The sequence below is a fragment of the Lentilactobacillus parabuchneri DSM 5707 = NBRC 107865 genome, from assembly GCF_001435315.1.
GTDB classification, from domain to species: Bacteria; Bacillota; Bacilli; order Lactobacillales; family Lactobacillaceae; genus Lentilactobacillus; species Lentilactobacillus parabuchneri.
This window is the reverse complement of the sequence record NZ_AZGK01000012.1, coordinates 1-53,668: the sequence shown is the minus strand read 5'-3', so window position 1 is coordinate 53,668 and position 53,668 is coordinate 1. Positions and strand designations below refer to the sequence as shown.

General features: G+C 41.3%; 44 protein-coding genes, 1 tRNA gene and 2 pseudogenes. 31 read left to right on the top strand and 16 right to left on the bottom strand.

Annotated elements, in window-relative coordinates:
• The coding region (locus FC51_RS09755; protein ID WP_338092705.1) for a type IIL restriction-modification enzyme MmeI at positions 1-341 on the bottom strand (341 nt) is incomplete at its 3' end.
• A 314-nt stretch (positions 342-655) separates the two neighbouring features.
• Here FC51_RS09755 and FC51_RS09750 point away from each other — a divergent pair.
• The 7 genes from FC51_RS09750 to FC51_RS09715 all read left to right on the top strand — a co-directional run bounded on the left by FC51_RS09750 (position 656) and on the right by FC51_RS09715 (position 9,734).
• The gene (locus FC51_RS09750) at positions 656-3,250 is read left to right on the top strand and encodes a bacterial Ig-like domain-containing protein (protein WP_057911291.1); all 2,595 of its coding nucleotides are present in this window, start codon (positions 656-658) and stop codon (positions 3,248-3,250) included.
• 254 nt (positions 3,251-3,504) lie between these two features.
• A complete protein-coding gene (locus tag FC51_RS09745) occupies positions 3,505-4,260 on the top strand; it encodes an SDR family NAD(P)-dependent oxidoreductase (protein ID WP_057911290.1) in 756 nt (251 codons plus the stop codon).
• 15 nt (positions 4,261-4,275) lie between these two features.
• Entirely contained in the window at positions 4,276-5,259 is a 984-nt protein-coding gene (locus FC51_RS09740) for a 2-keto-3-deoxygluconate permease (protein ID WP_057911289.1), read from the top strand.
• A gap of 668 nt (positions 5,260-5,927) precedes the next feature.
• Positions 5,928-6,248: a hypothetical protein gene (locus tag FC51_RS09730; protein ID WP_057911287.1), complete on the top strand. Its 321-nt coding sequence runs from the start codon at positions 5,928-5,930 to the stop codon at positions 6,246-6,248.
• Between the two features lie 58 nt (positions 6,249-6,306).
• Positions 6,307-6,558: a hypothetical protein gene (locus FC51_RS09725; RefSeq protein WP_057911286.1), complete on the top strand. Its 252-nt coding sequence runs from the start codon at positions 6,307-6,309 to the stop codon at positions 6,556-6,558.
• A 405-nt stretch (positions 6,559-6,963) separates the two neighbouring features.
• Positions 6,964-8,598, top strand: coding sequence for a peptide ABC transporter substrate-binding protein (locus FC51_RS09720; RefSeq protein WP_057911285.1), 1,635 nt, complete (start codon positions 6,964-6,966; stop codon positions 8,596-8,598).
• Positions 8,599-8,612: 14 nt separating this feature from the next.
• Positions 8,613-9,734, top strand: a complete 1,122-nt coding sequence (locus FC51_RS09715; RefSeq protein ID WP_057911284.1) for an amidohydrolase — start codon at positions 8,613-8,615, stop codon at positions 9,732-9,734.
• Here FC51_RS09715 and FC51_RS09710 read toward each other — a convergent pair.
• A complete protein-coding gene (locus FC51_RS09710; protein ID WP_057911283.1) occupies positions 9,731-10,912 on the bottom strand; it encodes an MFS transporter in 1,182 nt (393 codons plus the stop codon). The two genes, FC51_RS09715 and FC51_RS09710, sit on opposite strands and share 4 nt — an antisense overlap.
• Before the next feature lie 593 nt (positions 10,913-11,505).
• Between FC51_RS09710 and hdcC the strand changes: the two genes are divergently transcribed.
• The 4 genes from hdcC (at position 11,506) to hisS (ending at position 16,447) form a co-directional block, all read left to right on the top strand.
• Positions 11,506-12,972, top strand: coding sequence for a histidine-histamine antiporter (hdcC, locus tag FC51_RS09705; RefSeq protein ID WP_057911282.1), 1,467 nt, complete (start codon positions 11,506-11,508; stop codon positions 12,970-12,972).
• Between the two features lie 296 nt (positions 12,973-13,268).
• Positions 13,269-14,219, top strand: a complete 951-nt coding sequence (gene hdcA, locus FC51_RS09700; RefSeq protein ID WP_057911281.1) for a histidine decarboxylase, pyruvoyl type — start codon at positions 13,269-13,271, stop codon at positions 14,217-14,219.
• A 47-nt stretch (positions 14,220-14,266) separates the two neighbouring features.
• Entirely contained in the window at positions 14,267-14,791 is a 525-nt protein-coding gene (hdcB, locus tag FC51_RS09695; protein WP_057911280.1) for a histidine decarboxylase maturation protein HdcB, read from the top strand.
• A 369-nt stretch (positions 14,792-15,160) separates the two neighbouring features.
• The gene (gene hisS / locus FC51_RS09690; protein WP_057911279.1) at positions 15,161-16,447 is read left to right on the top strand and encodes a histidine--tRNA ligase; all 1,287 of its coding nucleotides are present in this window, start codon (positions 15,161-15,163) and stop codon (positions 16,445-16,447) included.
• Between the two features lie 274 nt (positions 16,448-16,721).
• On the opposite strand, the gene FC51_RS09685 is transcribed toward hisS, so the two are convergent.
• Positions 16,722-16,796, bottom strand: a tRNA-His gene (locus FC51_RS09685).
• A gap of 11 nt (positions 16,797-16,807) precedes the next feature.
• On the opposite strand from FC51_RS09685, the pseudogene FC51_RS12700 reads away from it, so the two are divergent.
• Positions 16,808-17,826 (top strand): annotated as a pseudogene (locus FC51_RS12700) (GntT/GntP/DsdX family permease).
• A 654-nt stretch (positions 17,827-18,480) separates the two neighbouring features.
• A pseudogene (locus tag FC51_RS12135) lies at positions 18,481-19,440 on the top strand (ISL3 family transposase); the annotation flags it as partial.
• A 768-nt stretch (positions 19,441-20,208) separates the two neighbouring features.
• Here the strand turns inward: FC51_RS12135 and FC51_RS09660 are convergent.
• Both FC51_RS09660 and FC51_RS12580 read right to left on the bottom strand, forming a co-directional pair.
• Positions 20,209-21,486 (bottom strand): type II restriction enzyme, encoded by a 1,278-nt coding sequence (locus tag FC51_RS09660; RefSeq protein ID WP_057911274.1) that lies wholly within the window; start codon positions 21,484-21,486, stop codon positions 20,209-20,211.
• Between the two features lie 202 nt (positions 21,487-21,688).
• Entirely contained in the window at positions 21,689-22,060 is a 372-nt protein-coding gene (locus FC51_RS12580; RefSeq protein WP_225355052.1) for a DNA adenine methylase, read from the bottom strand.
• 845 nt (positions 22,061-22,905) lie between these two features.
• Between FC51_RS12580 and FC51_RS09650 the strand changes: the two genes are divergently transcribed.
• The 8 genes from FC51_RS09650 to FC51_RS09615 all read left to right on the top strand — a co-directional run bounded on the left by FC51_RS09650 (position 22,906) and on the right by FC51_RS09615 (position 31,646).
• Complete coding sequence (locus tag FC51_RS09650) at positions 22,906-24,279, top strand: serine hydrolase domain-containing protein (RefSeq protein WP_057911273.1); 1,374 nt, start codon at positions 22,906-22,908, stop codon at positions 24,277-24,279.
• A 324-nt stretch (positions 24,280-24,603) separates the two neighbouring features.
• Positions 24,604-25,797 (top strand): serine hydrolase domain-containing protein, encoded by a 1,194-nt coding sequence (locus FC51_RS09645; protein WP_057909661.1) that lies wholly within the window; start codon positions 24,604-24,606, stop codon positions 25,795-25,797.
• A 95-nt stretch (positions 25,798-25,892) separates the two neighbouring features.
• Positions 25,893-26,036 carry a teichoic acid D-Ala incorporation-associated protein DltX gene (locus FC51_RS09640; RefSeq protein ID WP_057909660.1) on the top strand — a complete coding sequence of 48 codons (144 nt, stop codon included), beginning with the start codon at positions 25,893-25,895 and terminating at the stop codon, positions 26,034-26,036.
• Between the two features lie 14 nt (positions 26,037-26,050).
• The gene (gene dltA / locus FC51_RS09635) at positions 26,051-27,577 is read left to right on the top strand and encodes a D-alanine--poly(phosphoribitol) ligase subunit DltA (protein WP_057909659.1); all 1,527 of its coding nucleotides are present in this window, start codon (positions 26,051-26,053) and stop codon (positions 27,575-27,577) included.
• On the top strand, positions 27,574-28,791 hold the full coding sequence (gene dltB / locus FC51_RS09630) for a D-alanyl-lipoteichoic acid biosynthesis protein DltB (RefSeq protein ID WP_057909658.1): 1,218 nt from the start codon (positions 27,574-27,576) through the stop codon (positions 28,789-28,791). Before dltA ends, dltB begins: the two co-directional genes overlap by 4 nt.
• A 17-nt stretch (positions 28,792-28,808) precedes the next feature.
• Entirely contained in the window at positions 28,809-29,042 is a 234-nt protein-coding gene (gene dltC / locus FC51_RS09625; protein WP_057909657.1) for a D-alanine--poly(phosphoribitol) ligase subunit DltC, read from the top strand.
• Positions 29,039-30,316 carry a D-alanyl-lipoteichoic acid biosynthesis protein DltD gene (dltD, locus tag FC51_RS09620; protein WP_057909656.1) on the top strand — a complete coding sequence of 426 codons (1,278 nt, stop codon included), beginning with the start codon at positions 29,039-29,041 and terminating at the stop codon, positions 30,314-30,316. Before dltC ends, dltD begins: the two co-directional genes overlap by 4 nt.
• The gene (locus tag FC51_RS09615) at positions 30,294-31,646 is read left to right on the top strand and encodes a serine hydrolase domain-containing protein (protein ID WP_225355051.1); all 1,353 of its coding nucleotides are present in this window, start codon (positions 30,294-30,296) and stop codon (positions 31,644-31,646) included. Before dltD ends, FC51_RS09615 begins: the two co-directional genes overlap by 23 nt.
• Positions 31,647-31,714: 68 nt before the next feature.
• On the opposite strand, the gene FC51_RS09610 is transcribed toward FC51_RS09615, so the two are convergent.
• Both FC51_RS09610 and FC51_RS09605 read right to left on the bottom strand, forming a co-directional pair.
• A complete protein-coding gene (locus tag FC51_RS09610) occupies positions 31,715-32,416 on the bottom strand; it encodes an ABC transporter ATP-binding protein (protein ID WP_057909655.1) in 702 nt (233 codons plus the stop codon).
• Between the two features lie 116 nt (positions 32,417-32,532).
• Complete coding sequence (locus FC51_RS09605; protein ID WP_057909654.1) at positions 32,533-33,396, bottom strand: SDR family oxidoreductase; 864 nt, start codon at positions 33,394-33,396, stop codon at positions 32,533-32,535.
• Between the two features lie 264 nt (positions 33,397-33,660).
• Here FC51_RS09605 and FC51_RS09600 point away from each other — a divergent pair, with 264 nt between their 5' ends.
• The 4 genes from FC51_RS09600 (at position 33,661) to FC51_RS09585 (ending at position 38,524) form a co-directional block, all read left to right on the top strand.
• On the top strand, positions 33,661-34,497 hold the full coding sequence (locus FC51_RS09600; RefSeq protein WP_057909652.1) for a YitT family protein: 837 nt from the start codon (positions 33,661-33,663) through the stop codon (positions 34,495-34,497).
• A gap of 244 nt (positions 34,498-34,741) precedes the next feature.
• On the top strand, positions 34,742-36,289 hold the full coding sequence (locus tag FC51_RS09595; RefSeq protein ID WP_057909651.1) for a YfcC family protein: 1,548 nt from the start codon (positions 34,742-34,744) through the stop codon (positions 36,287-36,289).
• 175 nt (positions 36,290-36,464) lie between these two features.
• Positions 36,465-36,881 carry an OsmC family protein gene (locus tag FC51_RS09590; protein WP_057909650.1) on the top strand — a complete coding sequence of 139 codons (417 nt, stop codon included), beginning with the start codon at positions 36,465-36,467 and terminating at the stop codon, positions 36,879-36,881.
• An 11-nt stretch (positions 36,882-36,892) separates the two neighbouring features.
• Positions 36,893-38,524 carry a peptide ABC transporter substrate-binding protein gene (locus FC51_RS09585; RefSeq protein WP_057909649.1) on the top strand — a complete coding sequence of 544 codons (1,632 nt, stop codon included), beginning with the start codon at positions 36,893-36,895 and terminating at the stop codon, positions 38,522-38,524.
• A 66-nt stretch (positions 38,525-38,590) separates the two neighbouring features.
• On the opposite strand, the gene FC51_RS09580 is transcribed toward FC51_RS09585, so the two are convergent.
• A complete protein-coding gene (locus FC51_RS09580) occupies positions 38,591-38,836 on the bottom strand; it encodes a hypothetical protein (RefSeq protein ID WP_171031869.1) in 246 nt (81 codons plus the stop codon).
• Between the two features lie 117 nt (positions 38,837-38,953).
• Complete coding sequence (locus tag FC51_RS09575) at positions 38,954-39,538, bottom strand: uracil-DNA glycosylase family protein (protein WP_057909648.1); 585 nt, start codon at positions 39,536-39,538, stop codon at positions 38,954-38,956.
• Positions 39,539-39,672: 134 nt separating this feature from the next.
• On the opposite strand from FC51_RS09575, the gene arsC reads away from it, so the two are divergent.
• The 3 genes from arsC to FC51_RS09560 all read left to right on the top strand — a co-directional run bounded on the left by arsC (position 39,673) and on the right by FC51_RS09560 (position 42,901).
• Positions 39,673-40,092, top strand: a complete 420-nt coding sequence (gene arsC / locus FC51_RS09570; RefSeq protein ID WP_057909647.1) for an arsenate reductase (thioredoxin) — start codon at positions 39,673-39,675, stop codon at positions 40,090-40,092.
• A gap of 413 nt (positions 40,093-40,505) precedes the next feature.
• Entirely contained in the window at positions 40,506-41,900 is a 1,395-nt protein-coding gene (locus FC51_RS09565; RefSeq protein ID WP_057909646.1) for an amino acid permease, read from the top strand.
• A 71-nt stretch (positions 41,901-41,971) separates the two neighbouring features.
• Positions 41,972-42,901, top strand: a complete 930-nt coding sequence (locus tag FC51_RS09560; protein WP_057909645.1) for a nucleoside hydrolase — start codon at positions 41,972-41,974, stop codon at positions 42,899-42,901.
• A 118-nt stretch (positions 42,902-43,019) separates the two neighbouring features.
• Here the strand turns inward: FC51_RS09560 and nadC are convergent, their stop codons facing one another.
• From nadC to FC51_RS09545, 3 genes are all read right to left on the bottom strand, one after another.
• Positions 43,020-43,859 (bottom strand): carboxylating nicotinate-nucleotide diphosphorylase, encoded by an 840-nt coding sequence (nadC, locus tag FC51_RS09555; RefSeq protein WP_057909644.1) that lies wholly within the window; start codon positions 43,857-43,859, stop codon positions 43,020-43,022.
• Between the two features lie 3 nt (positions 43,860-43,862).
• Positions 43,863-45,041, bottom strand: coding sequence for an MFS transporter (locus tag FC51_RS09550; protein ID WP_057909643.1), 1,179 nt, complete (start codon positions 45,039-45,041; stop codon positions 43,863-43,865).
• A gap of 125 nt (positions 45,042-45,166) precedes the next feature.
• Positions 45,167-45,772 (bottom strand): TetR/AcrR family transcriptional regulator, encoded by a 606-nt coding sequence (locus tag FC51_RS09545; RefSeq protein ID WP_057909642.1) that lies wholly within the window; start codon positions 45,770-45,772, stop codon positions 45,167-45,169.
• A 111-nt stretch (positions 45,773-45,883) separates the two neighbouring features.
• Here FC51_RS09545 and FC51_RS09540 point away from each other — a divergent pair, with 111 nt between their 5' ends.
• Positions 45,884-46,807 (top strand): NmrA family NAD(P)-binding protein, encoded by a 924-nt coding sequence (locus FC51_RS09540; RefSeq protein WP_057909641.1) that lies wholly within the window; start codon positions 45,884-45,886, stop codon positions 46,805-46,807.
• An 83-nt stretch (positions 46,808-46,890) separates the two neighbouring features.
• Here FC51_RS09540 and FC51_RS12655 read toward each other — a convergent pair whose 3' ends face one another.
• The 3 genes from FC51_RS12655 to FC51_RS09530 form a co-directional block, all read right to left on the bottom strand.
• Positions 46,891-47,013, bottom strand: a complete 123-nt coding sequence (locus tag FC51_RS12655) for a hypothetical protein (protein ID WP_257786597.1) — start codon at positions 47,011-47,013, stop codon at positions 46,891-46,893.
• A gap of 260 nt (positions 47,014-47,273) precedes the next feature.
• Entirely contained in the window at positions 47,274-48,011 is a 738-nt protein-coding gene (locus FC51_RS09535) for a glucose 1-dehydrogenase (RefSeq protein ID WP_057909640.1), read from the bottom strand.
• Positions 48,012-48,371: 360 nt separating this feature from the next.
• The gene (locus FC51_RS09530) at positions 48,372-48,902 is read right to left on the bottom strand and encodes a DUF308 domain-containing protein (protein WP_057909639.1); all 531 of its coding nucleotides are present in this window, start codon (positions 48,900-48,902) and stop codon (positions 48,372-48,374) included.
• A 197-nt stretch (positions 48,903-49,099) separates the two neighbouring features.
• On the opposite strand from FC51_RS09530, the gene sfsA reads away from it, so the two are divergent.
• Positions 49,100-49,843 carry a DNA/RNA nuclease SfsA gene (gene sfsA / locus FC51_RS09525; RefSeq protein WP_057909638.1) on the top strand — a complete coding sequence of 248 codons (744 nt, stop codon included), beginning with the start codon at positions 49,100-49,102 and terminating at the stop codon, positions 49,841-49,843.
• A gap of 136 nt (positions 49,844-49,979) precedes the next feature.
• Positions 49,980-50,672: a glycerophosphodiester phosphodiesterase gene (locus tag FC51_RS09520; RefSeq protein ID WP_057909637.1), complete on the top strand. Its 693-nt coding sequence runs from the start codon at positions 49,980-49,982 to the stop codon at positions 50,670-50,672.
• Positions 50,673-50,760: 88 nt separating this feature from the next.
• Here the strand turns inward: FC51_RS09520 and FC51_RS09515 are convergent, their stop codons facing one another.
• Positions 50,761-53,544 carry a DEAD/DEAH box helicase gene (locus FC51_RS09515; protein WP_057909636.1) on the bottom strand — a complete coding sequence of 928 codons (2,784 nt, stop codon included), beginning with the start codon at positions 53,542-53,544 and terminating at the stop codon, positions 50,761-50,763.
• Positions 53,545-53,668: the final 124 nt, after the last annotated feature.

The window sequence follows — 53,668 nt, the reverse complement described above, 5'->3', positions numbered from 1 at the left end:
CGAGGCCGTTTTGAGTATGGTAAGTTAGCGGAGTAACGTTTAGCTTGTTGAAAAGGTGTGAGGAAAGAACCGTCTGATTGGCGGATTCCCTTGTTTAAATCCTTGTTGATTCCTTTTTGTTCAATTAATACATGAGTTTTAGGAATATAACCATCAATAAAACTGGTCTTGTCGAGATGAACTTCATCTTCGAATTCTATGTATTGAATTGGATCCCTAACCCCCAGAACATCAGAAAGCAAGGCTATCCAAAATGCCTGACTTTGGCCTTTCTCGTACCCCTTATCTTCCCAATATTCGCTGAAATTTTTGGCTGCTTTCTTTTGCTCTGCTACTTGCATGGCTGTATCTCCCTCAAGATGATTGATAATTATATTTTAGCGTATTATTTGGTGTGTTACCACGGAAGCGGATAATGCTGTTCATATTGGATGATATATAGAAGGATTTTATCGAGTTAGTACATTAGTATTCACAATAATTTTACAAGTCAAAACCGTTATTTTATAGCATATGTGTAATAATAAATGGGATTAATAAAACGGTTTTGGAAGTTAATAAAGCCTCGCTATTATTAAATTTGTCATGTGATGTAATTACTGATAGCATGGGAGTTGGATAATAACCAGTGTGAATATTTTGAGGGGGAATTTTTATGTATAAAAGTAAGTGGTATCGATTTGCGTTCTTGCTTCCGCTGGTTGCCTTAAGTGTTATGGTTGAAAGTCAGCATTCTACTAGTGCTGATACAATTTCACAGGCAACTGGCAAAGCTCTAACTACACGAGCACAACCTGCCAGTATCAAGCCAATTTCAAATCAAATGAGTTCAGTAGGTTTGAGTAAAGTATGGGATAGCGGCGATATTGGGACTGCACATTGGGAAATTACAGATGGTGCGGTGGCTGGGACTCAGACTCTAACTATTGACGGTGGCGTGGCATACTCACAGCCACACTACGGCAACGTTCCAGTCGGATATTACCCGTGGGATCTGGTAAAGTACAATATTACAACTTTGAATATTACTGGCCCATTGCAATTGCGAGGAGATACAACAAGAAATTTATTTTGTCCATTGAGTGATTTAAAAACAATAACCGGTATGCACTATCTGGACACATCATTGGCGACAAATATGAGTGGAATGTTTGGTTCAGCATCAGGATTCACAAATTCCGACATTTCCTACATTAACACATCAAACGTCACAGATATGTCTGCCATGTTTGCAGAAAGCTCATTGCCTGAAAATCCAGATTTATCAAGGTTTGATACTCGAAAAGTTACCAATATGTTTGCAATGTTCCGGAATATTCCAAATTTAACAAGTCTTGATTTATCCAACTTTGATACGCACAATGTGACGACTATGACGGATATGTTTAAGCAGGATACTAATTTATGGAAGTTAAAACTCGGCTCAAACGCTGTTCTGTCTCGGGATACAAAGTTGCCCGAAGCTCCAGCGTTTGGAACTTCAATTCCAGATCCCGACCACCCGGGTTATGTCGTTGGTCCCAAAACATCTGATGATCCAAAGTGGCAGGATATCGGAAGTGGGACAGATCACAATCCCAATGGTCCAAAATATTATTCTGGTGACATATCGCTCGCAACACAAAAGGCAGACTTTAGTGGTGGCACGTATGTCTGGCAACAGGGGCCTTCTGTCCCTGACCAAACGGCTATTGACGTTGATCAAAGTAAGACCATCGACAATGGTGAAACGTTTGATCCAAGTACGGTATTTAACTCTATCACGAAACCTGATGGTACAAAGATTACTAACTTTAATGACGCCAAAGCAGCTGGTTTAACGGTTTCAGGTGATACCTTTGACACCAAGGATACTGGTGACCACACTGTAACGTTTACGTATAACGGCAAGACTGCTACAACAACAGTTACAGTGCTACCTCCTGTTGTTGACCAAACGGCAATCGATGTCGATTCAACTAAAACTATCAATAACGGTACATCATTTGACCCAAGTTCAGTTTTCCAATCAATTACCAAAGCTGATGGCACAAAGATTACTAATTTTAATGATGCTAAGGCGGCTGGAATGACTGTATCGGGTGATAACTTCAGCACAACCGCAACTGGTGACCACACCGTAACATTTACCTACAACGGAAAGGCGGCCACATGTAAGGTGACTGTTCTACCAGTAGTGTCAGATCTGACGGCTATTGATGTTGACGGTTCTAAAGTCATCAATAATGGTGATGCATTCTCTGCGCAATCAGTTTTCCATTCAATCACTAAACCAGATGGAACGAAAGTAACTGATTTTAACATCGCCAAAGCCGATGGAATGACCGTTTCGGGTGATAACTTCAATACGTCAGTTCCTGGAAACCATACAGTGACATTTAGTTATAACGGTAAAACTGCGAAAACTATTGTTTCAGTCCTGGCAGTTAATGATAAGACCTCTCTCAATGTTCATGATGTTGTCCTAAATATCGGCGATAATTGGAATCCCTCTTTAGGCTTCACATCGGCAACTGATAAGTTTGGTAATGTGATTGCTTTCGGTCAAATAAGTGCATCTGGATTTGTCAACACGAGCGTGGCTGGCACTTATCAAGTTACCTACACTTATGGCGGCATTATTAGAACTATTTCCGTATATGTCCAAGCCAAAAACACACCAATTAACCCTATTCCAGTACCACAACCGAATAATAATGGTGGCAGCACTAGCAACAATGGCGGGTCTTCAAGCTCAAATAATACCAATGGCAACAACCTACCAACCTATGTTGCATCGAAGGGATCGGTTGTATATGCTGGGAAGAAGATCTACATGTATAAGAATGGCACGTTTAAGAAATCGGAGCGAATTGCCAAATATCCAAAGCAAAAGCGTGTAGATCGTCCAATGTTTGTTGTTACTGGATATGCTCATTCTAGTGATGGAATTTTGCGGTACAAAGTTCGTGACGTCAACCATGGCAGCAAAACAGCAGGTAAAACAGGCTACATTACAGCAAACCGTAAGTATGTTACCAAAGTCTACTATCAGTCGATCCCATGGGATAAGACAATTACTGTCATTAGTCCTAATGGTGTTCACTCGTACAAGCATAAGAACCTAACTGAACGAGCTAAAACGTACAAGAAAGGTACTCACTTGCGTGTAAAGGCGATCGTTAAGCATAACTTGACTACCCGTTATAAGCTCACCAATGGCCATTACATCACAGCCAACAAGAAGTTGGTTATTCAAGGTAAGTACTAAACAAATAGATTTAATATGTGAAAAGATCCCCGACACAAAAAATGCCGGGGATCTTTTTTGAGTTCATAAAATGATGATTTTATCATCATTCAAATGATAAAGACTGATCATAATGCGAAGTTCTCACAGGAAATAAGAAATAATGTAATATTATTTTAAAATTATATAGTAAACGCTTACAAAGTATGATATATTCATTCTGTGAAGTATTTCATAAATACTTACTAATATCAATATAAAGGAGATTGGTTATTATGCGCTATGATTTTGATGATAAAGTAATTATTGTAACAGGCGGAGCAAAGGGGATTGGAAAGGAAGTCGTCAAGGGTATACATAACGGCGGCGGAAGAGTTGCTCTTTTAGATATTGACGATGATGCTGGTAATCAGACTGTCAACGAAATGGGCCAAGGTAATAAATATTACCACATGGACCAGTCCGATCGTGACGAAGTAAACAAGGTATTTGCACAAATTATTGACGATTTTCATAAGATCGACGGACTAATTAACGTTGCTGGAATTATTAGTGCCAAACAATTTGATGAATTATCTCCAGAGGAATGGGATCGAACAATTAAAATTAATTTAACTGGGCCCTTCAATACCGTAAAGGCAATTTGGGCTCATTTCAAAGAAAATGGTGGTGGACGAATCGTTAATGTATCTTCGGTTGCCGGGAAAATTGGCGGAGGATTATTAGGTACCGTTGCATATGCCTCGTCTAAGGCAGGGTTGAACGGGTTCACCAAAGCGATCGCAAAAGAAGGCGGGAAATTCGGTATATACGCAAACGCTGTTGCCCCATCATTTACACATACTTCAATGACAACATCTCTTTCGGAAGATCCGGTTAAGAACAAGAAGGTTGTTAGCATTATCCCATTGGGACGGCCAGCAGAACCTATTGAGATTGCACAGATGATCCTATTTTTCGCATCTGATGCAGCAAGCTTTATAACGGGTGAGATTGGCGATGCCGATGGCGGTGTTGTAATGGACGGTTAGATTGGAGCGATGATTATGACGGAAACAATAAAAAAGAAAAAAAGATTCTCGATTCCTGGTGGTAACATTATTATTCCCATGTTTATTGGAGCGACGATTAATAGCTTTTTCCCTGGGCTGTTGAAAATCGGTGGCTTTACAACACCACTCGCCACAGGTTCAGGAGCGCTCGTTGGTGCTTTCTTATTTGTTATTGGTGGTACGATTTCTTTCAAATCAACTCCAGCAGCAGCAAAACGTGGCGGAACGATTATACTTACCAAGGTTGCCATTTCAATTATCCTTGGTCTAATCGTTGGAAAATTGCTTAATGATAATTTCTTAGGGTTAAGTGCGCTGGCTATTATTGGAGCAATGTCTGGTGCAAACAATGCGATGTATGCTGGTATTGTTCATGATTTTGGAGATGAAGTTGATGAAGGAGCGGTTGGGATCACTATTCTGAGCGTCGGCCCATACGTAACAATGATTGCCCTTGCTTCATCTGGGTTGGCATCCTTCTCCATTGTCACATTATTAGCTACCATTCTTCCATTACTGGTAGGAATGATATTAGCAAATCTCTTCCCGGCTGTTAAAAAGATTCTTACTGATGGTATGAATGCATCCATTGTTGTCGTGGGTTTTGCTTTAGGATGTTCAATGAACTTTAGCCAGATATTCATTGGTGGTGCTAGTGGAATTCTGCTTGGTGTAGTTGTTACATTGGTTGGTGGAGCATTTACTATTTGGACAGATAAATTAACTGGTGGTTCTGGTGTCGCAGGAGCCGCAATTTCGAGTACGGCTGGTGCAGCGATGGCAACACCGGCAGCATTATCCGCTGTAGACGCATCATATAAAGCGATTGAAGCTACTGCAACTGCCCAGATCACTGCAGCAGTGGTGGTAACTGCAATTTTGACCCCAATGTTAACCGCTTGGGTGGCAAAAAGGAACAAGGCACGTGCTCTTGGGAAAACACCTATTACTGAGCAAGAGTCCGTTTCAGATAAGTAACATCTTGTAAGGGTGTAATATGGTGATGTAAACCATTTTGCTAAACACTGGAGTTAAATAAACAAACGACTATTTGAGAACATTTTATACAATGGGAAGCACCTAATATTATTAGGTGCTTTTGTGCTGCAGATATTTAGAGCGTTATACATGTGAGTTGGTTACCAAATTCTGATTTTATTAATTAAAATTTTAAGGAATAACAGTAAATGTATTTTAATTTCGTTATAGGATTCAGTCATAATCAAGTTTATAATTAAAATAAATAGATTAAGCGGAGGTATACATGTGAATATCGTTTGGCCAATAACATTTGTGTTTTTCTTTTTAACAGAGGCAACATTTTTAACCTGGACGAAACTATTGAGTTATCCAATGAGTATTAGTACAGTTATTTGTTATCTTGGTTTTGCAATATCATTTAATGTGGCAATCTTGTTCTATAGTCCTTTATCAATAACGATCACGAAAACTTACATTGGGCTTGTACTTGCTTTAACTGTAGATTATTTCCCATGGATGTTTAACTCGTTTATACTTAGAAAACATTGGGGTGACGATATAGTGTCAATGTATTCTTTCAATAAGTGGATTTCTTGTCTTTTGTTTGTTATAACTGGACTATCGAGTATAGCTATTTTTTATTAATATTACATGAGGTGATTAAAATGGCAGCAGACCCAGTAAGTATTTTATTTAAGAGAATTGGAAATGATATGTATCCACGGAGACACATAAAAGTAAGCGGACAGATTTTGGAGGCAAGCCGTAATGAACCAGGGGAATTTGTAAATTTTGTTATGCAGCTAGACATGTATCTTGGAAACTGTATTAGACAAGCCGAAAATTCATATAGACATGATCCTGAAGCAAGCAATGGCGAGAACTTTCCATCTATTTCCAAAAATATACGGACTTATATTTTGTCAAGCCCTGATTTTTGCTGGATGCTATATCGTAGAGAACATAAAAAGTCTGAACACCAATGACCAAGTGGCTGAGACGTAATTGGAACACACCATACTAGGATGGAAAGTGGGTATTAGCATGCTTCAAATACGGTTTGATGAAATTGGAATTCAAGATTTAGCGGATCGTTTTCCAATGATTGGAAGTACAGGAAATTTTGAAAAAGATTTAAAACGTGTTGCAGATTCATATGATCTGACGGTGTTCAAGGGTGGTGAAATGCAAGTAAAAGGGGCAATAGCCATCCTTGCTGCAAGTACTACATCACAAGTTTTTAAAAATATTGTTTTTGCTGGGAAACATGAGGGCCTATATTTTGTTCTTTACTAAGATCGACCTAGGCATAATAGTTGGACGGAATAGGTTGATTCAAATTTCTTTAACTAACACTTGACAAACGAGCAAACATAGATTAGATTAAACTTACATTAAAAAGCAAGGATTAGTCTAAGTAGTTTCTAATAAACAGAGATCATCTTTAAGCTGAAAGGATGAACAGAGAAACGAAACACAGCTGATCGCAGGCAGGTTGAACAATGGTTTTGCCATTAATTAGATTTGCACGGTTCTCATACCGTTATTATGATAAAGTTATTTAACTTACTGAGGCAGTAATCGTGAGATTGCTGTAAATCAGAGGTGGAACAGTGATTAATTCGCCCTCTCAAAGCATATTGCTTTGGGAGGTTTTTTGCTTTTTAAAATATGAGTGTTCAAAAAATAGGGGTGTTGAATATGAAAAAAAAATTATGGATGTCGTTACCAATTTTATTAGTCAGCTTGGTGTTAACAGGGTGTTCAGGCAATGGTAATAAATCGAGTAGCGACAGTAAAGAAGCGCGGGTAATGGAACAAGCAGATATTTCTGCACTGGACCCGTCACTAATTACAGATGTTGGCGCATTGGAAACAGTTAATAATTCCCAAGAAGGATTGTATCGAATGAAAAGCAGCACGGAGGTTGAACCCGGAATAGCCAAAGATATTGTTAATCCATCTAACAATGGGAAAACATACACTTTTAAGTTACGGCCAGGCTTGAAATGGAGTAATGGAGATCCGCTAACTGCTCAGGATTTTGTCTATGCATGGAGAAGGACTGTTGCACCAAGTACGAAGTCTCCAGTTGCTTACATGTATTTAGTAATCAAAAACGCATCTCAAATTGAGAAGGGCAAGATGTCACCTTCAAAGTTAGGGATCAAGGCCATCAACAAAACTACTTTACAGGTCAATTTGAGCAGGGCAACACCATACTTTAAATATTTATGCGCAGGTGTTCCCTTTTTACCGCAGAACAAAAAAACAGTGGAAAAGTATGGAAAAGCTTACGGAACCTCTTCAACTCGAATGGTTTACGACGGCCCGTTTGTAGTACAAGGATGGTCACCATCTACAGAAACCTGGACGCTTAAAAAGAATCCAAACTACTGGGACAAGAATAAAGTGAAGTTAAATAAGGTTAAATTTGTAGTTACCAAAAATCCACAAACTGCTTTGTCGCTCTACACATCTGGGAAACTTGATAATATTACGTTAGCAGGACAACAAGCATCGCAAGAAAAGAATAACAAAGGATATTTAAGTTACCCGAGTGGTGAAATCGATTATATTGCTTATAATTTTCGAAATAAAGCATTGCGTAACATTAACATTCGAAAGGCAATTTCATTGACAATCAACCGCAAATCCCTTGTTAATAATGTTCTAAAAAACGGTGCCAAGGTACCAACCGGCATCGCCCCATCTGATATTGCAAAAAATCCATCTAATGGAAAAGACTTTGCAGAAGAAAATACTGTAAAACAAAGTACAGAATTTAATCCCAAACTAGCACAAAAATACTGGAAAAAAGGAATGTCCCAGTTAAAAGCCAAGAAACTTTCATTAAAATTGGTTTGTTATGATGTTGACTCGTTCAGGAACACCGCAGAATACGTGCAATCTTCTGCTCAGAAATATTTAAAAGGGTTGTCTATTAACATCAATGTTCAACCGAAAGTTCAGGCTATCACTACAATGCAAAGTAAGAAAGGGTATGATCTGGGATTTTCAAACTGGATCGCTTCTTTCCCTGATCTTTCAGAATTTTTCCAGCTATTAGACACCGGAAATGCAAACAATGCAGGGAATTATAGTAATTCAAGATTTGATTATTACTATGCTCAAGCTAACGGGAAAGACTCAATGAATCCGCAGAAGCGATATAACGACTTCCTTAAAGCAGAAGAAATTGCCTCCAAAGACCAGGCTGTAATTGACATTAATCAAGGACAAACTGTTAGACTAAACAATCCAAAATTGAAGGGAGTGGCTTACGCTGCCGCCCAAGGAATCACACTAAAGAATGCTTACATGACCAACAAGTGAAAGGGGTACAACTAATGAAACCAAATATAATTGTTAATTCATCAGATATCTATAAAGACTGGAATTATTTACACGAACACGGTGAAACTGCATTTCAAGAGGTTGAAACGACAAAGTATCTTGCAAAACGGTTATCCGAAATGGGTGCCTCTTTTGAATTATTTGAAAATATGACCGGAATGATTGTTACTTTAGGAAGCGGATCACCAGTTATCGGTGTTCGGAGCGATATAGATGCTTTAAAACAAACCTATAAAGGGAAAACTAGTGTATTTCACTCATGCGGGCATGACGCTCACATGTCAATTGTCTTGGCACTAGTTCAGTACTTCGTGAACAATCCAGATAAACTAAAAGGAACTTTGAAAGTAATATTCCAGCCTGCTGAGGAAACTGTTACAGGTGCAGAGAAGGTTATTAAAAGCGGTAAATTGCCACATCTAGATGTTCTATATGGTCTGCATGTCACCCCCGAGAGCGAAGTTAGAGCAAAACAAGCGATGCCAATGCTACCAGCGGCTGCAACACGAACTTTATGGTTAACTATCCGTGGAAAAGCTGCCCATGCTGGGACTCCGCAACTTGGTGCCAATGTGATTGATGCATTTACTAATTTAAATGAAAAACTTCGCAGGATAAAGTTGAATACCAATCTGCCATATTCTGTGACGACAACAATGGTGCATGCTGGTGAATCATCTAATATTGTCCCTGACTACGGGACGTTTGCCATTGATTTTCGTACCCAGACAAATGAATTGATGGATATCTTGGAAAAAGAAATCTTTGATGCAATCGATAGTGCTCAAGAGGGGGATATAAAAATAAGTATTGATGGAAACGATCTTTCACCAGCAGCCATTCCAAGCGTGAAAGCAAATACAGTTATGGAACAGTCTATTATAGATATTTTGGGAGCAGAAGGTGTTGTTGAACCAAAGCCCAATCAAGGGGGAGATGACTTTCACTTTTATGCATATGATGGGCTGGCCAAAGAATCGACGATGCTTGGATTAGGATGTAATTTGAATCCAGGGTTGCATATTCCAAACATGACTTTTGAGAAGTCATCTATGATTGACGGGGCTAAAATAATGATCGCTGCAGTCAAAAATACCCCGAGCGAGTTTGATTAATCGGTTTTAGGTATCCTTTTTGCTGAACGATTATGAATACCAATCATGATCAGGACAATTAAAGAGATGATAATCAAAAACCCTGAAGTTAGGAAAAGAGACTCATAAGATACCACATCTATAATGACCCCACCCATGACAGGACCGACCGCTCTTCCTAGGGACATGAATACATTATAGATACCTTGATAATATCCTCTTGCTTGGGGTGAAACAATTGTATCAATCCAAGCAGGCAAACCGGGGAAGGCAATCATGTCTCCAAATGTAGTGATAATCATTGCGATCAAAAAGGCTTCGTAGGTTCGTGCAAAAATGAGAAATATAAATGACACTGCAAAGATTGAGACACCAATGTATATTTGCAAGCTCATCCGAATATATACGCCCAGTCTATTAACAAGAGGCTGAAAAAGAACAATCATAAAACCATTAATGGTCCAAAGTAAACTGTACTTTTCGAATGAAATATTCAAGCTAGTCATTCGAACGGAGATTACGCTTTCCCATAATGCGTATGCAGAATAAACAGTAAGAACAACAAAACAGATTCCGGTAATTAGTTTTATATGTGAGACGGGTTCTTTATGAACACCGCCTTTTTGTTTTGGCTGTCTGATTTGTCTTATGTCCACATTTAGATAAAGAAGAGTTATGGCCAATAAAATTAAATAAAATATTGTGGCGGCAGAGTAAACAATTGAAACTCCAAACCCTAGAAGAAAGCCAACCAGCAATGTTCCAATAACAATTCCTAAATTTACACCAATATAAAGTAGATTAAAAATAGTTCTTGATGAACGAGATGAAGAGCTGGCAGCATAAGAATTTAGAATCGTCATGCAAATACCGTCACCAAAAGCTACGAGAACCAACAAAACAGAAAAAATTGGCCACCCGTTAAAAAAGATTAATAAGAAAACGGAAATCAAAGAAATCGAGGAACCCAAAATAGCGGTTTTAAATGGTTCCCAGCCATCAAATAGTTTGCCTCCAAGATAATTACCAATGATCATTGAAATTGACATTGCAAGCATGACAAATCCGGCCAGCGTCAAAGACTTGTGCAAATAATTATGCATATATACGGTAATAAGTGGCCACATAAAAGAGGCCCCTGCGTTAAGTAAAATTGAATAGACAACGAGTGAATAAAAATTTATGTGTTTTCGTTTCATGAAAATTCCTCATACTTTCTGTTCGAGAACAGTAATTATTGTAATTGGGTATAATCTCAGCAACCCTAATAGGGCCCCGCGTACGCGCTCCCGGCAAGAAAAATGATTTATTAAGTTTATTATAGAATAAAATCGGAAATTTGTAGACCGATATCTATTGATTTAATAATGAAAGTTAACTAACTTGGTAATAATGACCAGCCACGTTGACAGTGATGTGATAGAATGAACATGTCGTCAGGAATTAAAATATCCTTTCTCGATAATTGCACGCATGCAATTTAATAAGAGAGCACTTTAGAAAACAATTGTTTCTAAGGTGCCTTTTTATTAAATTATGTTTCTATGTGAAAATTATAGAAACTGACAGAAAAATATTGTGATTAGATATTGCTTAAACCTTATAATATTTGGTTATTTTACAGGTAAACAACAAATGCAATGAATAAGTATCCTTTTTCACAATACATATTGTAATTTGTGCATTTTAGTGCAATAATTATTTTCGGGGAAAGCGCTTGCTATTGTTCTGTTTACATTTTTAAATTTTTAAATTTTCCCCAGGAAAATTGAATAGGAAGGAAGTCTGATCTATGGACGACGCTGAACGCGCTAAAAAGGCTGAAGCCGGCAAAATGGGTTTTGTTGGCCTTGTGGCTCTTTGTGTTAGCGCTATGGTAGGTTCGGGTGTTTTTGACTTACCAAAGAATATGTCGCAAGTTGCTGGTGTGACCGCCCAGATGCTTGCTTGGATTACCACGGCGATTGGAATTTGGTTTATTGCTGAAACATTTGTTATTTTAAGTGATGTGAAGCCAGATCTTCAAGCCGGACTGTATAAATACGGCGAGGTTGGATTTGGTCCATTCACCGGATTCTTTACCGCATGGGGCTACTTTGTTTGTGAATGTGCTGCTAATGCGGCCTATGCTGTTCTCACCATGAGTACTTTGGATTACTTCTTCCCTGGTACTTTTACAGGAGGGAACAATTGGCCATCAGTTATTGGTGCGTCAATTATCACATGGGCATTAACCGCCCTTGTTCTGCGTGGGGTTGAAGTCTCAAGCTCTGTTCAGAAGTTTGCTACTGCTATTATGCTTGCCGTTGTTGTTGTATTCCTTGTTACAGTGATTGCACATTTCAATTTAAATACATTTACAACCAACGCCAATGCCACTCAATCAATCCCTTCACGCGGTGACAAGCCTATGGGTAGCGTTATGCACCAGTTGATGTCAACTATGATGGTTACACTCTGGCTGTTTGGTGGTGTCGAAGGTGCTGTTGTTATGTCAGGAAAAGCTCGAAATCCTCGACAAGTGCCAAAGGCAACTATTACCGGATTCATTATCTGTATTATTATGTACACATTAGTCGGCATGCTTTCATTGGGTGTTTACTCATATGGACAGCTAGCTCATTTAACTTCACCTTCAACTGCATATATTTTAACAGATTTATGGCATAGTACTATTGGACGTGATGTTATTACTGTTGCACTGTTGTTTGCTGTATTCTCAAGCTGGATCTCTTGGATTCAAATGCTTGCAGAATTACCACAGCATGCTGCTTCTGAAGATGGTGCGTTCCCACGAGCATTCGCACACGTTTCCAAGCGGAATGTTCCTGACTTTTCTGTTATCATGGCAACGTTAGTAATCCAGGTAATTATTATAATTGCTCATTTTGATTTAAACGCATATCAAATGTTATTAACTGTTGTTGGAACAATGACAGTTCCGCCATATTTGATCTCAGAAATGTACCTGATCAAAATTAGCCGTAAAAAGGGCGAATTTGATTCTGCCGCCAAGCATTCTCCACGGAAGGCCCTTATCATTGCATTGTTAGCATTTGCATATACATTGATTATGGGTATTTCAGCCGGAATTAGATATACTGCTATTGCATTTATTGCTTATGCACTTGGAATTCCTTTCTATATCTGGGCTCGTAAACAATACAAAAAAGTCATGTTTACAAAGGGAGAAGCTGTGTTCGCTGTAATTATCGTTGCGGTTGCAATTTACGGCGTGTACGCTTTAATAGCATCTTAGTTTCATTATTCATTTGAAAATTATTTCATACTTTGTGTATTCCTTTTTGGAAGAGGCAATAAAGATTTCACGATCTTTGTTGCCTCTTCTTTTTACAATAACGAAATGTAATCGCCTATGTGACGGGCATTCATGTCCATATTAAATTAGATTTACGTTAATATTCCATTATAATTTTGCCAATTTTCTCTAGGGACTTGTAAAAAAATGAACAAGTGGTAACATTAACGTGTAAACAGCAATGAAGCGCTTTCTTGTGGTTTTAAATTTCTTTATTTTAAATGGAGGTAACAATTATGTCAGAGTTTGATAAGAAGTTGAACACACTTGGGGTTGACCGTATCTCAGTGAGTCCATACAAGAAGTGGTCCAGAGGCTATATGGAACCAGGTAATATTGGTAACGGATACGTCTCCGGACTAAAAGTCGATGCAGGTGTTGTTGATAAAACTGATGATATGATCCTTGATGGTATTGTTTCGTATGACCGTGCGGAAACTAAAAATGCCTATATTGGACAAATTAACATGACTACCGCATCAAGTTTCTCTGGTGTAGGAGGAACAGTTCTTGGATATGACATTCTTCGTAACCCAGAAGTTGATAAGGCTAAGCCTTTATTTACTGAAAAGCAATGGGACGGTAGCGAGTTACCAATTTACGACGCAAAGCCTCTGCAAGATACATTGGTTGAATACTTTGGTACCAAAGACGATATGCGTCATTATCCAGCTCCTGGTGCTTTTGTATGCTGTGCTAACAAAGGTGTCACTGCAGAACGTCCAAAGAATGATGAAGACATGAAGCCAGGCCAAGGCTATGGTGTATGGTCTGCTATTGCAATTTCATTTGCTAAGGATCCAACTAAGTATTCAAGTATGTACGTTGAAGATGCCGGTGTTTGGGAAACTCCAAACGAAGACGAACTTATTGAATATCTTAAGGGCCGTCGTAATGCTATGGCTAAGTCAATTGCAGCCTGTGGTGAAAATACCGCCGGTGAAAATGGTGGTGCCGTATTTACTAGTTCATGGATCGGATTTGCACATGCAATGATGAAGCCTGGACAAGTTGGAAATGCCATTACTGTTGCACCTTATATTGCAATGCCTGTTGATTCAATCCCTGGTGGATCAATTTTGACCCCAGATACTGATATGGACATTATGCAAAACTTAACTATGCCAGAATGGCTGGACAAGATGGGTTATCAATCCCTAACTAAGGATGGGAATATTAAGTACTAATCAGGTACGACTAATATTTACAAACTTAACAAACTAGGGAGATAACTATGATTAACGTGAGTGTTGCTAACAATAATACCATTGAGTCTGTCATTCCTGACAAATTTATGCCAAGCTTTATCAGTAAATATATAGCAGATATTCCAGATAAAATTAGCCAGGTCATTCTCAATAAAATGTCAGATGGAAGTGAGGTTTATCTAACTTCTATGAAGAATGTTTATCTCCTTACTTCACATGGAATTTCTGCTATGAAAAAGGACGCTGTAAAAAGTGCTCATTTTAAAAAGGGTGTCCCACATGGTTCAATTTGTTTAGAGTTTAAGGATGGAACTATGTGGAATCCTAAAAATATACTTGCTGGTCGTGCGTTTGATTTTGTTCAAGACACGAAGCCTAGGGATATTAACGTTGCTGGTTATGACCATACCGTACGTGGCGAGTTCCCTCAGCTTTTAGATCCTGATCACGCAGAAGAGGTTGATAAACTCCGAAAGTGGATGCAAGATGGTCACATCAGTCATTATCAATATGATGATGCCAACCCAGTCTTACCAAAGGCTGGCAAGTAAAAATTGCTTTAATTACTCGATAATGCCATGAATATTTAATATTTATGTTGACTTTCTAATAAAACCGGGTATCATATAGTTAATTAGTCTTGAGTAGATAAAAGAACATCGTTGTAATATAACAGAGATCCAACACTTGATGAGAGTTGGTTAACGATGTAAATCACATCTATGAACTAGAACTTGTGAAATTTAAAGTAGCGAGTTCCGCCAAGTGCGTTATAACTTTTAGGTTTATTCAATTTGATTAAACCTAATGAGGCAATATTCGTGAGGATATTGTGAAGCAGAGGTGGAACAGCGATAGACGCCCTCTAGAGTGAATAACTCTAGAGGGCGTCTTTTATTATAGAAAGGGAGAGATTGTTTATGACAGATGTAGATTATCAAAGACCAAAAGGAACAGTGGATATTTTGCCTGGAGAAATTGAAGTATGGCAAAAAGTAGAAAAAATCGCGAGAGATACTTTTAATCAATTTGGATATCGTGGAATCCGTACACCAATCTTCGAAAATTACAATGTATTTGCCCGTAATGTTGGGGATACTTCAGATATTGTTGAGAAACAAATGTACGACTTTGATGATAAAGGCGGCCGTCGATTGGCATTACGACCTGAAGGAACTGCAGGAACTGTTCGTGCTTACGTCGAGAACAAGTTATTTGGTCCTGAATATCCTAAGCCATATAAAGTTTACTACATGGGACCAATGTTCCGTTATGAAAGACCTCAATCTGGGCGTCAAAGACAATTCACCCAAATCGGATGTGAAGCTCTAAATAGTGAATCACCACAAATCGATGTTGAGGTTATCTCAGAAGCACTTGAATTTTTTAAACGTCTCGGCATCAACGACTTAAAGTTAACAATCAATACTCTCGGTGACAAAGAAACAAGGGACGCATACCACAAAGCACTAATTGATTATTTGAAACCATTTTATAATCAACTAAGTGATGATTCTAAGGAACGTATGTATAAGAATCCACTTCGTGTACTCGATAGTAAAGATGAACAAGATAAAAAGATCGTTGCAAATGCACCATCAATTTTGGATTCATTAAGCGATTATTCTGCTAAATACTTTGCAGAAGTTAAGAGATTACTCGATAAGCTGAATATCCAATATGAAATCGACTCAGATATGGTTCGAGGGCTTGACTACTATACTCAAACAATTTTTGAAATTATGTCTGATTCAGATGTCTTCGGTGGCGGCTATGTAACTGTCTGCGGCGGTGGTCGTTACAATGGACTGATTTCTCAACTAGGTGGTCCTGATGAAGGTGGAATTGGTTATGGGATAGGTGTAGAACGTCTATTACTACTCGTAAACAAGGAAAATCCAGACTTTGCACCTAAATATGGTCCAGATGTATACTTTGCATCTGCGGACAATGCAGGTGACGAACTAGCATTCGAAGTGTTGGATAAGATTCGAAAAAATGGTGTTGAGGCTGATAAGAATTACCAAGACATTAAAGTTGGATCACAAATAAAGGAGGCGATAAGAAGAAAGGCCCGGTACTATGCTGTTATTGGCAAAAAAGAAGTTGATGAAGGATCCTTTGAATTATCAAAAGTAGACTCCGATAAAACGCAAACGGTCAGTGTTAAGGAATTCGAAGATGATCCAAAGAAGTTCATTAGCTAACCTATTCAAACCTGGGAAAAATCAGTGCTTATCTACGATAATTACAATGCTACGGTCAACATTGTAATTAGATAACTAGAAATCTATATACACTGATACAAACAAGAAAAACTCTGACATAATTATGGGGATCAAACAAATATGCGACTGGTTCTTATCATCATAAAGATCTAATGGTGATAGACTGGTATCGACATTTTTGTTTGGTTCCCTTTTTCAGTACTATTGACAAATAAAAAACTTCAGCGTAGCTCTCCGCTAAAGTTTTCGTTAGGGCGATATGCGGGATTCGAACCCGCGCGTGACGGATCCACAAACCGCTGTGTTAACCAAGCTTCACCAATATCGCCAACATATTATATGGTACACTTTAATTCTATCAGTAATGGGGATTATTGCAAGATGTTTATTATAGTCAATGCTATGCTCCTAATTGTTGGGACCATATTCGGAATGGCTATCTTCTATGAAGTTGCATTTTTGATTGCCGCTCCAGTTGTTATTAGTATCGCGAAGGAAGCTAAAGTTCCTTACATGCGACTAATCATTCCAACTATCGTTGGTGCCACCATGGGACATAGTATTTTCTCACCGCAACCGAGTCCGATGGCACTTGTTACCGCATTCCACGCGGATATATCTCAAGTCTACATTTTCGGATTTATTGTTCCAACGATTATCTGCTTCGGCGTTTTGATAAGAAGATTTATCCCTGGGCTGGATAAAATGCCATTGGGAAATGTTATGAAACCGGCACCCAAAAAACTTGCAAACGAATTGCCAAGGTTTGAATTAGTATTGTTGTACCATTACTCCCAGCCATCTTGATGATTGCAGCCTCATTGGCAAAGCTTTTAGTTCCCGCAAGTTCATTCTCTTATAAACTTGCAGAATTTATCAGGAGTGCAGAGATCAGTATGCTAATTGCAGTTTTGGTTGCTATGTGGGTATTTGGGTATCGAATGCATCAAACAGGGACACAGATTACCCACCAATTAACGAGCGCAATCGAGGGCATCTCGAACGTGCTTTTGGTAATTGCTGCTGGTGGTGTGATACAATAGTTGGATTTGTCGGAAAGCTTCCAGTGTCCCCATTGATACTTGCTTGGATCATCACGGTACTCATTAGGCTTCTTACAGGGCAGGGGGGCAGTTGCCGCAATGATTGCCGTCTTCAATGTAAATCCAGTACTAATGGTTCTCGCTTGTGCTGTTGGCAGTAACACAATGGCCTTAATGTATGATGGTAGCTTCCTATTGTTCCAACAATCTTTTGGTATCTCAATTAAGGATACTTTGAAGACGTGGGGAACTTTAGAATTCGTCAATTCATTTGTTAGTTTACTAGTTGTTTTAGGATTAGATTTCATATTATAAAAATAAGAATGCAGACTTTTTGGGGTTGGTAACGTAAAGCAGTAAATAATTGGACATATTTAAGAAGGCTCTTCGCCAACTGAGGTTGATATCAGCTTATGTGGCTGGGACAAAAATCCCAGTTAACGCAAAATGTACTGTGGCCTGTCAAGTTGACGTTTAAAATAATATAAAATCAACTAAGCAGTTACTTGATTAGAAATGGCTTTATTCCGGTATTCTTCCCGGTTAAGGCCATTTATTTTTGCTGAACGTCGTTCTGAATTGAAATAATTGATTCCTGATTCGATTAATCTCTCCAATTCCCGGTATGTTGTTGGTCGTTTATGGATGTGTCCTGATCCAGTACACTTTAAACTCATTCCAGTATCGTTCTATCATTGAATTTCCAGGCCGCGACATGCTGTGCCTGACATTATGCTGAGATATAAAGTCATTAAAGTTGCCAGAAACATAAGCTAATTCCCGGCAGTGTGGATTAACAGACTGGGGTTGCTAGCAGCTTTAATGCTTTTTGAAACGTTTCGATTGGTATACTAAGGTGATGGACAACCAAATAACCGCTATAAACGTCTAAAACACCTGACAGCTTAACAGTATATTCACCGGGCTGTAGGCCAGTTGAGTGAAATCGGGGCCGTGACATAAGTCCCAATTTCAAATACGACCCGAAAACAATGCTTAGAAAAACTGACCGAACCGGTTTCTCTCAAACACATTGCCGATGAGTTATCCACTTCGGATTCATTCGTTGGTCGGCAGCTCTTACGCGCTGAACGGGACTTTCAAACCAACTGGCACTATTTACCCAAAGTTCTCCTCATGGACGAAGTTAAAAGCACTAAGAGCGCCACCGACGCGATGAGCTTTGAATTTATGGACGCGGAAACCCACGAATTGATTGACCTATTGCCCTTTAGAACCATCTATCAGCTTCAAAAGTATTTTCAGCATTATGACCAAGCAGCACGAGAAAATGTGAAAATAATTGTGACTGATATGAATTATACCTACCCCAAATTGGTTGGGCAGATCTTCCCGAACGCCATCGTTGTCATTGATCCCTTCCACCTGGTTAACGCTTTAAACCGGGCTTTTAACAAGACGCGAGTGCGCCTCATGAAAGCCCTGGCCACTTCATCACGCGAGTATCACGCCTTGAAACGCTATTGGAAGTTATTATTAACTCCGGCAAATCACCTCAACTACGAGGCCTTCCGTAAGTGGACGAACTTCCCTTATCCAGCAACTGCCACTGATGTGGTTGATGCCCTATTGGGCATTGATCCCGAGCTCAAGCAAACCTACGATGTGATGAATCAGTTACGTGAAAATATCAAAACCCGAGACTGGCCCAACTATAATCAAGCATTTCACCACCTGTAGGGCTGCTCGGAGGAAATGTTGGCGGTTCTCCAAACCTTAGCGGCTCACCATGATGAAATTGGCAACACTTTCACTCACCACTATACCAACGGGCCCTTAGAAGGCTCAAACAACAAGATTAAAGTCATTAAGCGCACTGGATTTGGCTACCGAAACTTCTTCAGATTCCGGCTAAGAGTGCTGTTTGCTTTTCGAATTCACAAAAAAAGAGCCCTAATCACCAAGTGATTAGAACTCTAATATTATGTTCACCAACAACAGTTGACGAAGAACCATTTTTTGGGACTCATGTCACAGCCCCGGCTTGATCGAATTCTTGGTTGAGACCATTATCCTTGGTATGCTGCTCTGATTGTTTCATTCGATTATGTTTCTTCCTGCGGACGTAACACTCAATCCTAGATTTCGCCTCAATCTAGTTACCCAATGCCGTCTAACATGTTCAGTCACTTCAGGATCAAGATTCAGATTAAAGGCTAACTGGTGGCTCCCAAAGGTGCGACGATTCTCGGTATCTTAAGCTTTAATTTTCCCTTATAAAATGTGATTAAAGGTATCTCAATCATTAGCAGAACACTTTAACCACTCCGATATGCCTGTCGTGAGATGTGTATTATCTTCGAAAAAGGATTACCTTACGAAAACCGTATTTTTTGAAATCGGTTTAATTAATTGATAGGCATTGAGTTTAATTTGACACCCTTCTACGTTTTCCGTTTCAGGGCGAGTAATTTTTTGCGAAGGCCTCAATTGCTTCCTTATCGCTGAGCTCAGCCAGGAGTCGGCCTACCTCAAGCTTTTGCAACCTCGCGTCCAGCTCTGGCGGTGCTATGGTGCCCCACGTCGGTCCTTAAGGGCAGGAAAGCCGCCTTGATCGACTCTCAGAACTATGACCGAACTTGCTGGTAAGACACCTGAAACTTCGTTGCGATTTCATTGCAATCGCGATCATGAGCTAGAGTATATTCAGTTATTTTGACGCATTCTTGGTATTCCTTATTCTATTACAGTTAGTATCCAGTTTATCCAAGACTCGATTGTTTCAGTTCTTCTATGAATGGTTTCATCTGAATTAATACTTGAGATATTTTCTTTAATGATATATTCATTATATGAGTGATCAGGATTACCGTTATTTCTAAGGGTATGGTCTAAAATGAGCTTAATAGTTTTGTGGTTCAACATTTGTTCAATAATAATCTTATTGCGCTCATTGCTATTGGGCAAAGCCTCAACTTTCTTACCAATGGTTGTCAAATAAAACTTCCCCTTTTCTTCTCTAGCCATATTAAGGAACCGTAAGGCGTTCCCATAGTATCTACCTTGTCTTGGTGCGTATCCATACGAGTGAGCCAATTCTGCTGCATTTTTAGATTCTCTTAAATAATGAATTGAATCTATTATTCTGGGAATACTGTTTGCTTGTGGATAAGGTACGTTCGGAAGTTCGGATATCATTTTACTTTGCTGAGAAATAGACTTAACAACATCTAAAGTTAAGTCTAATTTCTTTCCCAGAATAAAGCTGTACTGATTAACTTTATGGATACTAGAATAATTATTAGGATCTATAAAATCATAAACATAGAAGGTGAATACTTGATCTGCATAGGTAAAATAAATGGGCACTACCTTTTTTCCGGTTTGTAGATTGCGGTACAACCGATATGGATAATAAAGTTGGCGAATTATAAAATCTATTGGGATTCTATTTTTTGCTTCAATCACTACTAAATTATTCACGTCTTCAAACCCAGCATCAATTTCTACCTGACTATTGTCGACAGCAAAATTATGATAATTACCAGATATGTCTTGAATTTTGTAAGAAATATTACCGCTTTTTAATCGACCAGTCAGGGTACTAACGGCTTGTGGTTCACCTTGTTCACGTTCTAGTACCTGGTCTATCATACCTGACATTTGCGCCACGTTTAATGCAACGCTCTCAGACGTGATTTCAAAGTTATCGAAAGACCTAACCCACTGTGGTAAGTACTCAACTTTTGGGCTTTCATTAGCTAGTGCCAACTTTTGATAGGCCTTAAATCTTCCTATAACATAACTGCCTCTTGTGTCAGGCAATATTGATAGCTTCGCATCTGAAAATATCTTAGGCCGACTTGCACTCCAGTCAAACTTCGTCATCAATCTCGGTTCTCGAAATTCTCTAATTTGTTGTGCACTTATTTTGAAAACTTCGGTGTTATCCACATGCTCCATGATTTTGTACTTTTCAAATAACTTTTCCCAAGCAACTTCTGTTTTGCTCAATGTACTACCTCTTATTTTTAGCCAGGCGAGTTTCATCTAGCCTATAGTTCATAATTAATACTTTGTCAACTTTTCCTCGGCCTCAACCGTTTGAATTGATGTTTCTTTTTGCTTTGACAATTTGCGTACTTGACGCATATTCATGATAAAGATTGTGCACAAAGGAAACCGAAGAGTTACTTAACATAGGGTGGACACCACGTTAAGTGAGATCATTAAAAGCTCTATACAAACGTTGTTGTTCTTTTGCATTAAATCCATCTAACGTATACCCCACGAAGCGTTGTTTATCTGAAGTTACGGGAGCATATGGAGGATCAAAATATATAGAAGCCCCTTTTTTAGCATTCTGTAATGCTTCTTCGAAATCTCCATTAAGAATTTGTATATTTGCTTTTATCAGGTAATCAGAAACTGCCCTTAATATTTCTTCATTAACGATTACAGGGTGTTTATAACTTCTGTATGGAACATTGATTTGGTTTTGACGATTTACTCGGAACAAACCATTGAAAACAATTTTATTTAAGCACATAAACCCTGAAGCCCTTTCAGTATTGCTTTTCTTTTTTATTAAGTTATTCCTATCTCAATCCCTAATTTTATAGTAATCGCTCGAGGTGTTTTGTTCATGCATCTTGAGAAGATCAATTAGCACATTGGCATCATCACTTACCACTCTATAAGAATTAATTAATTCAAAATTAAAGTCATAATACTGTAGTATTCTTTCTTTCAAGTGATAAGAAAAGTGCTCCACCCCAACAAATGGTTTGAAAAAATTGTTTGTCAGTACCTATTTTTGGCATAAGCTGTTCACTTTCTGGTAATAATTGTCTTTTGCCGCAGCCCATTTTAGAAAAGGTTTAACTAACTTATTATTATTCAAGCTTGCTCTCTTTCTGAAATGCCATTTTACTTACTAGTTACATCATACTATGTATTTTCGTTTTAAATCAATAATTGTTTGGATAGTTTATTTAGAGTTATGCACTTAGGGATCGAATGATTGTTTAGAATATCGTAACATGCCAGTTAAGAACATCTCACGTCAAGGGTAATTTAAACATGTAGGTACATTTTAAGGTGCCATTTACATCTCAGATAGGGCAGTAAAAATTCCAACTTATAAAGTATAGATTAACGTGGCGACAGCTTTAAACTTCTTCTAAAAACAAGAAGGTTCAAAATCGAGGAAAATTACAATAAGACAAGATTTGGTAGATAGTTGTTGTATTTAGTATGTTTATTAAGAAAACTAACAATCCAATGTTAATATGTGACAAAACATGGGAAATATTCTTTCAACTAAAGGTAACAATAACCATAAGTTTTGAAAAACCCAATACCATTTTCTGTTGAACCAGTGTTACAATCCAGTTGAATTACCAAGACAAAATTCGGGGGATGAATCAAATCATGAATACAAAGAATAAATTTAAATCGACACTCTTACTCGCAACGGGTGCGCTTCTCATTGGTGTCACAGCCATTCAGGCAACGACTGCCAACGCGGCTACGACTACAGCGACAGCCAGCACCAAGACGACTACCGCCAAAACGGCGACAACCAAACGTTACGATGCCCAAATCACGACGCCAAAATCACTGGCCAGCGGCTACCAGATCTACTCCAACGTTCCTGGTACCAAGAACACGACTGGTGTGGCAACTACGACGACTGACAGCACCAAATATAACAACCAATACGTCCGCGTGATGCAGACGCAAAAGACTAAGACGGCTACATATGCGCAAATTCGCTACAATGGTAAGATTCTCGGTTGGATGAATGTCAATGGGCTCAAGCAGGTTTCGTTCAAATCAATTGCCCAAGCAACCATGCAAAAATATGACGCTATTGGTACCGTGCTGGTTTCTCACAACAAGAGCCTCACGCCAACAATCGTTAATAACGGTTATGCCAACATGCTTCACAGCACGAAAAATACCAGTGACGGCTCGGTTGTTTACCCGTTGGCATCACTTCAAAACACGATGACCGGCGCCATGATTCAACAGTTAATTAATGCCAAAAAAATAACGGCCACAACGACGCTTAGCAAGTACTATCCAAAGGTCGCCCACAGCAAGACTATCACCATCCAGCAACTGCTCACGATGACGTCAGGCATCAAAGGAACGATCAAGACCCCAGACGACCAGGTGACTGAGGATCAAGCCTACACCAACGCAGTTAAGGCGCTGACCTCCACCAACAAGCACACCTTTACGTATAGTGATATCAACTATGTCCTGCTGGCTGGCATTATTTCCCAAGTGACCGGCAAATCGTACACACAGAATTTGCAATCTCGAATTTTGAATAAATTAGGCATGAAGAATACTTACATTGTGAACGAAAATCAGCCTGAGTTTACGGCGATCAAAGCGGTTGGCTATAATAACGCCAACAATAACGACTATCAAAATTCTCAAGCTGTTTCGTACCCAACTCTGTCATCACTTCCTGGTGCCGGCAACGTGTTAACGACACCAACCGACTATTACAAATTTGTCCTCGGCCTCCAAAATGGAAAAGTACTGACTACCAAGGGCTATCAAGCACTCACTGGTTATAGTACCAAGTACTCTGGCGGCATGTATGTCAACCAAAATACCGTTAAATATAACAATGGCAGTTATACTGGCACCGGCTTTAACACGGGGTACTATGCTTCTGATGGCAACCAGAAAGTAGTTGTTGCACTTTTGAATCAGTCACCATTGAAAAATAAGATGACACCAGCCACCTTCCTCAATAAAATGAACACGATTGCCACTTACTATTAAAATAGCGCAACAAAGCCCTGGAAACGGAATTCAGTGATATTTGGATCCGATTCAAGGGCTTTTTTGAAGGAGTCTTTTGTGATAAGTGATTGAATATCGGGGATAACACAATCATTAGACTTTAATTAATCAAAGTATTCCTAATTCGTCAACGAAATCTAAAGGAATAGTCAAGAAACTAAAACTTAACTAAAGGGCGTGGGAATGAGCAACAAAAGTGTTGCCATTTATTTTTAGTTGGTCATAATAGAACTAATCAAATGTTACTGGAGTGTTACAGAATTCTTAAGTTAACACTTTTGGAACTTCAAAGGGGGCGAGCGCATGAAGCGGGGGCGCACGTACTTGTACATATTAGGAATCATCCTGGTGGTTTTTGGCACCGTTGGCGGGGCGATGTATTGGCGGGCGAACAACCATCAATTTCAAACACAGCAAGCAGCAAGGCGTAGAAATGCGCGGGCACGTGAACAGGCATTCAGCAAGGATGAAAAAAAGCGTGAGGAAAGTGCTGCGAGAACGGCGCCGAAGCAAATTAAGCACCAATCATCAAAACAAACGCGACAAATTACCAGCTATTTGAAGAAAAATCATTTTGTCGGGTCTGCGTTAATTGTCAAAAATAACCGCATCATTTACACCCAAGGATTTGGATATGCCAACTATAAATCGGACACGGCCAACACGCCGAGTTCGGAGTACCAGATTCTTTCGATTCAAAAATCGTTAACTGCGGGGATGATCATGAAATTGGTTTCTCAGCATAAATTATCGTTGAACACCAAGTTATCCAAGTACTATCCGAAGGTCAAGAATTCAAAAAATATTACGATTCGCAACATGCTTGATATGTATTCGGGACTTACCATGAGTGAGACCGGATCGGATTCGCTGCTCAATGAATCGAACGTGGTCAGTTTCGCGGTTAATCACACCGTGACCCGCTCACCGAAGTATAAAGATTGGTACCAACCGGTGAATTATGTGTTGTTAGCGGGGATTATCTCCAAGATTACCCATAAGTCATACGGAAAGTATTTTGACAAGGTCTTCACCAAACCTTTGAAGCTCAAAGGAACTGGCTTTGTTCAGCATTGGGCTGGGCGGCCAAATCGGACTCTTGGGTATCACTGGCTTTATCCAACTCAAATCAAACCAAATTATACGCGGGTCTACCATGAAGCCAAAGCCTCGATGCAAAACGAATTGGGAACGGGTCAGGTCTTTATGTCGACCTACGATTTGTTTAAATCTGAACAGGCGATTTTAAAGGGAAAGATCTTCCCGAAAGCATACGCTGCCATTCTCCATCAGCCAGGCGGCAACGCCCCTTATGGCGGTGGTGTTTATAACCAAAGCAACGGAATTCGTTCCCACGGAATTGGTTACGGCTATGAATCATCAGTCTTCATGACACGAAATGGCAAGTCCGGGGTTGTTTTATTAAGCAACGATTACCGGCCTGCCAACCAGATTCAAAATTTTGCGACAAGGCTGTTTAATGATTTAACGGTCTAGCCAATTTAAAACTGCTCTTTGTTTAAAAACATTCTAAAATACGATACCATGTGGGTGACAACGTTGTAATCCAATTTAGTGAGGAGATGATTTCTATGCCAGTACGGGAATGGTTGAGTAAGCCAGTCGTTCGGTTCGTGCTGAACACACTCATCTATTTTTTAATCATGTTGGTCCTTTTTTATCTGTACGACTACAGCGGCATTAATCAAGCAAAGTTCATTTATAACGAATTTTAAGGGGGAGCAACAGGATGACTGAAAATTTGATTCAGGCAATCGATTCATACGCGGAAACGCAGGGAGACAAGGTTGCCTATGCCTACGATGGCGAAAAACATACGTATAAGGAGCTCAAACAATTCTCGGATGCTTTAGCAGAGCGCATTGATTCCCTGGAGTTGCCACTCAATCAGCCAATTATCGTCTTTGGCGGCAAGTCATTTTCGATGATTGTGGCCTTCCTGGCGGCTGTCAAATCCGGTCACGCCTACATTCCAGTGGATATCAATTCACCTAAGGAACGGTTGACGATGATTAATCAGATTGCCAAGCCGGTTGCCGTGATTGCGACTGAAGCCTTACCGGAAAAGCTGCCTGACATCCCGGAAATTGATCAAGATGAACTTGACCATATCTGTCTTGAAAAGGTTGACTACCACTTGACCCATCCGATTCACGATGACCAGACCTACTATATTATCTTTACATCAGGAACCACGGGTGTTCCCAAGGGTGTTGAAATCAGTTATAACAACCTGATCAGCTTTGTCAATTGGGTTGTGAGTGACGCATTTAACCTACCCAAGGACTTGCAAATGCTGCAGCAGCCAGCGTACTCATTTGACCTATCAGTCATGAGTCTTTACCCAACCCTGTATCAGGGCGGGACGCTACACGTTCTTTCCAAGAAGACAACGGATAACTTTGTGGTGCTCTTCACTGCATTGAGAACCATGACCATCAATACTTGGGTATCAACCCCATCATTCATGGACATTTGCTTGTTGGAGTCGACGTTTGACCAGGAACATCATCCAGACTTGCGTGACTTTTTATTCTGTGGTGAGGAATTAACTCACAAGACTGCGGCTGCATTAAAGAAGCGGTTCCCGGATGCTCATATCTACAATACATATGGGCCAACTGAATCGACGGTTGCCATTACCGAAATTGAGATTACCAACGATATTTTAAACAACTATGATCGCTTACCAATCGGCTACGTGAAGCCGGAAATGAATGCCAAAGTCGTTAATGAAAATGGCGACGATATCACAGATGGCAAGCGGGGCGAATTGATTATATACGGAACCAACGTTTCAAAGGGCTATATTAATAACCCGGAGAAAAATGCCAAGTCCTTCTTCAAAATTGGCGAGCAACAAGCCTATCGAACCGGTGATATTGTGACCATGGATGACGATGGGATGCTTAGGTACTTCGGTCGTAAAGACTTCCAGATCAAGCTTAACGGTTTTCGAATAGAACTTGAAGACGTTTCGGCCTTGGTCAACAAGGAAGAACACGTCAAACAGGCGGTCGTCGTACCAAAATATAACGCACAACACACGGTATCGATGCTCATCGCATACGTGGTACCAGAGGAAAATGATTTCAAGAACAACCTGGAATTAACCGCGGCTATCAAGAAAAACTTGGGCCAGGACATGATGGCTTACATGATTCCTCAAAAGATTGTTTATCAAAAATCACTGCCGTTGAGCTCTAACGGGAAGGTCGACATTAAAGCAGTGATCAGCGAGGTCAACAATCAATGAGATGGTATCTTCCTTACGGTAACCCAACTTACTTCATCTGGCTGGCGCTGGCGCTGATCCCGTTAATGATTGGGTTGCTTTACGGCCGGCGATTCCGAGGTTACCAGACACTCATTTCGCTGTTCTTCTTAATTTTGACCTTTGGTGGTCCAAATTGGCACACCGGACTTGCCCTGATTGGGTATCTGATTTACCAATTGATTCTTGTCTGGGCGTATTCACATTATCGCCAGGCAAAGGATTCGCCGAATAAGGGCTGGATTTTTGTTACGGCGGTTGTCCTGGCGATTATCCCATTGGTGATCGTCAAAATTACGCCGCTGTTTACGCCGAACCGCCAATCAATTATTGGATTTTTGGGAATTTCTTACATCACCTTCAAGGTTGTTCAGACCATTATGGAGACTCGAGACGGAATGATTAAGGAATTTCACCCGGTATTGTTTGGCCAGTTTCTCTTGTTCTTCCCGACAATTTCGTCAGGGCCAATTGATCGTTACCGGCGGTTTGAAGCCGATTATGCCAAGGTGCCTGAACGAAGCGCCTATCTGGACATGGTTGAAAAGGGTGTTCGCTACATTTTCCAGGGTTTCTTGTACAAATTCATTTTGGCGTATATCTTTGGCTCGATCATGATGCCGCAGATTCAGCAGCGGGCGTTGATGGCCCACGGATTTTCGTGGAATATCGTTGCGTACATGTACGTTTACAGTATGGATTTATTCTTTGATTTTGCCGGTTATAGTTTGTTCGCCGTCGGAATTAGTTACATGATGGGAATCAAGACGCCGATGAACTTTAATCAGCCGTTTAAATCAAAGAACATCAAGGATTTCTGGAACCGTTGGCACATGACACTGTCATTTTGGTTCCGTGATTACATTTTCATGCGGTTGGTCTTCTTCTGCATGAAGCATCACATTTTCAAGAGTCGGACGACCACGGCCAATGTCTGCTACGTCATTAACATGTTGATTATGGGATTTTGGCACGGCGAGACCTGGTACTACATCACATATGGTCTTTACCATGGCTTTGCGATGGTCATCAATGACACCTGGCTGCGGTTCAAGAAGAAGCATCAGGACCACATTCCGCACAACAAGTTTACCGAATTATTTGCCATCTTTTTGACATTTAACGTTGTTTGTTTCAGTTTCCTGATTTTCTCAGGATTTTTGAACACACTGTTTTTCGCACCTAAACCATTTTAACTAAGGAGCTGTTTGATATGGATGATAAACAAACTGTACTTGATATTTTAAAAGACTTAACTGGTGAGGATTTTTCTGATAATTTGGATGAAGACCTGTACTCAAGTGCGTTGCTAGACTCAATGGGGACGGTACAATTGCTGCTGGACCTCCAAGACAAATTGGGCGTTGAAGCCCCCGTTTCAGAATTTGATCGAAACGAGTGGAACACACCTGCTAAAATTATTGCGAAAGTCGAAGCAAGCAAATGAGTATGAAAAAGCGGCTCTTCATGATATTTGGGCCGATTTTTGCTGCGGCATTGCTGATGCTGGCAGTCTTTTTATCACCGCTTTGGTCAAGTCTGAATTACGTGAATCCAAAGGTTGTGAATAATGCTGCCTCTTCACTTTCGCCGCAGGTTTTAAAAGGCCAACTGATTAAAAGAAACGCACTTGAACACGGGTATGTTCCATTCTTTGGCTCATCAGAGTGGTCGCGGTTTGATCCATTTCACCCCGCAGTATTGGCGGCGAAGTATGATCGATCTTACCAACCATTTCTGTTGGGAGCTCGGGGAAGCCAATCGCTGACACACTTTTTCGTGATGCAGTCGATTAATCCTCAGCTAAAAAATAAAAAAGCAGTTGTTTTTGTTTCTCCTCAGTGGTTTACGCCAAAGGGCGAGGATCCCAACGCTTTTTCATTTTACTATTCACCATTACAGACCACCAGTTGGATTAAGCGGGAAAGCGGCTCAAAAATGGATCGTTACGCCGCTTACCGACTTTTACAGATGCCTTCAGGGAATTCTGATAGAGAAATTGCCGGTGCATTGGCACGAATCGCCGCTGGTTTGAAGCCAACAACGTCTCAAATGACCTACGTCAATATCCGTAACCGAATTTTACTGAATGAAGATCAGATCTTCTCGCGTTACCGGGTTCCATTGAACAATGAGAAAACGATCGATAAGAATGAAGAATTGTTACCTAACCAGTACAATTACCAGAAGTTGGATCAACTGGCCGGCAAAATTGGTGCTGAGAAGACAACTTCAAACGACTTCCAAATTGATAATACTTTCTGGAACCGGCGTTTGAAGTCGCATGTTAAGAAGCTCAAAAACTTCCAGGCTCATATGAGTTACGTGAAATCGCCTGAATACAGTGACTTTCAGTTAATGCTGAACCAGTTTGCAAACGACCATACCAACGTTTTATTTATCATTCCGCCAATTAATGCAAAGTGGCAGAAGTATACGGGGATGTCGTCTGCAATGCTGGCAACATTTGACAAGAAGATCACCTATCAGTTAAGATCACAAGGGTTCAACCATATTGACGATTTAAGTCATGATGGAAATGTTCCGTACTTTATGGCTGATACCATTCATCCAGGCTGGCGCGGCTGGCTGACGATGGACAAAGCAATTCGCCCATTCTTGACAGAAAAGGTTCCAAGTCCAAGATATCGAATTGATAACTACTACTACTCCAAAGAGTGGCAGAACGAAAGTGGAAGTGACAATCATTTTGACGATTAAGTTTAAAAGCAGGGCCGTCATCTTGTTCTTGGCGGGCCTGTTGTCCGTTGGTGCCTACGCAGCACAAAGCAAGACTTTTGCTGCTTATAACGCGGTGACGGCGACCAGCAACAAACATTACGACGCCCAAATTGTGAACCAAAATACGGTCAGCAAGGGCTATAACATTTATTACTACGGGCCATACTACACGAGTCTGTCCACCAAGACTGGGGATGCCAACGGGTATAATTTTAACAATGATTTTGTCCGGGTCATGCAGTCGAAAACGACTAAAACCGGCACGTATGTCCTCTTGCGCTATTTCAACAAAAACCTTGGTTGGATGAACGTTCACGGTATCAAGCCCGTGAGCTTTCAAACCATTGCCAACAGCATGATGAAGCAGTACAACGTCATGGGAACCGCTGTATTGGCGTCTTCCGGTCCCAAGAATACCGCCACAGTCAGCAACGGCATGGCCAACGTGGTCAGAAACACCGCTAACGCTGGCGACGGATCAGTTGTTTATCCGCTGGCTTCGCTTCAAAAGGCAATGACCGGAGCGATTATTCAACAGTTGATTAGTGCCAATAAGCTCTCCGCCAGCACGAAGTTGAGTCAATATTACCCAGCCGTTCCATATGCTTCAAACATCACGATTGCTCAAATGCTGTCAATGACTTCGGGAATTGATAACACTGATGTCACCCCAAGCAGTCAAATGACTGAAAATCAGGCATATAGCAGTATGGTCAGCAGACTGAAGTCAACGAATAATCACAGCTACAATTACAGTGATGCCAATTACGTCTTGTTGGCCGGGATTATTGCCAAGGTGACCGGACAAAGTTATGCCCAGAATTTGCAAAGTCGAATTTTTGACAAACTAGGGATGAGTCATACGGTTATCGTGGATCAGGATCAGCCGTCAACTAAGGCAACGGTCGCCATCGGATATACCAACGATGGCAAGAATGACTATCAGGATGCCGATACAGTCTCATATGCCCGCCTGTCGGCCATTCCGGGTGCAGGGAACCTGTTGAGTACGCCGAGTGACTATTACAAATTTATTCAAGGCTTACAAAATGGTCAGGTTTTGACTTCTAAGCAGTATCAACAGCTAACAAGTTATGGAAATACTTATTCCGGTGGCTTCTATGTTACCAAAAACGGTATGAAATATAACAATGGCTCGTTTGGCGGCTCCAGCTTCCACACAAGTTATTATGCAACAAATGGCAATTACCACATGGCACTGGTGTTTATGAATCAGTACCCATTGGCTGGCAACGTCAGCGCCAAGACGTTTGCCCAGAAGATGTATGATGTGGCAACGTATTATTAAAATCTAAAAAAATGGTAACCGGCTTGAACTTAGCGGTTACCATTTTTTATAGTCGAAAACGAATTTGCTTACCACTCAATCTCCTCAACCGGTTTTGGCGAATGATTCAACTCATCATTTTTCACCTGGCCGTCGCCGATTTCAATAATGTGGTCGGCCATTGGCTTGATCATGCCATTGTGGGTGACAATGATAACATTCTTATCGGTTTTATTGCTGAAATCCTGAAGTAGTTTAAGGATGCTTTTCCCAGTTTTATAGTCCAGGGCCCCGGTTGGTTCATCACACAGCAACAAATCGGGATTCTTCGCAATAGCTCGGGCAATCGCAACTCGCTGCTGTTCGCCGCCGGAAAGCTGGGCCGGAAAGTTATTGGTTCGTTTTGCCAGACCGACTTCTGCCATCACCTCGGCGACGTCAAGAGAATCAGGTGAAATTTGTGATGCCAATTCGACGTTTTCCAGGGCAGTCAGGTTGGGAATCAAGTTATAGAATTGAAATACAAACCCGACGGAAAGCCGTCTGTATGTGGTTAATTGTTTGGGGGTATCATTTGAAATATCCTTACCGTTGACAATGACGTCTCCCTTTGTTGGGGTATCCATCCCACCCAAAATATTCAGTAATGTTGACTTACCTGCTCCGGAGGCGCCAACAATGATGGTGAGTTCTCCCTTTTTGATTTCAAAGTTGATGTCGTCGTTGGCGCGGACTTCCTGCTCACCACTACCGTAGATTTTCGAAACGTGTTTGACGTCAATGTATGCCATAAGGTGCCTCCTGAATGATTGTTCTTAACGATTATGATACTTGTCGTGATTAGGGAAAGCAACTCATCACTGGACAAAAAATCCCTCCGTGAAATCAATTTGCGGGGGGATAGACGTTACTTTTTCAATTTATCAATGACTTCCTTGAGAGACTCTTCAAGTGTTGGCAGCGGGTGCCCCAGAGCTTCTGGCAGGTCATTTGAGGTTTCTTCCAGGTCGCCATTTCGAATCAAACGTTGCATGCTGACAATTCCGGCAGCTGCTTGAGGGCTATGACCAGTGGCAATCAGACGTTTTTGATATTCTTCGTCTGAAAGTGACATGATTTCAAAGTCGTTATCGGTGACGACCCTTAACGCTCTTGCCAGGTCATCGTAACTTCGTTGAGGGCCACAGAACTCGTAGACGGTTTTGGGATCGTCCGTGAGTAATACTTTTGCGGCTGCTTCAGCGTATTCACGTTCCAATGCCCAGCCAACTTTCCCATCGGCTGCCGAATAAACAAATGGCCGGTTGTTAACAGCGGCAGGAATTTGTTGACGCTCGTTTTCCAAATACCAATTGTTTCGCAGGAATGAGTAACCGATTCCTGATTGGCGGATTGCCTGTTCAGTATTTTTATGATCAACTGCTAAAGGTGATTTGGCGCTGTCCGCATGAGGGAAGCTCGTGTAGGCAATGAAGCGAACGCCGGCTTTTTTAGCTGCGTTAATTACATTTTGATGCTGTTGGATTCGGCTGACGGCTTGCCCTGGGATAGACGAAATTAAAAGCAGTTTGTCGACGCCTTTAAGCGATTTTTCTAAGGTTTCTTCAGAGTCATAAGACCCGGGTCGAGCCTCAATACCCGGCAGCAATTTTTCGGCCTTTTCGGTGTCTCGCGCTAATGCGATAATGTCTCGATTATCAATGTTTTCGGCTAAAACTTTGACAACCGTTTGACCAAACTTACCGGTTGCACCTGTGACTGCATATTTCATGTTGTTAATCCCCTTTCAAAGCACGGTTTTGCATCATATTTATCCTGTTTAATTGATGTTACCAAGGAATGAAGAGGCTTACAAGAATTTGAACTTTGGGATTTTGTAGCCGCTTTTGAAAATGTACTGAAAGTTTTCATTAATTCCTTTATACTGAAATGAGGTTCTCATAGGAATTAGTTTATGACTGACAAACTTGGTTATCGATTTTTTCGATGGTTTCCGGTTTGTGGTTAGCGTTGAACATTTAAAAGAGGTGATTTCATGCATAAAATAATCGTCCGTAACGGTCTTCAAATCATGTTGGGGGCCTTCATATACGCTGTGGCAATCACAGACTTCCTGATTCCTCATCAGATTGGTGAAGGCGGCGTAACGGGTTTGACGACAATTGGCTATTATGCGCTGAACATTCCGCCTTTCCTGACGAATTTTGTGTTAAACGGAATCTTAATGCTGATTGGGTTTCGATTCTTGGATAAGAAAACGGTCGGTTACTCAATCTGGGCAGTTATCTGGATATCGGTATTTTTGAAACTGCCGTCATTTTTGAACTATCATACGACTCAAACCATTATTCCGGCAATTGCTGGCGGGGTATTGATGGGAATTGCAATGTGGTTGATTTTTCGGGGTGAAGGAACGGTCGCCGGAAGTACCATTTTGGCAAAGATCATGAATCGCTATTTTGGAATGAAAAACGGAACGGCGATGTTGATGTTTGACTTGTGTGTTGCGGTTCCGTCCGTGTTGATAATTGGCCTTCAAAATATGATGCTGACAATCATTGAACTATACGTCTCAGCGGTGGTATTGAATGGCCTGCTGTCAAGATTTGGTGCTCGAAAAGCAGTTACGATTATTTCAAATCAGACAGCTGAAATTACGGCTGAACTGTCAACGATGCTTCATCAAGGAATCACATTGATTAGCGCGAAAGGCTATTATCACCAAGAAAAGCGACCGATGATTTACATTATTTGTACTGATAAGCAGGTGGCTCAAATTGTTCCACTGGTTTCCACAGTCGATCCGGATGCCTTTGTGGTGGTTGATAACGTCCACAGTGTCAAAGGTGAGTCACTTGAGAAGATACTGTAGTTCCTGATTTCAACTCAAAAATCAGGAACTTTTTTATAATTCAGTTAAATTTAATTTGAAAATTTTGTCGAAACATGCAGTGTTGTCAAACGCTTTCATATCCGTTACACTATTATTTGTTGAGCTATTCAGTAATCAAATTAATCTTCGTGGTGGGGGATTGTTGATTAACCATTAACATAACTAGGCAGGACCAGTGAAAAGCTGATCTATTTTTTGATGCAATCATTTAAGGGGGAAAATTATGGACGCACAAGTTGAAAAGCCAAAGAAGCGTTTTAAGCTCAAGATGCCCGGCGCATTCGTCATCTTATTTATCCTGACGATCGTCGCTGTGGCTGCCACATGGATGGTGCCTGCCGGCAGTTATTCAAAGCTATCGTATACCAACTCATCCTTACAGGTGACTGATCCACATGGTAAAGTGACAACTGTTCCAAGTACCCAAAAGGAACTGGATAAGTTGGGCGTTAAAATTAATATTAAACAGTTTACGGATGGCGGCATTACCGCGCCGGTATCAATTCCAAATACGTATCAGAGATTGAAACAACGGCCCGCAAGTATTGCTGCAGTTCCTACCAGTATGGTGAAGGGGACGATTGAAGCCGTCGATATTATGGTATTTATCCTAGTCCTTGGTGGGCTGATTGGCGTTGTTAAAGCCAGTGGGGCTTTTGAGTCTGGATTGCTGGCGCTCACCAAAAAGACCAAGGGCCACGAGTTTTTATTGATCTTTTTCGTGGCGATCTTGATGGTCCTGGGTGGGACGTTATGCGGAATTGAAGAGGAGGCCGTTGCCTTCTATCCAATTCTGGTACCAATCTTTATTGCCATGGGGTACGATTCAATCGTGTCTGTCGGCGCAATCTTTCTCGCGAGTTCGATTGGAACCTGTTTTTCAACCATCAACCCGTTTTCCGTTGTGATTGCGTCTAACGCTGCCGGAATTGATTTTACCCAGGGGCTCACTGAGCGAATCATTGGTTTGGTATTTGCTGCAGCCTTCGTGATTGTTTACCTCCACTGGTACAGCAAAAAGGTCAAAGCCAACCCGAAGTTTTCTTATTCATATGATGATCGGGAAGAATTTAACAGCATGTGGGAAATTGCGCCAACCGGTGAGGATGGAAAATCCAAGTTCACCATTCGCAAAAAATTGATTTTGATATTATTCGTTGTGACATTTCCACTTATGGTGTGGGGCGTCATGTCTCAAGGCTGGTGGTTCCCAACAATGGCTGCATCCTTCTTATCATTTGCCATTATTATCATGTTCTTGACGGCAACGGGGAAGAACGGCATTGGCGAAACCGGCGTTGTCGACGCCTTTGTTAAGGGTGCGTCAAGTTTAGTCGGCGTTTCGCTCATCATCGGATTGGCTCGAGGCATTAACCTGGTACTCAATAATGGGAAAATTTCAGACACGATGCTGCAATATTCATCAACTTTGGTGGCTCATATGAGTGGGCCAATGTTCATTATTGTGATGCTGCTGATCTTCTTTTTGCTGGGCTTCATCGTACCGTCATCTTCAGGATTGGCCGTTCTCTCAATGCCGATTTTGGCACCGTTGGCGGATACGGTCCACATTCCACGATATGTGGTGGTAACGGCCTATCAATTCGGCCAGTACGCAATGTTATTCCTGGCTCCAACCGGGCTCGTAATGGCAACGTTGCAAATGCTGAATATGAAGTATTCACATTGGCTCCGGTTCGTTTGGCCGGTGGTTGTGTTTGTTCTCGTATTTGGCGGTGGACTACTGGTGACCGAAGTTTTGATTAACTAACTGGATTTTTGATTCATTCATAAAAGGCATCTTCTTGTGTTCACAAACGAGGAGATGCTTTTTAGATCCAATTAGGTAATTCGGTACCGTTACATTCCAACAAAATATCGTGCAAACACGCTATAATGAATAACAATTCTTCTCGCATGCATAAATCACATAAAGGATGGTCGATATGGGAAAGTATATTGTCAATTCAAAGCTCCGAAAAGTTGGCGCACAAGTCGATACGAAAACTGGAATCCATCAATTTATTGTTGATGAGCCGATTGCGGGTCATGGGACAGATGCCGGGCCTAATCCGGTCCAGTATCTGTTATCAGCGGTTGGCAGCTGTCTTGCGATTACCGCCAATGACATCGCCCGCAAACATCCCGAAATTGAAATTCGGAAGTTTCAAACAAAGACCACGGGTGAAACAACGCAGTACCAAGATGGTCGTTCTGCAGTAACTAAAATTATTGTTCAAGTTGATGCCGAAACAAATTTGGACGAATCGGCCCACCGATCATTTATGAGGGCAGTGGTAAAGGACTGTACCGTGCATGAGACGTTGAAACATGCTGTTCCGATTGAAATTCAGTTTATATGAGGGGGAAAATTATGAAGAATCGTAGGGGTCTTTTACTGATGGCTGTTATCGTGGCGAGTGCTGGGTTTCTGGCTGCATGCGACAACCAAGGTTCACAAAACAAAGCAGCCAAAAAATCAATTACTTTAATGCAGACTTCCGAGTTAACATCTTTGGACAACACGAATCAAGCAATGCTGCCCGAATTCAACACCCTAACCAACATTTCAGAGGGGCTTTATCGTCTTAATGACAAGGATCAGCCGGTTCCGGCAATGGCAACCAAGATTGTCAAGCCAACCGATAACGGCAAAAAATATATTTTTCATATTCGCAAGACTGCCAAATGGAGTAATGGTGACCCAGTAAAAGCTGAAGATTTTGAGTATTCCTGGAAGCGTTCCTTAAACCCTGCCAATAACCCGGTTTATACTTATGTATTTAGTGGCATAAAAAATGCGGATTCAATAATTAATAATAAAAAATCGTATAAAACACTAGGCATTAAAGCCTTGGGCGACAAAACGTTGGAGATTACTTTGGACCACCCAATGGCTTATTTCAATAAATTAGTTGCAATGCCTGTTTTCATGCCACAAAATAAGTCTTTTGTTCAAAAAGTCGGCATTAAAAAATATGGAACGAATGCCAAGACGACCGTGTCAAACGGTGCATTTAAGATTGCCGACTGGACAGGTACCAACGACACTTATAAATTAGTTCGTAACCCTTATTACTGGGATAAAAGTGCGATCAAATTAGATGAAATTAAGTATCAAACCGTTAAAGATTCCAATACGGCGCATAACTTATTTGAAAATGGCAAGTTGGATGATGCGACGATTTCTGGCGTAACCGCAAAGAGCCTTCAAAAGAATCGAAATCTCAAGCATGTCTCCAAGGCTTGGACCTACTATCTGCAGGTGAACCAACGTCAAAATCAGCCGCTTGCCAATCGTAAGCTGCGACAGGCAATTTCACTCGTCATTAACCGGCCAGAGTTAACCAGCAAGGTTCTCGCTGACGGCTCGTTACCAGCAAGCAGCTTCGTCAGTCCGGGCACGGCAATTGATCCAACAACCGGAAAAGACTTTAGCAAAGAGACCAGCTTTAGCGTACAACCAAATGTAAAAAAGGCCCGTTCTCTTTGGAATGAAGGTAAAAAGGAGGCTGGCCTCAAAGGATCGGTTAGCCTTTCAATTGTTGGGGATGATCAGGATGTCACCAAAAATGTTGCCCAATATCTTCAGAGTCAACTCAATTCAAAACTACCCGGGGTTAAAGTAACCATTGCCAACATTCCCGATAAGGCCCAGCAGGCCCGGCGTAGCGAAGGGAAGTTTGATCTTGCTCAATGGTATTGGCTGGCCGATTTCGGTGACCCAATCAACTACCTCGGAATTTTGACAACGAATAATACGATGAATCCTGGTAAGTTCAGCGATTCAACCTATGACTCTTTGGTCCAAAAAGCCAAAAACGCAGGTAGCCAAGCATCATATTGGCGTTACCTCCGACAGGCTGAAAAACGATTGATGAGTCAAAACGGTATCATTCCGCTCTACTACGTTCGTGAAAGCCATTTGGTTAACCCGAAATTGCATGGGGTTGAATATCACGTTGCCGGCTTTGCGGATTACACACGCTCAAATATTTCAAAGTAAGTAAAAAAACAGAAGCCGTGTCTGCCAGTCATAATAGCTGGTGGACACGGCTTCTGTTTTAAATAACTACTTCTCCCAATGACACAACCGATACCCATGGCTTCTTGCCCAGTGACGGGTCACGTGGCGCTTGTAGCCAGCGGTATTCAATCCGCGGCAATTTTTCGAGTAATGATATCTCTTGCCATGATTAGGTGCGATCCAGACATATGTAGTTCTGGCTGAAACTTCTTGAGGCGGGATTGAAATGAGCCCGCCACCCATTGTGAATACTGCAACAACTGTTAAAGTCGCTTTCTTAAGCTTTAGCATAATGCTTTCCCCCAGCAATATAAAATATGTGTGATTTATGACACAATCTATATTTTATCATAAACCATTGAGCATTTATATTGCTTTATTAATATTTTTATAAGGAAAACTCGTATGCTAGTGGGCCATGATTTGGGAGATTTGCCGTTGTAATTCCGGCACCACTTCGGCCAAAAACCAGGGGTGCTGGTTCATCCAACCATAGTTGAGTGGGGATGGATGAACGAGTGGAAAGTACTCAGGCAAGTAGGCGTCAAAGTGTCTTACCGTTTCGGTCAGGTTCTTTTGCCGCCGTTTACCAAGATAGTATTTTTGTGCATATTGACCAATTAATAATGTCATTTTGATATTTGGCATTAATTCGAGTAGTGGCTGGTGCCATTTTTCAGCGAAGCCCTTTCTCGGTGGCAAATCTCCGTGGACGCCCTTACCGGGATAGTAAAAATCCAGCGGCAAAACAGCGATTTTACCCGAGTCATAAAAGGTAGTCTTGTTTAGCCCCATCCATGAACGCAGCCGATCACCACTCGGATCGTCCCAAAATACCATGGATTGCTGGGCTTTTCGGCTGGGGGCCTGACTAATGATCAGAATTTCTGCGCTGGAAATAACGTGATAAAGTGGCAGAATTCCTTTATCTGTGAATGATTTATTTTGTGGATCAGCCTGGATTGCTTGGAATAGTTGGTCAGCTTTAGTCATTTTGTGCCTCTTCTGTGTGACGGTATCGTACCTTCATTCTCCGCTAAATTTTCAAGTTGTCAAAGGCCGTTTTGATGGAAAACCTGTTAAAATTATTGTGGTTAAGCAATCTTTTATTCGAGGAGGACCCGCTAATGGCGAAAAAGATTATCTACTTCTTATGTACCGGTAATTCATGTCGAAGCCAGATGGCAGAGGGTTTCGGTAAATACTATCTGGGTGATGACTATCTGGTGTTATCTGCCGGAATGAAACGGCATGGGGTGAATCCTCTGGCTGTTCAAGTGATGGGGGAGATTGGAATCGATATTTCCGATCAAACGTCTAAGCGTATTGACCGCAATATTTTAGCCCATGCCGACTTGGTTGTGACGCTTTGCAGTGATGCCGAAAAACGTTGCCCAGTAACGCCGCCACAAGTCCGCCGCGAGCACTGGCCGTTTCCGGATCCGGCCGAAGTATCCGGCAGTCCAGCGGAGAAATTAGCCGCCTTTCGGACCGTCCGGGATGGCATTCAAGATCGGGTTAGCCAACTGGCACAATCAAGAAAATAAAATTGATGAGTTAGTGTAGACACTGTTATAGTTGCGTTTTCAATGACCTCTGAAAAAACGGTCTTGCATTTCCAAAAAACGATGCTAACATTAGTATTAAATTAAAATATGAAGCGATGATGAGAAGAGTAGCAAGCCTTCCTTTGATAAAGAGAGCCGCGTGAGGTGAGAAGCGGTCAAAGATACACTTGCGAAGATGAGCTCAGAGCATTAGACACGTGAAAGCGATGCCTACGTTAAGACACGTTACGATCTCAGACTTAATTGGCCGTTTTGGCTAACGAGTTATTAAGATGGCTGATTGCGAAATTAACTATGAACCTGGGTGGCACCACGTGTATACGTCCCTGCAGTATTTAACTGTAGGGGCGTTTTTTTGTCTTCATCGTCATTATCTAAGGAGGCTACACAGCATGTTAGCAGCAGAAAAGATTCAAGTAAACAAGGACGGAACCAGGCGGGGCTTGTCCAACCTGGCTGTTCAAATGATTGCTTTTGGCGGTTCAATTGGGACCGGACTGTTTTTAGGTGCCGGCAGTACGATTCATAGAACCGGCCCATCAATTATTTTCGTTTATTTAGTGATTGGCATCTTTTTCTTTTTAATGATGAGAGCGATTGGTGAAATGATGTATTCCGATCCTGAGCAACATACTTTTGTGTCGTTTATTGGCAAATACGTCAATCAAAGACTTGGAAAATTCGCCGCTTGGAGTTATTGGGCCGAACTGATTCTAGCAGGCATGGCTGAGCTTACGGCAATTTCAACCTATGTCAAATACTGGTTCCCAGGAGTTCCCGCACCCCTGATTCAGGTACTTTTCCTGCTCATCTTAAGCGGTGTCAATTTGGCAATGGTTAGCTCATTTGGTAAATCCGAGACGTTTCTTTCCGGCATCAAAGTGATTGCAATTCTCGCGTTAATCATTATTGGGATCTATCTGGTCTTTACGCATCATGAAAATCCTGCCGGTACGCATGCTTCTTGGGGGAATATTACCAACGGATTTAGCCTGTTTCCAAATGGTATCCATCAGTTTATTATGGCTTTTCCAATGGTGTTCTTTGCTTTTCAGGGAATGGAGTTTGTGGGGATCACAACCGCTGAAACCAAGAACCCCCGCAAAGTACTCCCTAAAGCAGTCAACCAAATCATTGCCAGAATTCTGCTGTTTTATATTGGCTCATTGATTATTATTATGGCCATTACACCATGGAAAACGTTGAACCCAAATCAAAGTCCGTTTGTTCAGATCTTTAACTTGGCGGGGATTCCCGGTGCTTCCGCAGTCATTAATATCGTCGTGATTGCCGCGGCGATGTCGACGTTAAACAGTGCAATTTTTTCTACTGGCCGGCATTTATATCAACTGGCCCAAGAATCACATGCGGCTGGGTTAAAACCATTTCAAAAGGTTTCAAAAAGCGGTATTCCAATTGTGAGCGTTCTGTTTTCGGCCGGCATGATGCTTCTAGCACCGATTATCAGTTCCTTTAACTCGCTAGGCGCGGCCTTCTCGTTTATTGCGTCCGTTTCCAGCGATATTTACATTCTGGTGTGCATGCTGACGATGGTCGCTCACTGGAAATATCGTCATTCAAAAGACTTTCGAACAGATGGCTTTAAGATGCCCGCATACCGCTGGTCAAATCCCTTAACAGTCGTATTCTTTGTTGCAATCTTTGGCAGCCTATTTTTCAGCAGTGACTCATTTTTGCCAGCTGTTGGGGCCGTTATCTGGGCCGTTGCCTTTTACATTATTTTGCATCGTCGTAATCCAGCGCATTTGGATGTTGAGAACGATTAATCGTCGATTTTCATTAGACCCGCGATTCGCCATCCTGTATGATAAAGATAACCAACAAGGAGGATGAAATCGTGAAAAATGTCTACTTTGACCATGACGGCAACGTTGATGATTTAGTATCATTGCTACTGCTCTTACAAATGCCGGAAGTGAACCTGACCGGAGTCGGTGTGATCGATGCTGACGGTTATATCGAAGGGTCGGTTCCCGCATCGCGCAAAATCATTACAAGGTTTGGCCACGGTGCCCAGGTGTCAGTTGCTGCGTCTAATTCGCGGGCTGTTCACCAATTTCCAAAGGAGTGGCGATTAAGCTCATTTTCATTTGATGCTTTTCCATTATTAAATGAGCATGGCGCACCAACGACGCCACTCGCTGATAAACCCGCTCATTTGGATATGATCGACAAGCTGCAAAACACCCCCGGAAAAACAGATTTAGTCATGACTGGACCATTAACGGATTTGGCCCGTGCCTTAGAAGTTGACCCGTCAATCGTGAAAAACATTGCCCGCCTTTATTGGATGGGCGGCACGATGCGGACGGAAGGAAATGTGCTTGAACCAAAACATGACGGAACTGCCGAATGGAATGCTTATTGGGATCCTGAGGCGGTCAAGACGGTTTTTGATGCCGACATTGATATTCAAATGGTTGGCTTGGAAAGTACCAATCAAGTGCCGTTAAACGCGGACGTCCAGCAGCACTGGGCCAGCCTGCGCCGTTATCCAATGATGGATTTGATTGGTCAGGGTTACGCGTTGGTTTCATCTTATGAGGCCAATTCAACCTACTATCTGTGGGATGTACTCACGACGGTTGCCAGCCAGTATCCGGACTTGATTGAGTCAAAGGATATTAAAGGCGATGTGATCACCAGTGGTGACGGCGCCGGACGAACGTTTGAAACTGAAAATGGTCGACCCATTAATTTGGTAACGTCCGTTCATGGTCAGGCATTCTATGATAAATTTGACGAACTTCTGACACACGATGAATAGTAATCAGTCCCTCTTGGAAACTAAATGGGGCTACAATCGAAAAAGAAAAAACGGCTTTCGCATTTAATCCGCGAAAGCCGTTTTTTCGTGCCAATTAAGTGAGACTTAAAAATCTCCTTTAACTCTTGATGACGCCTTTAACCAAAAAGCTGATATCAAGTGGCGAAACATCATTTGTTAAGTTTCCGATTGAGAGATAGTCAGCGCCACACCCCCTAAAAGCCGCCACGGTTTCTTCGGTAATGCCGCCAGACGCTTCAATCTGGATTGTTTCAGGTACCAGCTGTTTCCATTTCTTGATCGTTTCCGGTTTTTGATTATCAAACATAATAACGTTGGCACCGACTTCAATTGCCTCTTTTAGTTCAGATTCGGTTTCCACTTCAATTTCAATTGACGTTAGTGGGCCAACGTTCTTTTTAACGGTGAGCAACGCCGCTTTGACTCCGCCGGCCAATGCGATATGGTTGTCTTTAAGCATAATGCCACCGGTCAAGTCAAAGCGATGATTAAAGCCGCCACCTGTAGAAACCGCAAACTTATCAAATAACCGCAAACCAGGCGCGGTCTTTCTGGTATCCGTAATTTTGATGGTTGGGTCATTTAATTTTTCAACGATTTTTGCGGTAGTTGAAGCGATCCCACTCATGCGCTGGATGAGATTAAGGATGACCCGTTCACCGGTGAGAAGTGTCGACGCTTGGCCCTTAACTTCACCAATGACGGTTCCCGCAGTAACAGTTTGACCGTCTTTTATAACCGCTGTATATGACGCATCCCCCAACAAGTCATACACCAGTTGCGGAATGTCTTGCCCACAAACAACGCCGGCTTGCTTAGCAATGAATGCACCAGCAATCACTTTTGAACCATTCAAATACTTGAGGCTCATATCGCCGAAATTAATGTCTTCATTGAGAAATTCCCGTAGTTTTTCTTTGAGTAGGATATTATTCATCAGTTACTCCTTTTGGCTGTCTTGGGAGGCGGGCAGCGTCAATACCGCAATGGCGCCGATGACCAATGAAATCATGAAGATTACGAAGACAAGGTTAACGCTTGTTTGACGATCCATGAGTACACCCACCATCAGTGGGCCGACAATCGCACCAATTCGCCCAATTCCTTGAGCCATTCCAGTCATCGTTCCTCTGATTTTGTTTTCATAAAGATCGGGGGTCAAGGCGATGATTGCGCCATAAGCACCCAAGTTGAAGAATGACAGGACACATCCTGCAATGACAATCATCAGTGCGGTTGTAGACTGCCCAAACATGATGGCTCCCAAAGCTGTGCCAAACATGTAAATCGAAAAGACGTATTTTACCTTGATTCGTCGGGCGAGCCACGCTGCACAAAAATAACCGGGAAGCTGAGCGACAATAATAATGGTAGTGTAGCCAAAGCCGCTGACAATGCCGTAGCCCTTATCCAAAAGAATGCTTGGCAGCCACATAAACATTCCGTAATAGCTAAACATCACCATGAACCAGGCAATCCAAAGGGTAATTGTCCACGGTCGGAATTCAGATTTTAAAGTCGCGTACCATTCACTTGATTGTGTTGGCAGCGTGTGAATTTCGTGGATATGACGACGTAAGACCAAGGCGAAAAGGCCAGCTAAGGCAGTTAAAATCAGCAGTCCCCGCCAACCAATCAGTGGGGCAAACAGGACCGATAAAAATGAAGCCACTAACCAACCAACGGCCCAAAAGCTATCAGCTAAAATCAGCATCTGGGATCGCTTGGGTCCGCGATACATATCTGCAATGTAGGTTGCAGCTACTGGTAATTCACCACCGAGTCCCATTCCAACAATAAAACGAATAGCTAAAAACATATAAAATCCTGGGGCTGCAGCGAGTGCTAAATTACCGATCGAGAAAGTTAACAGGGTGATAATGAGTGTGTTTTTTCGGCCAATTCGATCCGCAAGACTTCCAAAATAAAAGCCCCCACAAATCATCCCCACAGTACTGATTGAGCTAATCAAACCAGTTTGGGAGTTCGTCAACAACCACTCTTTATGAACGATTGACATGATAAACGATAACAAGCCAACGTCCATTGCATCAAACATCCAAGCCATTCCAATGACTAGAAACGTAAAGGACTTTGACTTTTGGTTTGTATTTTCCATTAAAAACCCTCCTATCAAATTTAAAAGTAATAAATACTTTTATTTGTGCATATTAAAGTACAAAATACTTTAATCAATAGGATACGCCCCTTTGGAGAAAAGTACAAGTGATTTTTCAGCTGCGATTATTTTAGTAATTCGTCTGGATAAGGCACAATCGTAATTGCATCCCAGATCATCCGACTAACAGCCGCAAAAGAAGCGTCGTTCTCCGAGTATACGCCAGTTTGGATATTTTCTGTGTGCCGGCGGATGACACTAAAGATTATCGTCATCGACAAGCTGCGATCAATGGGGCGTAAGACTTTTGCCTTAATCCCAGTCTCAAATAGTTGAGCAACTGGGTTGTTGGGACCAACTAAATTTTCGATGTAGTCCGGAAAGTCTCTTGAAAGAAGCTTGATTTGCTCGATCACAAAGAGGCTGTGAGGATTGGCTAAAGAAAAATCATACAGTGCTTTCAGGTATGAAAAAACACGGGGAATCATGGCTTCATTGGGGTCGAGCATCTGCTTCATACCTGTGGTTTCCTCCAGTCGACCAATCTCACGCAGATAAACCCCGTCCAATAACGCACGTTTATCCTTAAAATACAGATAAATATTGGATTGGGAAATGCCGACTTTTTTAGCGACTTTTGTCGTCGAAATGGCCGCAGCACCTTCGTCAATAATGATCTGAACGGTGGCATCTAATATTTTCTTTTCTTTCGTTAAATCTTTTTTCTTCATGCATATAGAGTACTTGAAAAATAGTTTGATTTCAATGTTGACAAAAGATAGAGTTATCTTTTATAATAGGTGCCATAAAAGATAAGTCTATTTTTTAAGGAGAAATACAAAATGAAATACACACTATTAGGTTCACTTGGTCACATTAGCAGTATCGTTGCACCTGCATTGGTTAGGGCAGGAAATACCGTAACGGTGATTAGTTCAAATGAGAAGCGCGCAGACCAAATTCGACAAATTGGCGCGATTCCAGCCATCGGAGATATGCAGGACGCTGAATTTTTGACGAAACAGTTTACTGGCGCTGACGCTGTCTACTTGATGTTGTCGTCGATAGGTGGGCCAACCGGATCAGTATTTGAGAGTACTAATGCGCAGGGAGCAATATTTGCTAAAGCCGTCCAGCAAGCAGGGGTGACCAATGTGGTTGATTTGAGTAGTATGGGCGCTGATAATCCGGATGCCGGTGTCGTATATGCCTACCATTTGATTGAAGATCAGCTTCGGGCACTGCCAAACGTGAATGTTGCCTTTGTTCGACCAGTTGGCTTTTATAGTAACCTGTATTCAAATATGGACAGCATTAAAAATGATCATGCAATCTATTCCAACATTCCAGCCGATGTCAAACGTCGTTGGGTCGCACCTGAGGATATTGCGGCGGTTGTTGAGAAGCTCCTACTTCATGTTCCACAAGGAAAGACAATTCATTATGTATATAGTGATGAATTCACAACCACTGAGTTGATTGACGCACTGAAACAGGCTCTGGAAATGCCTGATCTTCACTTTGTACCAATTACCGACGAACAGACCCGGCAGGCGATGGTTGCAAGAGGCGTTCCTGAGGACTTAGCTGAACTGTTTGTCCAAATGAGTGTCTTTGAACGTGATTCGGAGAAGGTCTATGGAGATTTGAAAAATGAGCCGACGACCATTGGAACGTTCAAGTTGGCTGACTTTGTTCGTGAGTTTAAACAGGTATATGAAAAACCTGATATGACCAATCAATCTAATACGCTCATCGATAAATAGCCTCTTAAGAACCAAAAATGGCATCTATTTCAATCAATCTGAAATAGGTGCCTACATAATCCCATCTAACTTAACTTTCATTTTCATTGTCCTTTAGTAACTGAGTTCCAAAATAGTCGGTTGCTTTCACTTGTTTGCAAGTTTCCTGCATCTTGAAGCTTTTTAGCAAATACACGTTCCAGCATCTTCTTCAAATTTTTCTTCATATGACATGTCCTCCTGTTAGTTGATTTAGAGCTGATAGAATGGGGCTGATCAAAAGTTTGTTAGTGGCAAACCAAGCCTTTTCTTTAACTCTACCTTCAGTATAGGACATTGATTGTTACATTTGAAATGTTTAGCTCATCATTTTGTAATATTATTTTCTGAAAATTATTTGGTTGCGCTTACATCGCTGAAGTCGCGCGCTGAAAATAAATGATGTTACAATAAGTCGGTGCCATTTTGGCATCGACTTTGTCAGTGATTATTGAGCTGTATAACCACCATCCACGACAAACTCACTTCCAGTTGAGAACGACGATTCGTCGGATGCGAGGTAAAGGACCATGTTGGCAATTTCATCCGGCTGGGCCAGACGTCCCATTGGATGGAGGGCTTCAAGTGATTTTCTCATCTCCGGATAGACATCAACCATCGGGGTGTGAACGTAGCCGGGGTGAACGGAATTGACCCGGATGGGATAGCCCTTTTCGGCACAATACAGAGCAGCGGACTTTGTTAACATGCTGACACCACCCTTGGCAGCATTGTACGCGTAGAGATTCGAAATCCCAATCAAGCCGGCGATTGACGACAAATTAATGATTGAACCGCCGTTTTCTTTCATTGCGGCAATTCCGAATTTGACGCCCCACATCACGCCGTCCAAATCAACGGAAAGGACTTGATGCCATGTCTTTTCATCGATTTCTTCAGCGTTATTGAATGACAGAATCCCCGCGTTGTTCAAAAGAATATCGATGTGACCAAAGTGAGCTTCAGCTTTCTTAATGACATTTTGCCAATCCGCTTCTTTAGAAACGTCCTGTTTGATGAAGATCGCGGAATCGCCAAATTCATAAATACTTTTTTGACCTACTTCCTCATCAACATCGGTTACGACAACCTTGGCACCTTCTTTAACGAACCGTTTTGCGCAGGCAAACCCGATCCCCTTTGCACCACCGGTGATAATTGCAACTTTATTGTCTAAACGAGCCATGACGATGCACTCCCTTCATGAGTTCCCGACAAACTTTCCTATCCAACTTAATCTTACTATTTTGTGTATAAACGCACAAACGAATGGCATGATCATTTTTTGCAAAAAGAAAAAGCACAACGCATTCGCATTGTGCCCAAGTGCCCCCACACTTTAGTAAAGATTGAAGCTTTAAAGCAGTCGAGTAACTACATACATCTACAATGAGCCTTAATGGTTATAGAGCGATACTCCTAGTGGTACAAAATTTAGCGTCACACCTGTGAACCAAATACTGATGAATGGATAGGCTACCATCAGTTTTATTCACAAGATTATTTTACGATAATGTGAAATAATATACAAGTTAAATTGTGGAACTTATACCCGCCATTTCCAAGCGGTCACAATTTCCATAATGGCCATTACAATCAGGGTGGCACCGAAGAATTGCAGCAGTATCAACACTGTGCCGAATGGATTGAATGCCAAGAGGATTCCGACTAGGATTAACAGGATGCCGTAGAGTACAAATGGCATCGGCGAAACGTTGACATACTGGCGATGGTTCAACGCATCAAGCACCTTGGAAATACCGCTGATGATTAACATGATTCCCAGGATAAATGGGAGAAATGCCAATAGTGGTTTGGCGAGGATCCAGATGATCACCGCCACGACCAGTTGGGTAATCCCGATCGCAAAGCTATAGTCGGGAACTTCACTGTGCGATCGTTGCCACCAGGCTGAAATTAAATTGATAATTCCAAAGACGATGAAGAAGGCGGCAATTAAATCAATTGAGACGTTGAGTGTTTCGTGCGGCTCAATTAGGAAAAACAGCCCAAAAACAATGTAGGCAATACTTTTAAGCCAGATATAATTGCGAATTTGATTCATGAATGAATACATATTGATTCCCCCAAATTTGATATTACCTCTATAATACGAGTTATACCTGTAAAACAACAGTAATTAATCACGCATGTGCAAGAAGATGATGTTGGTTATCCAGCGTTAGTCTTTGGCACACATCAGCTGTTAACAAGGACAAAAAAGGGACCGTTGGCAAGCTTGATTGTCACTGTCCTGGTAATGTGAGGTGTCTCATGGAATATCCCAATATTCACTTAGCAAAGTTCATTGATCGGCCCAACCGATTTATTTCACACTGTCGATTGGTCGAGACTGGTGAGGTCGTGACGGTTCACGTCAAAAATACCGGCCGGACAACGATTCTTCAGCCCGGGGTGACCGCGGCATTGGTACACAACCACAACCCCAAACGAAAGACCCGTTACGATTTGGTTGCCGCCAAAAAATATGATCGACAGTGGATCAATATTGATTCACAGGCGCCCAACAAGGTGGTCAAATCGGGATTGGAATCCAACTATATTCACCTTCCTGGAATTAAAACGATCAAAGAAGTGACCCCTGAAGTGACGTATCTGGACTCTCGATTGGATTTTGGCGGGAAAGATGACGATGGTCGGCCGTTTTTCTTGGAGGTTAAAGGCGTGACGTTAGCCAATCAGGGAATTGCGGCCTTCCCTGATGCGCCCACGACAAGGGGCCTTAAGCACGTCCAGACCCTTGACAGGGCAATTGACGATGGTTATTCCGCTTACTTATTATTTGTGATCCAGATGAATAATATTCAAGCCATGACCATCGATCGCGACATCTTTAATGAGTTGGCAGTAGAAATTGGCCGGGCACAAGACAAGGGCGTTCACGTTATTGCCTATGATTGCCGAGTGACACCGAAAACATTGGAGTTGGATCAGCCGGTTTTATTTGATCTTGATCAGAAATTTGTGAGTGATGGGCTGCCATCATCGATTGGCTGACAATGAAACTTGATTCTTTTTTCAAAGTAGCTTGAAACTATTTTCAGGCGTGTTATTATAATTGCGTATCAGTGCGAGTGTCGATTTGTTGCTCGCACGTGTTGGATTGAGTTGAAAGGAAGCAGCTTTAAAACTAATGGTAAGTAAAACATTGATCTTCGGCCATCGAGGCTATCCCCATATGTTCCCAGAGAATTCTTTGAAGGGTTTTGCATACGCAATTGACCATGGCATTGACGGCTTGGAATTTGATGTTCATTTGACCAAGGATAACGTCCCGGTCATTATGCACGACGAAAAAATTGACCGAACAACCGATGGAACTGGTGAAATTCGATCGTATACGCTGAAACAACTACGCCAATTTCACTTAAGTGACGGCGAAACAATTCCGATGCTAGCCGAATTGCTGGCGCTCGCCGATAAGAAGCCGGTTCATATGAACTTGGAGTTTAAGACCAACGAGATTCACTACGATCATATCGAACAAATTGTTCTGAATATGGTTAAACAGTATGACTGGGTATATCCAGTCATTTACTCGTCATTTAACTTGGATTCACTCAAAATTGCGTACCAGCTGGATCCGACGCAGCAGTATTGCTACCTGTCGGAACATGATATCAAGAATCCCCGTGAGTTAATGGCCAAGGAACATTTGGTGGGCTTGCATTTAAGCCACTATGTGCCGATGAGAAACGTCAAGGAGCGAATTTGGACTGTGGATGACCCACAAGCCCAAAAGCACCTGTTCAGTTTGAATGTTGCAGGCATTTTCACCAACAACTTCGAAGGTGCTGAGAAAATCAAAGCAAATGTGTTAGCTTAATAATCTGTCGTCATTTAAGAAGCATCCCCAGTGCGCGTTGTGCGTGGTGGGGATGCTTTTTTTGTGGATTGAATACGTTTTGGGAGACTTAAACGAGGTTATCAACCGTTTGTAGTAACAACTTTATAAACTGCTCAACTAATTGTGGCTGATTAATGCAAACAGTAATCCCTGTATTTTTACTAAATCCAAGATCTGAGCTTAACCACATTTGTGCTTTGTTTATAACCAAAACATTTGGAAGATTTTGATCGTAAAGGGTGTATTTGACACCTGTCTTCCTCAATAGTGTCTTGTCGCTTGCACTGATGGAATTGAGCAACATTGTGATTTTCTTCGAGCCTGTCTTCGGGATTATGTCATCCCGGATAAACGAGTTCAACCTATTTTCACAAATGAAGATGTCTGATGCTTTGCGGGCCTCTGTAACCATATCTTCATGATAGGCACCGTCATAAAAGTTGATGCCTTTTTGCTGACTATATTTGTCGTTTAGTACTTTATAGTGTAGATCATGATATGTTTTTAGCCTTTTTCTGTACATCCGTGCCAGCATTGGGATGAACATGTCAACATAATCATAAATGCGGATTTCTGATTTTTGTGCCAGATTACGTTGGGTGCGTCCGATGTACTGAATACTATTTCCTTTCCACGAATGTGGCATTGCCAAAACCAGTGTATCAATTGATGGAATATCCAATCCCTCACCGGCGTATTTGTTCGTTGCCAATAAAATATAAGGATCAGAGGATTCGTTAACTGTCTTGATTGTATCAATATTTTCCTTGTCAGTCTGGTTGCCATATAAAAGAAATAGGTGGTTCGAATTGCCTAAAAGTCCTGCTAAGATTTCAACATGGGCGATTCTTTTTGTGAGAACAAGAATGTGACGATTCATATCAAAGCACGATTTGATGTCTTGAACAATTGACTGATTTCGTTCTCCATCTTTAAGCATGGACTCATAATTTTCGTTGATTGTATAATTCGTCGCCGCAAGATTCGTTATCCCCAATGTGGTAAACCTTGGAATGATAATTCTTTTAATATCCGTTACAGTTTTTTCGTCAACCATAGAAGTCTGATAGCGAACAGGTCCAAAACGCATTAAGATTATTGGATCCTGACCATCCCTACGAAAAGGTGTCGCAGAAAGCCCAAACAAGTATTTAGATTTAATTGCTTTGATGACTTGTTCAAATGTAAAGGCTGCATCGTGGTGAACTTCGTCACTTATCACTAACCCATATTGGTCCAAAATTTCTGTACTAGCTTTGTCGTTTTTAAAAGACTGAATTGTCGCAACATCAACAATTCCACTCCGATTGTGTTTAGTGCCAAAATAACTGCCAATTGCAGCTTTGCGTTTTACTCGTCCAGTTGGTGTCAGCTCATGCACAAATGGTTCATCAGCAATTATCAAAAATTTATTGAGTTGGGTGATCCACTGCTTCGCAATTTCTTTATCATGGACTAATATCAATGTACTGATATTTAATTTGGCAATTAATTGCGCCGCCACAACGGTCTTGCCAAAACCGGTTCGTGCTGAAAGGATGCCATCGGAATGACTTACTAAGGACTCAAGAGCCCTTAACTGTTCAGGATGAAGTTCACCTTTAAATTCTACATGGATCGGATTTCCATGGACCGTTTTATCTATCCACTTGGAGTGAGGAAACAAATTCAGAATTTCTTGTTCCAGTCCTCGGGGGATAACAATGTGTTTCGGTGTTTCCTGAAAAAGGCTGATAATCCTGGGTGTGTTATAAAGCGACATTCGTTTGTTCTGCTTTTCATAAAATATCGGGTTCTTAAATGAACATAACCACTTTAATTGATTGACCTGCTTTACAGATAATCCGGCCTTCGGAATGAGAATAGCGCTATTGCGAATAATTGTTAACGGCTTGTTGATTATTGAGGGTTCCTTCAATAAGTCTGATTGCTTATCTTGTTCATTAAAGAATTGAAACTGACTATTTTCATTTATTGTATTAACAATGATATTCAGTTTTTTGCTGCTGATTAATTGCACTTCAGCTAACGCTTTCCACTGATCTGGCAGAGGACGATATGAATCGTCAACGAACACACTTTTGTTTTCTCTACGACGGTCCCCCTGAAGTGGTCCTGCTATTAGATTTCCAATTTTATCCTTGCTAATAAAATCTTGGCTAGGAAACATCCGATCAAATGCCGTAAATGAAAGGTTGGGATTAATCGCCATTGTTGCTTTTAAAATGGCGTCACCTAATCGGCGAGCAGAACTTGCAGAAAGAGGTGCGTCGAAAAATATCCAAATATGACAACCGTGCCCAGATTGTGATAACTCGGTTAAGTGGGGGATACTATATTGATTGCAAATAGCTTGAAGTGAACTGGTAATTTGACGCCATTCATCGCCCTGGTGGTGACCGTCAATATCTAAGACCAGGTACTTTGTTGTATTGTCTGGAAACATTGGATAGAACCCCAAAAACTCAGTTCCAATTAAATGATTTTCTAATTCACGATCACTTAGGCTTATCCATTGATTTAGTATAGGTTTCCGATCCTTGAACGGCACAACCGGACTGTACATATATTTCCCTAGGCGCTTATTAAAATATCTATGAGCATATACATCTTCTCGACCAACAAAACGCTTCTTGTACAAAGCCAAGCGATTAGATAATAATGCTTCATGGTTATCTTTATTAATTGAGTAACGCATCAGTTCATTGATGGGAATCGCTCGAAGTTCTTTGGATGTGGTGTTACGAATGATAGCGACCTTACCGGTTATCTTTTCGCCGATTCCTTTTGCAAGGCCAAGGAGAACAAAACTATCTCCGTCAATTTTGAATATTTGAGAATAATTATTCATTAATAATCTCCGTAATCTCGTTAAATAACCATAAATTGTTTATTACATTCTATCACGCTATAGTTAAATGAATAAAGTGGATTTCTTTTTACATTTATGTAAAAGGCACCCGTAAAATGTAGGA

Excerpts from the sequence above, each read along its gene's own strand:
- FC51_RS09550 (WP_057909643.1), bottom strand. The coding sequence starts at position 45,041 with ATGGAAAATACAAACCAAAAGTCAAAGTCCTTTACGTTTCTAGTCATT.
- FC51_RS09540 (WP_057909641.1), top strand. The coding sequence starts at position 45,884 with ATGAAATACACACTATTAGGTTCACTTGGTCACATTAGCAGTATCGTT.
- hdcB (WP_057911280.1), top strand. The coding sequence starts at position 14,267 with ATGATTAACGTGAGTGTTGCTAACAATAATACCATTGAGTCTGTCATT.
- FC51_RS09590 (WP_057909650.1), top strand. The coding sequence starts at position 36,465 with ATGGGAAAGTATATTGTCAATTCAAAGCTCCGAAAAGTTGGCGCACAA.
- FC51_RS09710 (WP_057911283.1), bottom strand. The coding sequence starts at position 10,912 with ATGAAACGAAAACACATAAATTTTTATTCACTCGTTGTCTATTCAATT.
- sfsA (WP_057909638.1), top strand. The coding sequence starts at position 49,100 with ATGGAATATCCCAATATTCACTTAGCAAAGTTCATTGATCGGCCCAAC.
- FC51_RS09640 (WP_057909660.1), top strand. The coding sequence starts at position 25,893 with ATGCCAGTACGGGAATGGTTGAGTAAGCCAGTCGTTCGGTTCGTGCTG.
- FC51_RS09715 (WP_057911284.1), top strand. The coding sequence starts at position 8,613 with ATGAAACCAAATATAATTGTTAATTCATCAGATATCTATAAAGACTGG.
- FC51_RS09645 (WP_057909661.1), top strand. The coding sequence starts at position 24,604 with ATGAAGCGGGGGCGCACGTACTTGTACATATTAGGAATCATCCTGGTG.
- FC51_RS09535 (WP_057909640.1), bottom strand. The coding sequence starts at position 48,011 with ATGGCTCGTTTAGACAATAAAGTTGCAATTATCACCGGTGGTGCAAAG.
- FC51_RS12655 (WP_257786597.1), bottom strand. The coding sequence starts at position 47,013 with ATGAAGAAAAATTTGAAGAAGATGCTGGAACGTGTATTTGCTAAAAAG.
- FC51_RS09720 (WP_057911285.1), top strand. The coding sequence starts at position 6,964 with ATGAAAAAAAAATTATGGATGTCGTTACCAATTTTATTAGTCAGCTTG.
- hdcA (WP_057911281.1), top strand. The coding sequence starts at position 13,269 with ATGTCAGAGTTTGATAAGAAGTTGAACACACTTGGGGTTGACCGTATC.
- FC51_RS09750 (WP_057911291.1), top strand. The coding sequence starts at position 656 with ATGTATAAAAGTAAGTGGTATCGATTTGCGTTCTTGCTTCCGCTGGTT.
- FC51_RS09515 (WP_057909636.1), bottom strand. The coding sequence starts at position 53,544 with ATGAATAATTATTCTCAAATATTCAAAATTGACGGAGATAGTTTTGTT.
- FC51_RS09530 (WP_057909639.1), bottom strand. The coding sequence starts at position 48,902 with ATGTATTCATTCATGAATCAAATTCGCAATTATATCTGGCTTAAAAGT.
- dltC (WP_057909657.1), top strand. The coding sequence starts at position 28,809 with ATGGATGATAAACAAACTGTACTTGATATTTTAAAAGACTTAACTGGT.
- FC51_RS09610 (WP_057909655.1), bottom strand. The coding sequence starts at position 32,416 with ATGGCATACATTGACGTCAAACACGTTTCGAAAATCTACGGTAGTGGT.
- FC51_RS09595 (WP_057909651.1), top strand. The coding sequence starts at position 34,742 with ATGGACGCACAAGTTGAAAAGCCAAAGAAGCGTTTTAAGCTCAAGATG.
- FC51_RS09740 (WP_057911289.1), top strand. The coding sequence starts at position 4,276 with ATGACGGAAACAATAAAAAAGAAAAAAAGATTCTCGATTCCTGGTGGT.
- FC51_RS09585 (WP_057909649.1), top strand. The coding sequence starts at position 36,893 with ATGAAGAATCGTAGGGGTCTTTTACTGATGGCTGTTATCGTGGCGAGT.
- FC51_RS09650 (WP_057911273.1), top strand. The coding sequence starts at position 22,906 with ATGAATACAAAGAATAAATTTAAATCGACACTCTTACTCGCAACGGGT.
- FC51_RS09745 (WP_057911290.1), top strand. The coding sequence starts at position 3,505 with ATGCGCTATGATTTTGATGATAAAGTAATTATTGTAACAGGCGGAGCA.
- hdcC (WP_057911282.1), top strand. The coding sequence starts at position 11,506 with ATGGACGACGCTGAACGCGCTAAAAAGGCTGAAGCCGGCAAAATGGGT.
- nadC (WP_057909644.1), bottom strand. The coding sequence starts at position 43,859 with ATGAATAATATCCTACTCAAAGAAAAACTACGGGAATTTCTCAATGAA.
- FC51_RS09565 (WP_057909646.1), top strand. The coding sequence starts at position 40,506 with ATGTTAGCAGCAGAAAAGATTCAAGTAAACAAGGACGGAACCAGGCGG.
- FC51_RS09520 (WP_057909637.1), top strand. The coding sequence starts at position 49,980 with ATGGTAAGTAAAACATTGATCTTCGGCCATCGAGGCTATCCCCATATG.
- FC51_RS09575 (WP_057909648.1), bottom strand. The coding sequence starts at position 39,538 with ATGACTAAAGCTGACCAACTATTCCAAGCAATCCAGGCTGATCCACAA.
- arsC (WP_057909647.1), top strand. The coding sequence starts at position 39,673 with ATGGCGAAAAAGATTATCTACTTCTTATGTACCGGTAATTCATGTCGA.
- FC51_RS09730 (WP_057911287.1), top strand. The coding sequence starts at position 5,928 with ATGGCAGCAGACCCAGTAAGTATTTTATTTAAGAGAATTGGAAATGAT.
- dltA (WP_057909659.1), top strand. The coding sequence starts at position 26,051 with ATGACTGAAAATTTGATTCAGGCAATCGATTCATACGCGGAAACGCAG.
- FC51_RS09725 (WP_057911286.1), top strand. The coding sequence starts at position 6,307 with ATGCTTCAAATACGGTTTGATGAAATTGGAATTCAAGATTTAGCGGAT.
- FC51_RS09580 (WP_171031869.1), bottom strand. The coding sequence starts at position 38,836 with ATGCTAAAGCTTAAGAAAGCGACTTTAACAGTTGTTGCAGTATTCACA.
- dltB (WP_057909658.1), top strand. The coding sequence starts at position 27,574 with ATGAGATGGTATCTTCCTTACGGTAACCCAACTTACTTCATCTGGCTG.
- dltD (WP_057909656.1), top strand. The coding sequence starts at position 29,039 with ATGAGTATGAAAAAGCGGCTCTTCATGATATTTGGGCCGATTTTTGCT.
- FC51_RS09545 (WP_057909642.1), bottom strand. The coding sequence starts at position 45,772 with ATGAAGAAAAAAGATTTAACGAAAGAAAAGAAAATATTAGATGCCACC.
- FC51_RS09605 (WP_057909654.1), bottom strand. The coding sequence starts at position 33,396 with ATGAAATATGCAGTCACAGGTGCAACCGGTAAGTTTGGTCAAACGGTT.
- FC51_RS09600 (WP_057909652.1), top strand. The coding sequence starts at position 33,661 with ATGCATAAAATAATCGTCCGTAACGGTCTTCAAATCATGTTGGGGGCC.
- hisS (WP_057911279.1), top strand. The coding sequence starts at position 15,161 with ATGACAGATGTAGATTATCAAAGACCAAAAGGAACAGTGGATATTTTG.